Source organism: Spirosoma liriopis (genome assembly GCF_023196085.1).
GTDB lineage: Bacteria > Bacteroidota > Bacteroidia > Cytophagales > Spirosomataceae > Spirosoma > Spirosoma oryzicola.
In genome coordinates, this window is record NZ_JALPRF010000005.1 from 173,015 (window position 1) to 230,685 (window position 57,671).

At 49.5% G+C, this 57,671-nt stretch carries 41 protein-coding genes (2 of these 41 running past the window's edge); 24 read left to right on the forward strand and 17 right to left on the reverse strand.

The features are described 5' to 3' along the window. A protein-coding gene (locus M0L20_RS24100) for a MarR family winged helix-turn-helix transcriptional regulator (RefSeq protein ID WP_232563293.1) crosses the window boundary here: on the forward strand, positions 1–169 show its 3' end. Its footprint begins 305 nt before the window's first position; only the last 169 of its 474 coding nucleotides appear in the window; its start codon lies off the left edge, out of view; its stop codon occupies positions 167–169. A 174-nt stretch (positions 170–343) separates the two neighbouring features. On the opposite strand, the gene M0L20_RS24105 is transcribed toward M0L20_RS24100, so the two are convergent. Then, positions 344–1,243 (reverse strand): PfkB family carbohydrate kinase, encoded by a 900-nt coding sequence (locus tag M0L20_RS24105; RefSeq protein WP_248479606.1) that lies wholly within the window; start codon positions 1,241–1,243, stop codon positions 344–346. Positions 1,244–2,052: 809 nt separating this feature from the next. Here M0L20_RS24105 and M0L20_RS24110 point away from each other — a divergent pair. Genes M0L20_RS24110 through M0L20_RS24135 form a run of 6 tightly spaced genes read left to right on the forward strand, consistent with a single transcriptional unit; the run spans position 2,053 to position 8,427 of the window. Next, positions 2,053–2,499: a phosphatidylglycerophosphatase A family protein gene (locus M0L20_RS24110; protein WP_248479608.1), complete on the forward strand. Its 447-nt coding sequence runs from the start codon at positions 2,053–2,055 to the stop codon at positions 2,497–2,499. Positions 2,500–2,504: 5 nt separating this feature from the next. Continuing rightward, positions 2,505–2,882 carry a GtrA family protein gene (locus M0L20_RS24115; protein WP_232563290.1) on the forward strand — a complete coding sequence of 126 codons (378 nt, stop codon included), beginning with the start codon at positions 2,505–2,507 and terminating at the stop codon, positions 2,880–2,882. Further along, a complete protein-coding gene (locus M0L20_RS24120; RefSeq protein ID WP_248479610.1) occupies positions 2,879–5,443 on the forward strand; it encodes a DUF5686 and carboxypeptidase-like regulatory domain-containing protein in 2,565 nt (854 codons plus the stop codon). Before M0L20_RS24115 ends, M0L20_RS24120 begins: the two co-directional genes overlap by 4 nt. 19 nt (positions 5,444–5,462) lie before the next feature. Next, a complete protein-coding gene (locus tag M0L20_RS24125) occupies positions 5,463–6,752 on the forward strand; it encodes a DUF4833 domain-containing protein (RefSeq protein WP_248479612.1) in 1,290 nt (429 codons plus the stop codon). Positions 6,753–6,763: 11 nt separating this feature from the next. After that, the gene (locus M0L20_RS24130; protein ID WP_248479614.1) at positions 6,764–7,726 is read left to right on the forward strand and encodes a phosphatase PAP2 family protein; all 963 of its coding nucleotides are present in this window, start codon (positions 6,764–6,766) and stop codon (positions 7,724–7,726) included. A 44-nt stretch (positions 7,727–7,770) separates the two neighbouring features. Beyond that, positions 7,771–8,427: an START domain-containing protein gene (locus M0L20_RS24135; RefSeq protein ID WP_248479616.1), complete on the forward strand. Its 657-nt coding sequence runs from the start codon at positions 7,771–7,773 to the stop codon at positions 8,425–8,427. A 474-nt stretch (positions 8,428–8,901) separates the two neighbouring features. Here M0L20_RS24135 and M0L20_RS24140 read toward each other — a convergent pair whose 3' ends face one another. The 6 genes from M0L20_RS24140 to M0L20_RS24165 form a co-directional block, all read right to left on the reverse strand. After that, positions 8,902–10,275 carry a glucoamylase family protein gene (locus M0L20_RS24140; RefSeq protein WP_248479618.1) on the reverse strand — a complete coding sequence of 458 codons (1,374 nt, stop codon included), beginning with the start codon at positions 10,273–10,275 and terminating at the stop codon, positions 8,902–8,904. A 147-nt stretch (positions 10,276–10,422) separates the two neighbouring features. Beyond that, on the reverse strand, positions 10,423–11,922 hold the full coding sequence (locus M0L20_RS24145) for a RagB/SusD family nutrient uptake outer membrane protein (RefSeq protein ID WP_248479619.1): 1,500 nt from the start codon (positions 11,920–11,922) through the stop codon (positions 10,423–10,425). A gap of 13 nt (positions 11,923–11,935) precedes the next feature. After that, entirely contained in the window at positions 11,936–14,956 is a 3,021-nt protein-coding gene (locus tag M0L20_RS24150) for a SusC/RagA family TonB-linked outer membrane protein (protein ID WP_248479620.1), read from the reverse strand. 335 nt (positions 14,957–15,291) lie between these two features. Then, entirely contained in the window at positions 15,292–16,176 is an 885-nt protein-coding gene (locus tag M0L20_RS24155; RefSeq protein WP_248479621.1) for a ParB N-terminal domain-containing protein, read from the reverse strand. Between the two features lies 1 nt (position 16,177). Beyond that, the gene (locus tag M0L20_RS24160; RefSeq protein WP_232563282.1) at positions 16,178–17,122 is read right to left on the reverse strand and encodes a ParA family protein; all 945 of its coding nucleotides are present in this window, start codon (positions 17,120–17,122) and stop codon (positions 16,178–16,180) included. A 158-nt stretch (positions 17,123–17,280) separates the two neighbouring features. Then, positions 17,281–18,663, reverse strand: coding sequence for a replication initiation protein (locus M0L20_RS24165; RefSeq protein WP_248479622.1), 1,383 nt, complete (start codon positions 18,661–18,663; stop codon positions 17,281–17,283). Between the two features lie 1,306 nt (positions 18,664–19,969). Here M0L20_RS24165 and M0L20_RS24170 point away from each other — a divergent pair. Further along, positions 19,970–20,629: a DUF6766 family protein gene (locus M0L20_RS24170; protein ID WP_248479623.1), complete on the forward strand. Its 660-nt coding sequence runs from the start codon at positions 19,970–19,972 to the stop codon at positions 20,627–20,629. 29 nt (positions 20,630–20,658) lie between these two features. After that, positions 20,659–21,375, forward strand: coding sequence for a hypothetical protein (locus M0L20_RS24175; protein ID WP_248479625.1), 717 nt, complete (start codon positions 20,659–20,661; stop codon positions 21,373–21,375). A gap of 69 nt (positions 21,376–21,444) precedes the next feature. Here the strand turns inward: M0L20_RS24175 and M0L20_RS24180 are convergent, their stop codons facing one another. The 3 genes from M0L20_RS24180 to M0L20_RS24190 all read right to left on the reverse strand — a co-directional run bounded on the left by M0L20_RS24180 (position 21,445) and on the right by M0L20_RS24190 (position 26,219). Further along, positions 21,445–23,463 carry a beta-L-arabinofuranosidase domain-containing protein gene (locus M0L20_RS24180; protein ID WP_248479626.1) on the reverse strand — a complete coding sequence of 673 codons (2,019 nt, stop codon included), beginning with the start codon at positions 23,461–23,463 and terminating at the stop codon, positions 21,445–21,447. Between the two features lie 76 nt (positions 23,464–23,539). Continuing rightward, positions 23,540–25,570, reverse strand: coding sequence for a beta-L-arabinofuranosidase domain-containing protein (locus M0L20_RS24185; RefSeq protein ID WP_248479627.1), 2,031 nt, complete (start codon positions 25,568–25,570; stop codon positions 23,540–23,542). 145 nt (positions 25,571–25,715) lie between these two features. Beyond that, positions 25,716–26,219, reverse strand: a complete 504-nt coding sequence (locus M0L20_RS24190; protein WP_248479628.1) for a DinB family protein — start codon at positions 26,217–26,219, stop codon at positions 25,716–25,718. A 121-nt stretch (positions 26,220–26,340) separates the two neighbouring features. On the opposite strand from M0L20_RS24190, the gene M0L20_RS24195 reads away from it, so the two are divergent. From M0L20_RS24195 to M0L20_RS24230, 8 genes are all read left to right on the forward strand, one after another. Then, on the forward strand, positions 26,341–27,309 hold the full coding sequence (locus M0L20_RS24195) for an NAD(P)H-quinone oxidoreductase (protein ID WP_248479629.1): 969 nt from the start codon (positions 26,341–26,343) through the stop codon (positions 27,307–27,309). Between the two features lie 168 nt (positions 27,310–27,477). Then, a complete protein-coding gene (locus tag M0L20_RS24200; protein ID WP_248479630.1) occupies positions 27,478–28,368 on the forward strand; it encodes an alpha/beta hydrolase in 891 nt (296 codons plus the stop codon). Between the two features lie 24 nt (positions 28,369–28,392). Next, complete coding sequence (locus M0L20_RS24205) at positions 28,393–29,268, forward strand: alpha/beta hydrolase (RefSeq protein ID WP_248479631.1); 876 nt, start codon at positions 28,393–28,395, stop codon at positions 29,266–29,268. A gap of 52 nt (positions 29,269–29,320) precedes the next feature. Beyond that, a complete protein-coding gene (locus tag M0L20_RS24210; RefSeq protein WP_248479633.1) occupies positions 29,321–30,157 on the forward strand; it encodes an alpha/beta hydrolase in 837 nt (278 codons plus the stop codon). Between the two features lie 8 nt (positions 30,158–30,165). Beyond that, positions 30,166–31,605, forward strand: a complete 1,440-nt coding sequence (locus M0L20_RS24215) for a nucleoside hydrolase-like domain-containing protein (protein ID WP_248479635.1) — start codon at positions 30,166–30,168, stop codon at positions 31,603–31,605. Between the two features lie 83 nt (positions 31,606–31,688). Beyond that, a complete protein-coding gene (locus M0L20_RS24220; RefSeq protein WP_248479679.1) occupies positions 31,689–33,191 on the forward strand; it encodes a carboxylesterase/lipase family protein in 1,503 nt (500 codons plus the stop codon). Positions 33,192–33,209: 18 nt separating this feature from the next. After that, the gene (locus tag M0L20_RS24225) at positions 33,210–34,835 is read left to right on the forward strand and encodes a carboxylesterase/lipase family protein (protein ID WP_248479637.1); all 1,626 of its coding nucleotides are present in this window, start codon (positions 33,210–33,212) and stop codon (positions 34,833–34,835) included. Positions 34,836–34,955: 120 nt separating this feature from the next. After that, a complete protein-coding gene (locus M0L20_RS24230) occupies positions 34,956–38,384 on the forward strand; it encodes a HEAT repeat domain-containing protein (protein ID WP_248479640.1) in 3,429 nt (1,142 codons plus the stop codon). A 97-nt stretch (positions 38,385–38,481) separates the two neighbouring features. On the opposite strand, the gene M0L20_RS24235 is transcribed toward M0L20_RS24230, so the two are convergent. Further along, positions 38,482–38,985, reverse strand: coding sequence for a hypothetical protein (locus M0L20_RS24235; RefSeq protein ID WP_248479641.1), 504 nt, complete (start codon positions 38,983–38,985; stop codon positions 38,482–38,484). 262 nt (positions 38,986–39,247) lie between these two features. Here M0L20_RS24235 and M0L20_RS24240 point away from each other — a divergent pair, with 262 nt between their 5' ends. Next, positions 39,248–39,784, forward strand: a complete 537-nt coding sequence (locus M0L20_RS24240; protein WP_248479643.1) for a response regulator — start codon at positions 39,248–39,250, stop codon at positions 39,782–39,784. Positions 39,785–40,013: 229 nt separating this feature from the next. Here the strand turns inward: M0L20_RS24240 and M0L20_RS24245 are convergent, their stop codons facing one another. Then, positions 40,014–40,424, reverse strand: coding sequence for a response regulator (locus M0L20_RS24245; RefSeq protein WP_248479645.1), 411 nt, complete (start codon positions 40,422–40,424; stop codon positions 40,014–40,016). 8 nt (positions 40,425–40,432) lie between these two features. Further along, entirely contained in the window at positions 40,433–44,356 is a 3,924-nt protein-coding gene (locus M0L20_RS24250; RefSeq protein ID WP_248479647.1) for a PAS domain S-box protein, read from the reverse strand. A 279-nt stretch (positions 44,357–44,635) separates the two neighbouring features. Here M0L20_RS24250 and M0L20_RS24255 point away from each other — a divergent pair, with 279 nt between their 5' ends. After that, entirely contained in the window at positions 44,636–45,556 is a 921-nt protein-coding gene (locus M0L20_RS24255) for a bestrophin family protein (RefSeq protein ID WP_248479649.1), read from the forward strand. A 392-nt stretch (positions 45,557–45,948) separates the two neighbouring features. Here the strand turns inward: M0L20_RS24255 and M0L20_RS24260 are convergent, their stop codons facing one another. Together M0L20_RS24260 and M0L20_RS24265 are read right to left on the reverse strand one after the other, a co-directional pair. After that, on the reverse strand, positions 45,949–46,869 hold the full coding sequence (locus M0L20_RS24260; protein WP_248479650.1) for a helix-turn-helix domain-containing protein: 921 nt from the start codon (positions 46,867–46,869) through the stop codon (positions 45,949–45,951). 4 nt (positions 46,870–46,873) lie between these two features. Beyond that, complete coding sequence (locus M0L20_RS24265; protein WP_248479652.1) at positions 46,874–47,848, reverse strand: NADP-dependent oxidoreductase; 975 nt, start codon at positions 47,846–47,848, stop codon at positions 46,874–46,876. A 602-nt stretch (positions 47,849–48,450) separates the two neighbouring features. Between M0L20_RS24265 and M0L20_RS24270 the strand changes: the two genes are divergently transcribed. The 5 genes from M0L20_RS24270 to M0L20_RS24290 all read left to right on the forward strand — a co-directional run bounded on the left by M0L20_RS24270 (position 48,451) and on the right by M0L20_RS24290 (position 54,572). Then, positions 48,451–48,804, forward strand: coding sequence for a T9SS type A sorting domain-containing protein (locus M0L20_RS24270; protein WP_232563262.1), 354 nt, complete (start codon positions 48,451–48,453; stop codon positions 48,802–48,804). Positions 48,805–48,993: 189 nt separating this feature from the next. Then, the gene (locus M0L20_RS24275) at positions 48,994–50,103 is read left to right on the forward strand and encodes a sensor histidine kinase (protein WP_248479654.1); all 1,110 of its coding nucleotides are present in this window, start codon (positions 48,994–48,996) and stop codon (positions 50,101–50,103) included. Then, on the forward strand, positions 50,100–50,858 hold the full coding sequence (locus M0L20_RS24280; protein WP_248479656.1) for a LytR/AlgR family response regulator transcription factor: 759 nt from the start codon (positions 50,100–50,102) through the stop codon (positions 50,856–50,858). The genes M0L20_RS24275 and M0L20_RS24280 overlap by 4 nt, the downstream gene beginning before the upstream one ends. Positions 50,859–50,973: 115 nt before the next feature. Then, a complete protein-coding gene (locus tag M0L20_RS24285; protein ID WP_248479658.1) occupies positions 50,974–53,541 on the forward strand; it encodes a TonB-dependent receptor in 2,568 nt (855 codons plus the stop codon). Positions 53,542–53,558: 17 nt separating this feature from the next. Continuing rightward, positions 53,559–54,572, forward strand: coding sequence for a family 43 glycosylhydrolase (locus M0L20_RS24290; RefSeq protein WP_248479660.1), 1,014 nt, complete (start codon positions 53,559–53,561; stop codon positions 54,570–54,572). 45 nt (positions 54,573–54,617) lie between these two features. Here M0L20_RS24290 and M0L20_RS24295 read toward each other — a convergent pair whose 3' ends face one another. After that, on the reverse strand, positions 54,618–55,829 hold the full coding sequence (locus M0L20_RS24295; protein WP_248479662.1) for an enolase C-terminal domain-like protein: 1,212 nt from the start codon (positions 55,827–55,829) through the stop codon (positions 54,618–54,620). A gap of 28 nt (positions 55,830–55,857) precedes the next feature. Beyond that, positions 55,858–57,671, reverse strand: partial view of a glycoside hydrolase family 2 protein gene (locus M0L20_RS24300; RefSeq protein WP_248479664.1) — the 3' portion only. Its footprint extends 133 nt past the window's final position; only the last 1,814 of its 1,947 coding nucleotides appear in the window; its start codon lies off the right edge, out of view; its stop codon occupies positions 55,858–55,860.

The following is a 57,671-nucleotide window of genomic DNA, read 5'->3' on the forward strand; positions in this document are numbered from 1 at the left end:
CAAATTGATTTTTCTCACCGATCAGGGAAAGCAACTCAAACAGGAAATTTTGCCTTGGATTTATGAGATGTACACAGCTGCCAATTCAGGAATAACCGAGCAGGAATTTGAAAATGCAATGCAGGTACTTCGCAAGGTCATAAACAATTTAAGAGGAGATCAACTTTAACTTATTAGTTAAATAATATATCGTTAAGAACTGTATCATAATTAGACTCCTTGTCTGGCTCACGGACCTTTTGCCTTTCAATTAGTGATGACGATACGTTTCTAGTGATTATGGCCTATATGGTTGGGAACCGGTTAGGCTTATTTCGTCAGTCACCGGCCCCCTTACTGTTATTTACGATACTGCGATTCTGGCATGATCGTAAAGTGCCTGCTCCATTACCTGCGTCACTTGATCGGGATGGCCGGTGAAAGGTCCAGAAGAACCGATTTTTAACGTAGCCATCGCGGCTCCAAACTCACCTGCTTCCTGGATCGAAGCGCCCTTGGTCTTTTTCCACAAATAGCCTGCCATGTAGGTATCTCCACAACCTGTTGCATCGATAACAGCCGTTGGCCGGAACGCTGGAATTTTATAAAAAGTGCCTCCTGTGTAGACAAGTGATCCCTCGCTACCCAAGGTAATAATGACCTCCGATACACCCAGATCAGCTAAGTAGTTTGCGCCATCGCGTGCGTTTTTTTTGCCCGTGATCACTTCCATTTCAAATTCATTGGCTTTTAGGATGCTCACGTAAGGCAGGATTTGCTTTTTATCGATCCAATCCTGATAGATTACTTTTTTAGCGCGAACGTCTCTTAGATACCCCTGCACATCCAGCGAAACCTGCCCTCTCTGCGCTAATTCCTTGATCAGAGCCACCGGAATGTCATCATACAGTAAAGGGCCCAGATGGAATACTTTAGCGCTGATCGTTGGCATTAAAGCAACGTCAAATGGCGACGCTTTACGCAGCACTTGTTGCTGGCGGTAATTCTGATCTTCGCTGTAAATATTCTCGAAAAAGACTGTATTCTCACTTGGTAAACTGTAAACGTCGATTCCTTCGGCGCGCAGACTATCTACAATGGGCTGTTCCTGAGGTGCCACCGCTGTGACTAGGCAGTAATTTACGTCAAACTGTAGGAGCGATTTAGAAAAATAAAACGAAGTACCACCCGGCATGTGGGTCACGGATTGCGCTGTAACGACCTTATCTAGTGATATGTGCCCGATTGTGCAAATGTCAAACATAATTTAAACGTGTTACCTCCTTACAAAGCCGGAGATTTAGTTAACAGTTGTTTGAAGGTAGAACCATTCAGGGTCAGGCTGTTTCGTATTGATGCCAACATCCCTAAAGAGTCAGCATATAACGTTAGCGTCACCTTTGTTTGGTTTAATTGATAGCTATGAGCTGCTACGCTCATATTATTTGTCCGAAAGGTATGCGTTAATAAATTAATTCGTACAGGAATTATCCAAGAATTATAACAAAACAAGTTTCATTCATAACAATTATCTATAGTCTATAGACTCTATTTGATGCGCATTATCCCTGTTGTAATTGATTATTTTTGTTAACCATCGAGTTATGTACCGAATACTCATTAGCACCTTCGTAACTTGCATAAGCAAAAATTTAAACTATTTTTACTTACCAAATAGCTTATTATCAATACATTGAGTAATAATTAACCGCTTTATGACCTATCACCCGCAGAAAAGGTAAGAACTAGTTTTTGACGTAAATGGTTAAATATTTTACAGTAAAATTATTGATTGTATAGTAATAATCTATATTGCATATGGCTGATAGCAAATAGCAATAATCCTAGATTGAAGCCTTCTAGTCAATAATACTTAACCCCGTGAGGGACCATCAACGTTAAGGATCTGTTATTGAAACAGGCTGCCTGATAGGCTTTAGGTACCGTCACTTAACAATAAAATGGCTGTTCAATCGACAACAGTATTAACTAAGTAAGGGAACGGTCAGCGCGCAAAGTTGATCCTCCGAGAGAAGTTGAAGTGTATGAAGCCCGTGAAAAATAGAATAAGCAATGGATAAACTGATCGCTACTGGTTTAGGCATTGGCTATATTCCCAAAGGGGGAGGTACGGTAGCCTCCGTCGCTTGCTGTCTTGTCTGGTATTGGCTTGCTCCCGGCGATTCGTCCTTTTTCGCTCCATTTCTGATTACAGGTCTTGTCACAGCCATTGGCATCTGGTCAGCGGATTCAGTAGAGGAACAGTGGGGTAAGGACAGTTACCGCGTCGTTATCGACGAAATAGCAGGCATGTGCCTTAGTCTCCTGTTTATTCCAATTCACGAAAAAAGCTTATTGGCGGGTCTGCTCTTATTTCGTCTGTTTGACATCAGCAAACCCTTTGGCATCCGAAAACTCGAAAAAGTATCGGGCGGCTGGGGTGTGATGTTGGATGATTTGTTGGCGGGTCTATACACAAATTTGCTGTTACGGGCCGCCTTACTGACCGGCCTCTTATAAACTGTATGCAAACATTTTTTAAAGTTCAAGCCACCTCACTGATCGCCACTGGCATCGATTTTCTGACGACGTTTCTGCTCGTTCAGTTAGCGCATTGCTGGTATCTACCCGCCAGTTTGACGGGCGCTGTCGCCGGAGGCTTGGCTAATTTTAGCATCGCTAGAGCATGGACGTTCACGCAGAGCAATCAACCCGTTGGTAAGCAGTTTTACCGATTTGTATTGGTTTGGGTAGGAAATGCAGGTTTCAATGCAGCCGGGCTTTTTGCTGCCACTCATTTTCTGGGTGTTCATTATCTATTAGCCAAAACGGGCGTAGGTATTCTGGTAGGTGTCACTTACAACTATTTTCTTCAGAAAGATTTTGTCTTCAGCCTATCATGAACCAATTTCTGCGCCACGCTTTCAGCCAATCGGTTCTGCTGTTGAGCGGGCTGTTGCTGCTGAGTCATATCACGCTTGCCCAGACAACAACGGTTACTGGAACCGTTACGGACGGAGCCAATAAAGAACCCCTACCCTTCGCAAATATCGTTTTTGAAGGAACAACCATCGGTACAACGACAAACGAGCGGGGTGGTTTTACCTTGACAGGGCAAGGAAACTTCGCCCGGATAGCCGTTTCGTTTATCGGTTATAAAACAGCAATAAAACCGATAACCCCCGGAATTGCGCAAACCATAACGATCCGGCTGGAAGCCAACTCCCAGCTGTTGAACGAAGTAGTGATCCGTAGCGGTAAACGAGCTCGCTATCGCAACAAGAATAATCCAGCCGTTGAACTGATCCGTAACGTGATCAGCCACAAAGAACAGAATCAGCTTGGCCATTACGATTACGCGGACTACGAAGAGTACGATAAGTTGCAGTTTTCGTTAAGTAGCTTATCAACGAAGATTGCCGACAGGAAAATTTTTCAGAAATACCGCTTCCTGCTCGAAAACCGGGATACAACGACGCTACCGGGAAAATCGCTGCTACCCATTTATCTCGAGGAAAAGCTTTCTCAACATTACAACCGGAGAAGTCCACACAAAGAGAAAACCATTATTAAAGGTGACAAACGGGTTGACTTTGGTCAGTATTTCGACAACAATGGGCTTAGTGTTTATCTGAACCGGATGTACTCGAAAATCGATATCTACGAGAATTCGATTTTTCTGATGACTAACCAGTTCTTGAGTCCCATTGCTGGTAGCGCTCCAACGTTCTATCAGTATTATCTGGCTGATACGATCACCGTTAATAATACCAAACTGGTTGGCCTGAATTTCGTGCCTCGTAATACTACGGACATGCTTTTCGAGGGTAAGATGTACGTAACGCTTGACAGCAATTACGCGGTTCAGAAGATCAATCTGTCCGTAAACCCTAAGATCAACCTGAACTGGGTTCGCGACTTGCAGATCCGCCAGCAGTTTGAACAGCATGCCGATGGCAAGTACTACCTCAGCAAAAGCGATTTACTAGCCGACTTTGGAATCAACAAAAACAAGGGTGGCGGGGTCTTCGGCCAGCGAACCCTCTCCTACCGAAATTATCACGTCAATGAACCACAAGCTGACGAAGTTTACGATGGCCAGCCCCAGGTAGTAGAGGCCGATGCCGCCACTAGACCAGAACAGTTCTGGCTGGGCAATCGCCATGATACGCTTTCCAGCGCCGAATCGAAGGTGTACAAAAACATCGATAGTCTGAAACAGATGCCTTCGTTTAAACGGACGATGGAAGCCTTTACAATCCTGTTTGCAGGTTATAAATCGTTCGGCTCATTCGAAGTCGGTCCGGCAAACACGTTCTACAGTTTCAATCCGGTCGAAGGGTTTCGGCTACGACTGGGCGGACGGACAACGCCGGAATTGAGCAAACGCTACTACGCTGAAACCTACGCGGCTTACGGATTTAAAGACGAGCGCTGGAAATATTTTCTGAGCGGTACGTACTCGATCAATAACAAATCGATTTACCAGTTCCCGCAGAATTACATCCGGGCTAGCTTCCAGCGCGACACCAAAATTCCGGGTCAGGAGCTTCAGTTCGTGCAGGAAGATAATTTTTTGCTGTCGTTCAAACGCGGGGTCAACGATAAATGGTTATACAACGACACCTGGCGGATTGATTACGTGCACGAATTTGAAAACCACTTTTCGTATAGTTTTGGCATCAAAAACTGGCAGCAGGAGCCGGCGGGCGGGCTGGAATTTAAGCGGATGAATGAATCCGAAACGATACCCTCTCACACGCTCACAACCACAGAATTTTCGGTCGAAGCACGCTGGGCACCGAACGAGCAGTTTTATCAGGGTAAAATTTATCGGACCCCTATCGCTAACCGCTACCCTATTTTCAGCCTTCGCTTTGCCACCGGTGTTAAAGGACTGCTCAATAGTGAATATAGCTACCAAAACCTGACGGGTACCATCAGTAAACGCTTCTTTCTGTCGCAACTTGGCTATTCGAACGTAACTTTACAGGGCGGCTACATATTTGGTCAGGCACCTTTTCCGCTCCTGAACATACACCGGGCCAATCAGACCTATGCCTATCAGCTTAACTCGTACAACCTGATGAACTTCCTCGAATTTGTCAGTGATCACTACGCTAGTGTTAACCTCGATCATTCGTTTAATGGATTTTTCTTTAACAAAATCCCATTATTCAAAAAGCTGAAATGGCGGGAAGCGGTTTCGTTCAAAGCGCTTTACGGTGGCTTGCGGAGTCAGAACGATCCAAAGCTGAATCCATCGCTGTACCAGTTTCCAGTCGATGCGTCCGGCGTTCCGTACACCTACACATTGAATAAAACACCTTACCTCGAAGCAAGCGTAGGGGTTGCTAACGTTTTAAAATTTTTCCGAATCGATCTGGTAAAACGGCTTACTTACCTGGATCATCCTAACGTGTCGCCATTGGGTATCAGAGCCCGCGCCACGTTCGATTTTTAACCCATTATGCTTACAAGTTATGCAACAGGCCATTCCAATTCGCACAAAAATTCAGTTGGGTATCTACTCGGTTATCAACCCAATTGTTCGCTTACTAATCCGGCTGGGGCTAACACCCAACATGGTTACCACCATTGGATTAGTGCTGAATATTGGGGTTGCCTTGATTTTCATCATCGGAGCCGAGCAAGGTAATCGGGGCGATTTCAGCTACATCGGCTGGGCCGGTGCATTGGTGTTATTTGCCGGTTTATTCGATATGCTGGACGGACAGGTTGCTCGTCTGGGTAAAATGAGTTCGCTTTACGGTGCACTTTTCGATTCCGTTCTTGACCGCTACAGCGAGCTTATATTGTTTCTGGGCATCTGTTATTACCTGATTGCTCAGCACTATTTTTTCAGTTCTCTGTTCGCCTTTATCGCGCTGATTGGTTCCATGATGGTTAGTTACACGCGGGCCCGCGCCGAAGGTCTGGGTATCGAGTGCAAGGGCGGGCTGATGCAGCGTCCTGAACGGGTTATCACCATTGGCGTATCGGCGCTGGCTTGCGGCTGTTTTGCCCCGCTACTAGGTCCCGATTTCAAGGTGTTTATTCCCGGCATTCCCGTGCACGTCTTTGAAACGATGTCGATCTTTACCCTGCCGTTGACTATCATGGCAATCATGACCAACATAACGGCCTACAACCGATTGATCGACGCGAAAAAAGCGCTGGAAAAGAAAGAGAAATCGTCCACCCCAACGAAGGCGCTGGCAGTTACGCTTTTTTTGCTCATGACGATTTCCGGGCCATCCGTATTAGCTAAAGAAGCGCCGACCGGAATTAAGCAGGACAAGACAAAACTAAACTTCCCGACTCCGCAGCACATCCCTAACCAGTTATTTTATCTTCAGCGCGACCCAAATACCAACACAATTATTTGTGCGCTGAATTTAAAAAACGGTCAACCCGACAAGCAAGACCCTGTGCATGTATTCTGGATTCGCTATACCGAGCAAAGTCAGAAGGAAGAGCTTTCATACGTTCAACGTACGTTTGCGTATGGGATCAAATCGCGTCCATTGGCTAATCAGGAGTATGAGCTGAATTTTGTATCGTACAAAAAATTGCCGTTGCGGCTGGCGAAATCAGACCAGGATGCCAGCTACTACGTATACGCGATGGTCAATAAGAAAAAGGTGATCCTCAGACGGATTTATCTCCGCATCGAAGGCGGTACCTTCTGGGTACCTAACGTAAAATACATTCAACTGGAAGGCACCAACGCGGCCACCGGAGAGAATACGGTAGAGCGTATTCCTGTTTAACATTAAATCGTATGGGAATACGATTTGCCTATTTTATGCCCCAATCGTCAAGTACGTCTCCTTTTTGGTCTCTTAAAGGTTCTTTGGTTTTAACAGCAATATCCGTTGTCTATCTGGTCGTCTCTTATTTGCTGGTCGGATTCAACTCCGACCAGCTTGCTTTGACAGGCTTAGTCAACGGACTGTATTACGGCTCTGTCATCAGTCGAAAGTTTCTCATCGCTTTTTCCATCTTTGCGGTATACTGGATCATTTTCGATTACATGAAAGCGTTTCCAAACTACCTGTACAACTCCGTTCACATTGAATCGCTTTACCAGCTGGAAAGAAATCTATTTGGTATCACGCAAGGCCAGGTACTGTTAACCCCCAATGAATTCTGGCTTGTTCATCGAACAGCGTTTCTGGATGTGCTGACCGGGTTATTTTACCTGACCTGGGTTCCCGTACCGATGATGTTTGCCGCTTACCTCTTTTTCAAAGACCAACCAACTTACTATTCCTTTGCGTTTACTTTCTTGCTGGTCAACCTGATCGGGTTTGTTATCTACTATGCGTATCCAGCCGCTCCCCCCTGGTATATTCACGAGCATGGGTTTAACTTTTATCCCCATACCCCCGGCAACACGGCTGGCTTAGCTAACTTCGACCGTTACTTTGGTGTCTCTGTTTTTCATTCTATCTACGCCAAGAGCTCCAACGTTTTTGCCGCTATGCCATCGTTACACTCGTCTTATCCGGTGATTGTGGTTTACCATAGCGTGCGGAAAAAGATGGGGTTGATCAATGTTTTTTTCATCGTCGTTATGCTGGGCGTGTGGTTCTCGGCGGTATACAGCAGTCACCATTACGTATTAGATGTACTGGCCGGACTTACGTGCGCATTAACCGGAATTGGCCTTTTCGGGCTGTTACAGCAAACAAGCTGGCTAAAATTTCTGATCGGGCGCATGCGGTCTCTGACTGCATTCTAACCCATTCTATGCTTGATGCCTCTTCCCATTTCGTTGACAAAATAATGAGCCGATTTTTGTTTTTGCTGTGGTTTTTACTTTGCTGGTTTAGCTCGTCTTCGTTGACTGTACAGGCACAACCAACCGGCGATTGGCATCTGGAGAAAGATAAAGACCAGATACAGGTTTACTCTCGTCACGTAGCAGGAAGCCGACTGACGGAGCTAAAAGTAGAGTGTACACTGCCAGGTACGCAAAGCCAACTGGTCGCACTGCTATCCGACATTGCTAACTACAAAAAAACTATTTACAAGACCAAGTCAGCGTATCTGGTTCGTCGGACGAGCGAAACACAGTTAACCTATCACATCATCAACGAGCTGCCCTGGCCCGTCGAAGACCGGGATTTGACGATACAAATGACGTTCGCGCAGGATCCAGCTTCTAAACTGCTCCATATCCGGGCGGTCGGGGTGCCGAATGTTGTCCCCGTTCAGACGGGTATTGTTCGGGTTGCTGATTGGTTAGCGGTCTGGCAGGTGCGTTCGGTTGGCAGGCGAAACCTTCAGGTTACGTATACGTGCCGGGTAGATCCGGGCGGCTCCATACCAGCTTGGTTAGACAACCTGGCCGCAGCGACGAGTGCCTATCGTTCGTTTGTGTTGATCAGAGAGAGTTTGCCGCAATACCAGGGAAAAACATTTTCTTTCTTACGCGATTAGGCTGTGCCTTTTATTAAAATTGGAGCAAAGTGACACGCTGTCACTTTGCTCCAATTTTGCGTTTACCGGGTGACAATGACTTAGGCCGACTTGTCATTTGCCTATAGTTTTTCCGGCAGGATAACATCGATTTCGAGATCATGATTACCAGCAATAGCCAATAATCCATTGACGAATAGATACTGGTTGTGGTTCTATCAGCTCATAGCAGTACACCCCTTGCGGTGGTGTCGGTTTCTTAAAACCGACACCAGTTGCTGACGCCAAGCGTCGGTTTTGAGAACCGCGCGGGCGGCCCCGCCGACATCACTAAAACTGGCACTCTCGGCTTGATTGGCATTTCAAATTATAGAATTTGATATCATAACAAACTCCTCATTTACGAACACCGGGGAGCAAAGTGGCAGCGTGTCACTTTGCTCCCCGACCCTGTTTTACACCCTAATGAACAACTGCGCTAACTGCTCGAATTTGTTAGTTGGCTACCCATCCTCCTGTAAATCCAGCCTTAACCAATCCACGTTTGATGTGAGGGTTTTTCTGCATCAGTTTCCAGATAAAACCCGTTCGTAGATTTTCAGCCATCAGTAAAATTGGTCCTTGGTCAATGCCTAGGTAATCAATATCAAACCAGCCGTTTTGGGTTGAACCATTGGCCACGCGGGCAGGATAACGATACGTAGGGTTGAAAGCATCCCGAAACCCGTAGGTACCATAAAGCTTAGTTCCGTATTTTGTTTTCATAGCTCGTAAGGCCGGGACGCAGATTTCGGGTGCAAAAGCCATCGATCCACCAGCCGCTGTAGGCGCAATCGTCCCGTCATCAACGATCTGTGTACTCGCTGCCCCACGCGCCCGGTACGAAAAGAATTGTTTCCCATTTACCAGTGTATCGCTGGGTCCATCGCAAGCGGTGAGTCCCCAAATGGTTGAGTTGTAGTCCTGCCATTTAGCCGGGTTTACCATACAATAAGCCCGATTCGCGTAGGTTGCCCGCCGTGAATTTTCAAAATAATCGATACCTTTTCCGCGCATGTATTCATCTTTGATACCACGAAAATCAATCCATACGTGCGAGTATTGGTGGCCAAATAGCGGGTCAAAGTTTAGGTGTGTCTGGTCGTAAAAGGTAGCCCATGGGTAGGTCTTTGTCCAGGTAGCCCAGGCATCCGTACCGACAGGATGCGTCGGCGAACCCAGTGCCAGCACGTAAAGCAACATGCCTTCGTTGTATCCCGCCCAGTCGTTTTTGATAAAGCCAGTTTCAGGATGCCAACCCATTGAAACCAGTGGCTTGGCACCGTTATGATTTTGAAACCACGTCCAGTCAGCACGTCCGTAGATCGTATCCGCGAGTTGCCGGATCTCGGTTTCAGTGGCGTTGTTCTGATCGAAATAGCTTTGCGCACTTAGTATGCCGCCTAGTAACAGGGCCGTATCGATGGTCGAAAGCTCGACCTGCTTAAAGCGTTCGCCGGTTTTCATATCCAGAAAATGGTAGAAAAATCCTTTGTATCCCGCAATGCCCGATGCTTTCTCTGACTGGGGTGCGTTGGCGAAGAAACGTAAGGTCTTAAGCGTTCGCTCGGCAGCCTGCGCCCGCGTAATATAGCCACGCTCAACCCCGACCAGATACGATGTCAGGCCAAATCCTACAGCGGCAATACTGGCAAATGAATTCGAGGGAGCACGGTCAGGGACGAGTCCATTGTCAGCGTTAGTCGTTTCCCAGAAATAGCGGAAAGTATCGCGTTGCAAACTATCCAGAAACTGAACGTCGGAACTGGAAAGCGAAAACGCCGTTGGAGCGGAGGCAATGGGTTGGGGTTTCGGTTGGCAGCAAACCATAGTTAAGCCACCACATGATAAAAGAAGAATGAATAATAGTCTCATAACTTTCAGAATAAAAGATCGGCTTCGGCACCAGCGGCAAAGCGTTTTATTGCCCACTACCGGTACAGAAGCCGACTAAAATTAGATTCGATAATCGAATGCCTAGTACCCTGGGTTCTGCGTTAACTGCCCGCCACTTAACTGAATTTGCGGCTGTGGAATTGGGAATAACTCGTGTTTACCCGTCACGAAGTTTTTGCCAAGCGCCTGAAAAACGGCGGCTGCCCGCCCCTGACGAATCAGATCAAAATACCGGTCGTGTTCAAAGGCCATTTCAACCCGACGTTCGCGCCAGATAGCCTGCCGTAGATCGGCTTGGACGGTAGTCGTAACGTTGGCAAGAACGCCCGAAACACCGCCCCGCGCCCGTGCCCGAACCAGGTTGAGCGACGTCAACGCTTTAGTTGCTTGCCCTGATTCGTTGGCCGCTTCGGCATTCATCAGCAACACATCACCGTAGCGCAGCACCCGAATATTTTTGCTGGTTTCCCACGTATTGCCGTTGTTGGTCTCGCGGGTAAAGCTGACGTAGGCCTTCATGTTGTAATACGGATTTTCGGCGTTTGCACTAATCACCCGACCATCCCACAAGGTCATACCGCGCCGAATAATCGTTCCATCTATACGCGTATCACCGGTTTCGTACGCTTTAACCAGATCTTCAGAAGGCGTATTAAAACCCCAGCCCCAACCATTCTCCCCACGTGCTCCCTGCGATTCAAAGTAACCCTGAACCCCTTTGTTGGGCGTTACACCCCGGCCTTGAATCTCAAAAATCGACTCTACTCCGTTCTCAGACGATTCGCGCCAGAGTTCTCCGTAGTTAGGCATAAGCGAGTATTGACCCGAAGCAATGATCTCGTCGGTCAACTGGAGAACCACGTTCCATTTTTTCTCGTACATCGACACTTTGGCCAGTAAGGCTTTAGCCGCCCCTTTCGTCGCCCGGCCCAGATCAGCCGAATTGTACTGCGACTTTTCCGGTAAATTGGCGACGGCTTTTGTCAGATCGGATTCGATCAGCGCGTATACCTGCGCCGATGTGGCCCGGACTCGACCGTTCTGAATATCCGTCTGATTGGTTGGATCGGCTACCTTCGTGATCAGCGGTACACCGCCAAACGAACGGACCAGGTTGAAGTAGCAGTACGCGCGCAGGAAGCTGGCTTCGCCGATCAGCCGATTTTTCAGCGTATCGTTAATGCTCAGCGCTGGTAGATTGTCCAGTGCCTGATTGGCCCGCGCGATGGCTTCGTAATGGCCACCCCACAACTCGTTGAACGAAAGACTTGATGGGGTAAACGTAAAGTTATCCAACTGGTCTTTATCCGTTCCGGTATCGCCCGGCGAACTGCCTTTGTCGGCATCATCGGAGATAATGCTGGTTACGCCATTCCAGGAAAAAGAATGGAAATTCCAGTCGAGCATCTTGGAATAAATCGCGTTGACCAGGCTGGTAGCTGCGTCGGCATTACTTGAAAAGAAATCAGTTGGCGTTTGCTGTCCCTGTGGCGGCACATCCAAAAATGTTTTGGAACAGCCACCAGCGACCATGAGTCCGCCAAAACAAGCGTAGGTTGCAATTTTCTGTAAGGTTTTCATATTCGTTGTTTACTTAAAAGCCAATGTTCAGACCAGCCAGATACGCCGATGTTACGGGATACGTACTCAGTTCGATACCTGCATTCAGCGGATTGCTTCCGGGCAATTCGGGTGTGTATCCCGAGAACGCTTTAATTGTCAACGCGTTTTGCGCGGTTACGTAAAACCGAACCCGGCTTACTTTAAGCGATGACACCACGGATTTGGGCAGCGTGTAACCCAGCGTAATGTTATTGATCCGGAAGAAAGAACCCGACTCTATGTAATAGGTTGACGAGATGGGTACCGCGTTACTGGCCCGTGGTTCGGTGTTGCTGGGGTTGGTCGATGTCCATCGGTCGGCCCGCGACGCTTCGATATTTTCGTTACCAAATCGCTGCGCTTTTTTACCGTTGTACACTTTGTTGCCAAAATTAGCGTACCAGTCCGTCGAGAAATCAAAGCTGCGGTAGGTGAAGCCACCGTTCACGCCAAAGTACAGTTTAGGCTGATACGATCCGACAAAAATCCGGTCATTGTCGTCAATGACACCATCGCCATTCTGATCCACGTAGCGGAAATCACCCGGCTTGGTTCCTTCGATTTTCGCGCTTGTGTTATTAACAGCTTCCTGCGTCTGGAAAATGCCATTTGTTTGCCACACCCAGAAACTTCCGACTGGCTGGCCGACTGCCGTGCGGGTTGTGTACTGTCCGTTACCGATTCCACCCTCGTTGATCGGCAAACCGCCCTGCACATCTTCGAGCCGGTTGCGGTTGATGGTTACGTTAGCGCCTACGTTATATTGAAATCCTTTGGTCGAGTTGTTACGCCAGTTTAAAGCAAACTCAAACCCCCGGTTGCGGACGCTGGCTGCGTTGGTCAGATAAGCCCCATCCACATCACCGAAAATAGCGTCGATGGGTCGTTGAAATAAAGCGTCGCTGGTCCGTTTGTTGTAATAAGCAAACTCCCCGGTAAGCCGGTTATTAGCCAAGGCAAACTCTAAACCGATATCCGTACCCGTGGTAACCTCCCAGCGTAAATTAGGGTCAATCAGGTTGGTGATGGTGCGTCCCTGTTGCAGCGTTTGATTGGGTCCCAATGGATAATCCAGTCCGCTGGCAATCGTGTACAGGAAGGCGCTCGGATCGATCCGGTCATTACCGGTTTTACCCCAGCTCACACGCGCTTTTAACTGATCGAAAGGCGTTTTTCCCCGCAGGAATGGTTCTTCACTCAGTACCCAACCCGCACCAATAGACGGAAAGAATCCCCAGCGATTGGTGGTCGGAAACTTACTTGATCCGTCGTAACGAGCGGTAGCCGTAAACAGGTAGCGATCCGAATAATTGTAGTTGACCCGACCGATGTACGACTGGCGCGTTTGAATACTGCCCGTTTCGCTGTTGGTGGCCGACGATGCGCTACCCGTGTTCAGGTAAAAATAATTCGATTGGGGTGGCACATCCTGCCGACCAGCAACCAGAACATTGTCCTGAAAACGCTCGGCCACGTACCCGGCCAATACTTTCACCGTGTGGCGTTCCGCAAAGGTGTTGCTGTATTCAGCCGTATTGGTCCACAGCCAGCGCGTGTTGTTAACCCGTCCGGTCGACAATTGGCTTGTCAGGTTTCGCTGGTTGGCCGATACCTGATAAACAGGATTGTAATTGTACGAGCGACTCGTGTTAGTCTCAATCCCGAAGTTGGAGAGCAACGTGATCTTTTTCAGAATTGTCAGGTTTCCATAGAAAGAGCCTTGCAGCCGGAGCCCCCGCGCTTTGTAGTTCGTGTAATCCAGTTGCGCTACCGGATTGGCTACGTTGTTACGTGGTGTGTACCCGTACGAACCATCACTATTCCGAACGGGCACCAGCGGAGCCTGCTTGTAGGCGTTTGTGAATGCCGCGTAAACCGTTTGGTTCGATTCAGGCAAAGCCGGATCGGAATTGCTCGACAGGTTTGAATTGTCGTTGGCAAGACTCAGGTTATGACCTAATTTAAACACCGGCGTCAGCGTGTATTCGTTGTTCAGACGAAGGGTAAGCCGGTTATAATCCGTGCCGTTCAGAATCCCTTTTTCGGTGAAATAACCGGCACTGAACAGATAGGTCGTTTTCTCGGTACCACCACTCACCGACAAGGCGTGATTCTGCTGAAAACCGGTGCGGGTAATCGCCTTGAACCAGTCCGTGTTATTCGTCGTAGCGGTAGCCGGGTCGAACGGTAGCGTCGCACTGGCATCATCGTACCGAACAGCTTCATTGTTGTATTGAGCAAACAGTTGTGAGTCAGCCATTTTAACACGGTAGGCTGGGGTACGAATACCTATATACGCATCGTAGGAGACCGTTGGCGCACCTGTTTTTCCACGCTTGGTCGTGATCAGGACAACACCGTTAGCAGCTCGAACCCCATAGATGGCCGTCGCCGAAGCATCCTTGAGCACATCAACCGATGTAATGTCCGAGGTATTGATGTTGCGGATATCTTCGGTAATGATCCCATCGACCACATACAGTGGATCGGCCCCGCCCAGCAGCGTACCTGTTCCGCGAATACGAACGGTTGGTGCCTGTCCTGGTGCACCCGAATTGATAATTTGAACGCCGGACATTTTGCTTTGCAGCGCCTGCGTGGCTGATAATACCGGCTGGCGAACCAGTTCTTCCCCTTTGATCTGGGCAACTGATCCCGTTACGTCAATCTTGCGTTGCGTACCATAACCCACAACGACCACCTCTTCCAACGCTCTGGCGTCATCAGCTAACTCAACGTTTATCGTGGTCTGATTGCCGACCGGAACTTCCTGACTGGTCATGCCGATCATACTAAATTGCAGCACTGCTCCGCTGGAGACACTGATCTGATAATTTCCATTTGCATCGGTAGCAGTACCCGTAGTTGTGCCCTTTATCAGGACGTTGACACCGGGCAACGCACCCTTGTCCGCTTTGTTGACGACCTTCCCGGTAACCTGCTGATTTTGCGCCTGCGTATTGCTACAGACCGCTAGCCAGATTACGGTTAAAAAGTAACCGAATGTTCTCATAAGTGAGCGAAAATTTAAATTGGGCGACAAAAATAAGGAATCTTTTGGTAATACTATTTCTACTTAAATCGATACTATTTTAACTCGCCGTAGCTCAAAGTGTTAGCTAAAGAAAATTTATTTACCCGCCGGAAACTGATAATTGAAATTGCCAAAACGAATGACGAACGACCTTCGAGAACAAAGTCGAGAGGAAGAGACGAAGATGTCTTATGTATAAACAAAAATAGGCCTGTAATTCAAGGCCTATGAAAGCAATTGATTCGGAAATAGCTGGTTGCTACTTCGAGATAATCGACTGTCAAAAGAATTTTTTCGAGCAAAGTGACAGCGTGTCACTTTGCTCGAAGTAGTGCCTGCAACTCGTCTGTTTTTGCGATTAGTTGGGCGCAGGTCTGGACATTAAGCTTCCCGGAAGCCAGTTCCCGAATGGTTGTCTCAAGCGATAGTATTTGACTTTTTTTCGATTTTATTTCACCTGCCTTCGACAGCTTTTCGCCTGGCACGTTCGGCGCTGATACGCCATTGATCAAGTCATCGGCGTCCTGGACAGGCTCCGCTATTTCCGTTTTGGCAATGGCGTTGATCGACGCTTTTGCCAGTTTCTTTTTCCCAGACAAAACGTCCTGCTTCAAATCAGGAGCCAGTTTTTCCAGACCGGCAGCAAAATCAGCATCGCGCTTGATGGTTCGGCTACTTACGCCATATTCTTTCCCAAGTGTAGCCGCCACATCGCCCTGCGCATTTTCGGCAGCTCTGTTCCCGCCCCGCATCGATTTCTGTTGCAGATAGCGTAATCCACGCAGGTAGGATGTTTGCTCAGCGGTCAGGTTTCGCCGGCCCAGCTGGTAATCGATCATGTAATCCTTGACCTCATCCAGCGTCGAAAACCGAACGAGATTAATTCGGTAATCGAGTTTGTACTGCTGGCATATGCTGTAGCGGTTATGCCCGTCAATGAGAACAAAAAGCGGAGACGTGTCCGTATCAACCTGAGCAGCGGCAGGTGTTGTCTCCCACACGGTAAGCGGATCTTTTACACCATGTTTAAGAATATTCTGCTGAAGCTGGTCGTATTCGTCATTGGCTAAAGGCGGTATCAGATCGCGCAGCTTGTCGAGAACCAGGATCTGATTCTTTATATTTTCTTCGGTAGATAGGAGAGATGGTCGCAACGTTGACGTCTTCTCTTTCATCGAACTCATGAAGTCTTTTTTCATATCAGATCGTCATTACTTCGGTAGCCAACTGGTGATACTGCTGCCAGGAAGGAGACTTGGCAGAATATGTGTACAAATCTTCCTTGGCAACCTGCGATTGTTTGATAACCGTTGACACTTCGATGATCGAATCGTAAATGTGGAAGTTTTGGAAAGTATCCCGAATGTGAGCCATCATACTTTTGTGGACGCTCTGATTCTTGTGCACCATCGTAAAGACAATGCCTTTTACCGTCAACGTTGGATTGATGTAGGTCCGTACTTCGGCAATTCGGTTGAACAAGCTTTCAACACCGTGGTACGCGCTGGCTTCCGGCTGGATGGGCACAACACAGTAATTGGAAGCAACCAGTGAACAAGTCGTACAGATACCCAGGCTTGGCGGACAATCGATAAGAATATAATCAAATTTGTCCCGCGCTTCTTCCAGTTTGAGCGACAAGCGACGATCGGCACCGATGGAATTGGCAAGCTCCGACTCCCGATAAGCCATACGTATATCGGAAGGCGTCAGAAACAAATTCTCGGTGATTTCGATCATGGGTAGGGGAGACCCTCCCAATAAAGCGTCGATCACCTGCTCGTCTGGAACGTGAATGCCGAAACACTGCGAAAGATTGCCCTGTGAATCCATGTCCACTAACAACACGCGATTTCCTAACAAGCTCAGCGCTTTTCCAACATTGATCGTTGTTGTCGTTTTACCAACGCCCCCTTTATGGTTGACGATTGAAATTACTTTTGCCTTATCGAACAACGCTTCGGAATAGCCGTATTTACGAACAGCTTCATCTAAGGCAGGAAGGTGCTTGGCAGGAATATCTTTCTGGTCAGAAAGTGCTTTGTGCAGCGTTTTTGATGGTATACCAGCTTCTTTTTCGATCTGAGACAGATTAAGCGCTGGTTTGGCGCGTAGGAACCGGATTAGCTTCTCCTGAGTGATCATCGTACCCTGGATAAATATTTATCTTTTCCAAAGGTATAAAGAACTTGTTTTATCCAAAATAATTCTGGCGATTTATGTTACTTTCTCATTAGTAAGCAAATCTCTTGACAGGCATTTTAGGGTAGCTGGTAGAAAAATTGTATCTAAAAAACAAACGATTAGTCAATATCCGTAAAAACATCGGCTTTGAGTCGCTCTACAGCTTGGAAGAGAGGACCGTACATAGCCGGATTCCTAATGTTCTCGAGCAGACTGAGCTTTTCCTTGTAGAACTTGCCGAACAAACCCGACTGCATGTGTTCAGCAACGGTTTCATGCCACTCAGGATGATCACTTAACACCTGAATGGCCGCCTGGTATTTCTTCTCTGTCAAGGCTTCGAGTCGCGCATTTTCAAGGGCTTGTTGCTCCTTCTGAACATTCGACTGTACGTCAGTCGGGCGATTTGTTTTGGTGACAGGAGGGACCGGCTCATCAAACGATAAGGGTATCGACATGCTCACCATCCGTTGTAAATAACCGCCCACATTCTTGATGGTAGCTCCCTGTTTAAGTTGCTTTAGCGTATAATCGATTGCTGTACGCACTTGCTCCTCCGACGACTGGTGCAGCCAGGTACGTACGGCTTCGCGACCAACATACTGAGCAACGAGCGGGTGAAGCTCATCTACCAACGAGTCAGTCGCTGGGTCATCGATTTCAACGACCACCTTATTACTTTTTTTATTACTTGTAGCTACGGGTGTGCTTACGCTGGTCGTAATGCCTTCACCATCGGGTAAAACAAGCGGTAGTTCCTGTGAAGACATGTGAAAGACGACCGCCACAACCTTCCGGTTGCTACGCTCTTCCTCCATTTTATCGACCCGGATGTTGGTTGTCGTACTCAAGTCTGTGCAGGCTCTGACTAAAACCTTTTGCTTGAAATTGCCATACAGCGGGTAATCTTTATCACCGATTTCAAAAACCTCCCGCAGACGCTCTACCGTGTAGCGAACCGATGTTTTTTTAAGGTTCATCTGGTGACGCAGCATCATGTAGAGCCGAATAGAATACTGACTTTGTACCCGCGCTAAATTCCGTACATCAAATTCCAGGTATTCGGTTCGTAGTTGCAGCAGAAACGGCTTTAATTCGGGGTGAAACGTAACGCGAATAGACTCCATTTTAGCATCGCCAATTTGTGAGCTGGCGCTTGTCAGAAATGGAATAACGGTTCGGTAACGATTGCCATCTTCCTTGGTGTGGTAGATAACCATTGTTTTGTTGACCAACCGCTCGGCTGCTTCCTTTATCGTTTCGTAGCTACGTCCATCCCGACTCAAGCTAAATAACCGGATAATGTCAGCTACTCGTAGTTCGTATTCGCAGAAGGTAACATCGTCCGGGCTGATCATCGTCAGCATGGTAAAAAAAACTCTGAACTCAACTACGTCCATTCGGTACGTAGCTTCCACAATTCCGTTACGACCCGCTTTCATGCGAGCAATCGTTCGTTCACCGATATCAGCGCGCTTCCGAACCTTCGTTTCTTTTGCCATACTATTGCAGCCAACAGGGGTGAACTTACAAAAACAAGATCGCATAACAAAAACTTGCACGTTAACTCTATTAACGCCACAGAAACCCGAACAGTGGTTCATTACGTGATACAGGTTATAGTTGCGTGATTTGAGTTATAGTTCAACCTGTGCGTTCAGGCTAAAACAATTAGATCAGTACATAATTCAGGCTAATTTTCCGTAAACACGGTCGGGTATGTGTAGGAATGTCAACTTTTTGAGGATTATCGGCATTGTTAGCGCGACTTATTATAGTTATCCACACCGTACGTGTTATAGGTTATAGTAGTACGTGCTATAGGTTATACATACGTGTTATAGGTTATAGTTCGACGTGATATGGGTTATAGTTCGACGTGATATAGGTTATAGTTAAACGTGATATAGGTTATAGTTAAACGTGATATAGGTTATAGTTAAACGTGATATAGGTTATAGTTCAGCTTGTAAATTACTGGTTTATAAGTGGTTATGAGGGTCTAAAAAGAAACTATTTTAAAACTTTATAAAAAGAAACACACAACAGCATTTTGTTGTGTGTTTCTCTTCTTTTTCTTCTTAAAAACCAAGCGATAAACAGCCTAGATAAGAAGCAGTTCGCATAAAAAAGAAACTCTCCGCGGATACGTGATATAGGTTATAGTTCGACGTGATATGAGTTATAGTTGGACAGTTTTGCTAGAACAGGTTGCTGAATCTCAACGATCTACTCTGACACATAGTCAGCGTATAGAAATGATTCAACCAGAATGTTGGCTGGTTATAAGTCAAACTACTAATGATAAAAGAGCGTACGGACCATTTTTTAAACAGCGGTATCGAAAAGTACGGACGACCAGGTGACGGTTTTATACGAACCGTTTTTCGAAGAGTCTATATTGATCAATAAACTAGGCCAACCTAGATATGAGAAACGGTTCATAATTAAAAAGAGATTATAATCTGGTGCGTACAGAGTTTAGAAAATTTACTTAATTAACTGGCTTTGTTGAAACTAGGAATGGAGCTATTGCAGGGATCACGTACCCGCCGGACTGTTAGCTCATTACAGCGTAACAGTTGATGGATAGGATGGGTTGACTATGGTGCTTTCAAATCATCGAAAGACGCTTATGTAAGGTCGTTCAGTAACACAAAGAACCTTTCAGTGATCTTAGTTATAACTTAGGTGACATAGACAGTAAGCAACTGTTGCATTTAGCGGAAAACGAATACGGCCTGTTAGGTTCTTTAAAATGGATACCCTTTAACCGCACGTTCTAGAACTAAATCAATTTGGCGTTATATGAAGAAGTTTTTGCGCGAGAATAACCTCTCTCTTGTGCTTGTTGTCATCACGTTATTGACGCTGGGAGGTCAGCTGGTTGTAGGCTGGCACAACTTCAATGATGAGCTAACCGATTATGGACGGTCTCCCATTAACTTTTTGTCGTACCTGAGCAGCGGTCACTGTATTGAAGCTGTCTTTGAAAACTGGGAGAGCGAATTTTTGCAGATGGGTCTGTACGTGCTTCTAACAGTTTCACTGCGACAGAAGGGCTCTTCTGAGTCCAAAAGCCTCGATGAGCCGGAAGAAGTGGATCGGGAGCCATCGGCCACGCGTCCGGGCGCACCCTGGCCCGTTCGGCAGGGAGGACTAATCCTGATGCTTTATAAGAACTCGTTGAGTATTGCCTTTCTTTTGTTGTTTGCCCTTTCTTTCTACCTACATGCTATCGGTGGTATGAAAGAATACAACACGGAAAACGCCTTGAAAGGCAAAACGGAAGTGCTTTCATTAGGGCAGTTTCTGGGAACTAGTGAGTTTTGGTTTCAATCCTTGCAGAACTGGCAGAGCGAGTTTCTATCCGTACTCTCCATTGTTGTGCTGTCTATCTTTCTCCGTCAGAAAGGCTCCCCCGAATCCAAACCTGTTGATGCCCCTGACGATGAAACAGGGAAATAAGTAGCTTATTAATTCCATTTTTCCTCAACGTGAAAACAATCTATCTTCTTTTTTGGCTGCTAAGCTGTAGCCTGAGTGCACTGGCTCAGCAAACTATTTTCAGCGTTCCATCGTCCGATATGACGCCTAAACACAAAATATTGGCTCAACAGCAGGTCGACGTAAATGCAGAAGAATTACGCTCATCAACAACGGTGAACTACGGCCTGGGCCGCAATTGGGAAGTCGGTGTGAATCTGTACAACCTGGATTACCTGCCTCAGCAGCATACCTGGCAACGCAACGATACCACGATTGAAATGCCTTATGCGCCGTTGTTACTGCTCAATGCACAAAAAACGTTCGACCTAACCGAAAGTCTGCATATAGGCATTGGTGGACAAACGGGGCTGAACCTGTATCCTACCAAAGACCGAAGTTCCTGGGTGGGGTGGGGGTATGTAAACCTGGGTGGTTCTTTTGCCAATGAACACTACAAAACCGTTGTAGGCGCTTACGCCGGTAATCAGCGCTATCTGGCCGAAGGATCGACGGTAGGTTTTCATGCAGGCTTCGACGCGGGTGTCTGGTTCGAGAAAGTACACATACTCGGCGATTGGGCAACCGGTACACACGAATATGGTCAGCTGGTTCTTGGGGCTGAAGTGTATCTGCAAAAGCATCTCCCATTAGCGGTCGGCTGGCGTCGATCAAACCAGGATGGGCAGCAGGCAGTAGTTGTGCAGTTGACCTATACGCCTAAATAGGTGAAGGGGGCACTACGAGCCCGTAATGCCCCCTTCACGGCACGAACGTTCAGCAATAGGTGTTCGGTACTATTTAACTACGGGAAAAGCGACTACGCGGACTTTTGTGCAGCCGTAGGGTACAAGCGTAATCGTTTCTACGTTGTCATCCAATTTGCCGAGAAAATGACCATTCCGATCGGTTACGGGTTGGGGGGCAACATCGTTAACAATTTTCCACTCCGGAATCTTTTTGGCGGATGCCTTAATTTCCAACGGGGCGTTTTGCAGATTCCAGACAAAGGTGTCTGTAACAGGCTTACCGATTTTTACCTCCAGATTGGCTGCCGGATCTTTCACGATTTTATCCAGCAGTCCATAATTCCAGTCGCTTTTCGGAAAAACGGTAAAGTAGTCGCCTTCCTCCTTCTGGTTTTCTTTTTGCCAGGTTTCTTCAAGTTTCAGAGCATACACCAGTGGGCCTCGTTCCACCGTCCGCGAATTACGGCCCCAGTTTGAGGTGTTAACGGCCATCGGGAGTTGCAGCATGATCTTATCGCCGTTTTTCCAGAGCCGGTTGAGTACAATGATTTTTCCGCCTTCGGATGTTTGAACCGATTTGCCGTTAACCGTTACCATTGCTTTTTGACACCAGGAGGGAATACGCAGGTGCAAAGGAAACTGTACATCCGACGGGGTAGACAAATCAAACCGAATCGTTTCGTCAAATGGGTAAGTCGTACTTTCGCGCAGGGTAACTTCGGTTTGTTTGACGCCTACTTTTGCGGTTACCTCGTTGGGGCTATACGCCAAAGCTGCCAGGCCCTTGTCGGGGGATGCGTACCACAAATGAGTCGCAAATTTTGTCCAACCCTGGTGCATGTTGGCGAGGCAGCACGTGTAACCACTCCGCATACCAAACACATTGTTCATCTCCCGTCCGAAAGGCAAGGAGAAATTGAACACTCCGCGCTTCACGTGAACCTGATTGGCAATCTGAAAATACTGCTTGGCGTTGTAATCGTCGGTGGTTTGCGTTGGTAAGGCGTTGAATGTCATACGCTCCAAAGCGTCCATGTACTGAATATCCCCCGTAATACCAATGATTTTTTCCAGGGAAAACATCGATTCGACGATGGCGCAAAGTTCGACGCCCTGCGTTGGGTCATTGCCATGTAAATCTTCGTCACCGGAGAAAATGCCCATCGGCAAGCCATGTAAGGTCATCAGGTCATTGAAACCCGTTTTCAGAGATCGGAGGTATTTTGCGTCGCCAGTCCGCTGGTAATTGACTGCGGGAGATTTAAGCGCCATTCCCACGTTGACCGCGTGACGACGCATCCAGTGGTCGCCGTTCTGCTGAGCCGCAGCGCCAATCACCCAGTCGCGATTACCCAACCATTCGCTCCATTGAAAGCTCTGGGATTCGATCATTGACGCTAGTTCAAGCAACGATTTGTCGCCGGTGATGCCGTATAACCATTGCGCCATCATGACATTATCCGCCCCGCGCGACGCTGCCCACTCAGTCCATTTACCAACGGGGCAACTTTTCAGCGCCTGCAATTGATAGTGAAAATACTTCGTCATGAACGGAACCACCCGCTTGTCATTCGTAGCGGAATAGTACTGCTGAATTACTTTCAGCATCACCATCTTGGGCCACCAATCGTCGCCGGAAGCGCAGTTGGCGACGTCTATCTTAACGTTTTTCTCTCGCTCATCCTTGGTGGTGGCCCCAAAGTAACCCGATGGACGCTGGTTCTCGATAACCCAGTTAACGTATTTTGCTACTTTTTGCTGTAAAGCTTTGTCATCCAGGAGATAAGCCAACGGTACCGCGCCATCGAGCCAGTAAGGGGTTTCTTCCCAGGCATCGCCCTTGCCGCCCAGCCAGCCGTTGTCATTGCTTACTTTGCTGTAAATTTCGTCGAGGTGACCGGTTGTACCGTCGCGCATAATTTGCAGCTGATGGCGTAACCAGCCGGTGGGTTTGATGGCCGACAGTGGTAACTCCCGGTACTTTTCGGGAACAGGCTTGGGCGACTGAGCGCTAACCGTAAGCGATAGTAAAGCGCTAAGAAAGCCCAACGAGAAAACGTTTTTCATGAATTGCGTAGCCAAGATGCGTTAAGGGTGAGGAAACAAACATAATTTATGCACAGCGTTGGGCTCATAATCGATGTTACTTTCGAACGACCGGAAACTGGGAAATGCGCAGGTTGGTGCAGCCGTACGGGATAAGCGTAATTTCTTCTTCGGCACCGGTTTCCAGATTATAAATGCTACTGTATGGAAGCTGCCCAGCCGATTCATTGTACAAACCCCAGGACGGAATTCGCCGGGCTCGTGTTTTAATCTGGATCGGTACGCTCTCCAGGTTCCAGGGAAAAGGCGAAACAGGTCCTCTCTTTTCTACTTTATAAGCTTCCGCAAGCTTGTTATCCGGTACCGGAATCAAGCCGTAATTCCAGGGCGTCGTCGGGCGAACTTCTACGTAAGAAGACCCGTAATCAATCGGATCTTTGTCGTTTTTAACCAGCTTGCTTTCCTCACCGATCTTCAGACCGTAGACAATTGGTCCGCGCTCGACCGACATGGAATTTTCGAACCACACATTCTTACTAACATGCATGGGTAATTCCAGTTCCACCAGATCGCCCGATTGCCAAGTCCGATTGATCGTAACGATCTGGTTGCCGTTTGCTTCCTGCCATGTGTTTCCGTTGATTTTAATCGACGCTTTCGTACACCATTCCGGTATGCGAAGATGAAACGGAAAGGAAACCGATTTCACCGTTTTATCGGTAGTAAGCGTAAATTTGATCGTCTCTTCGAACGGGTAATTCGTTTCTTCGTTAATTGTCACGTTTATTCCATTCGCAACGGTGGTTTTAGCTTCACTGGGCGCATATACCAAGGCGGCAATTCCCTTATCAGCCGTCGTGTACCACAAGTTTTGCGTGAATTTAGGCCATCCCTGGTGCATGTTTGAGGTACAGCACGGATAGCCGGAAAGCAAGCCAAAGCATACATCAGTACCGCCGTGGTTATCGCCAAAATTGCGGACTTGCCGCGTTGCCATCACCTGATTGGCCTGCTGAAAATACTGGCGGGTCATGAAATCGTCCGAAATCTGGGCGGGCAGGGCGTTAAAGGCGATTTTCTCAAGATGATCGGCAAAACCAATGTCGCCGGTTATGGCCAGCATACTTTCCAGCGAGAACATCATTTCTACCGCCGAGCACAATTCCGAGCCTTGCGTCGGATTGTTGCCGTGCAGCGCTTCGTCTCCCCCGTAGAGGCCGTGTGCCATCCCGTTGTACTTGCGCAGGTCAGCGAAGCCTTTTTTAGTAGCATCCAGGTATTTTTTTTCCGGGTGATGCTGGTAATAAATCAGCGGTGCTTTGATGCCCTGCGCCAGATTTACGCAATGAATGCTACCCGGCTTACTCAGCATGTCGGTATGCAGAAAAGCGTTGGTGTAATCAAACGTTTGTTTATGAATCAGATCGCCCAGGTCCAACAGGAATTTGTCGCCCGTAATGGAGTACAGCCAGTAAACAACCATCAGGTTGTCGCCACCCCGATACCGCGCCCAGTAGGTCCAGTGATCGAGCGGTTTTTTGGGCAACTCCTTTAGTTGATACTTAAAATAATTCGTCATCAGGTTGATGACTCGTTTGTCGTTGGTAGCGGAGTAATACTGTTTCAAGATTTTCAGCATCACCATCTTGGGCCACCAGTCGCGGCTGTTGTCGCGCTGGAGTCCCGGTTCAGAACTGTAATCTTTGGAGGGACCAAAGTACCCGTTTGGCTGCTGGCTGTTGATGGCCCATTCTACCCAGGGTTTCGTTTTGTTGATCAGCTCCTGATCGTCCAGCATGTAAGCAAGGGGCAACAGACCGTCAATCCAGTAGGGGCCCCGTTCCCATTGATCGCCGTCTCCGCCTAACCAGCCGTTCCGTTCGTTCATGACCAGCGGATACAGCTTGTCCAGATTACCCGTTGCGCCGTTTTTCTGACGAACCAACATTTCCCGTAACCAGCCCTGCGGTTTAATGGCTCCTAAAGGCAATTCTCCATACGGATTCTTGCGTATTGCTGCGCGACTGGCAGAACGGGTTGTGGATTGAGACGCGTTTAGTTTTCCCTGACCCCATGCAGTCAGGGAAAAACAAAACAAGAAAAATTGAAACGCGAGTGTACGGGTCATGAAGGCTTTTTGGTCTGTATACGTATCGCTTTGCGAATACGCATCTACAGACCAAAAAGCAGCTAAAAAAGCATTATATACTCCTTTGACCGTATCGCACGGGCGTTATCGTCCGCTCTTGACCATCCGAAAAAAGCATGTGTCGCTAACTTTGCCACGCATTCAATAGTCGCCGGATGATAATGATTTCGCCGACGTGATACGCGCTGTGGTCTGCAATGAGCAGGGCTTCCCGTAGTAAGTTTTGTCCCTGTCCATAGGCAAAAGGCTCGTACAAATCTCGTTCCGGGTCATTGAGAAGGTCAATAAACGCGTCCCGATCTTGGCGGATTTGATTCAGCGCTCGCTCCCAGGCTGCTTCGTCCGATGGCTGTAGTTCTTTTGTCCAATAGCCTTCGGGCCAATCGGGCGACTGGTGATTAGGGTCACGGGAAAATTCGAGAATATCCCATTGGGCTATGCGAATATGATCAACCAACTGCCAGATGCTATACGGCAAATTGTCGGGCTTTACACCACGCAAATCCGTCGGTAAATTTTTGATCGCGTCATCGAACGATTGATGAGCTTCGCTTTTTCTGAGTAAGGTAATGAGTTGCTTCCGTAGCGCATCCGTCGCATTGGAGTCAGGTTGAGTAGCTGGGTTCATCGGAGTTGGGTTGTTTTCAGTAACTACCCGCTAGCGCGGTAAGTGTTTAGTTTGGCGTGCTGGAATGGCACACGATCATTCTATGTTCCGGACAATTACGCTCGTTTGCAGTTATTGAGTTATGAAAGCAATCATCATTACTCAACCCGGCGACAGTTCGGTTCTTCAACTTCAGGAACAACCTACGCCCCAACCTCAAGCAGGACAGGTGCTCATCCGCGTACGGGCAGCCGGTGTCAATCGGAGTGACATTCATCAGCGACAGGGCGGTTACGGTGCTAGTCCGGCGGGTCAGATACCCGGTCTGGAAGTAGCAGGAACCGTAGAACAATGCGGGCCGGGAGCTACTCGCTGGCAGGTCGGTCAGGCGGTGTGTGCGCTAATTCGGGACGGTGGCTACGCCGAATACGTGGCCGTCGATGAGCGTCATTGCCTTCCCGTACCGACAAATCTTGATTTTGTTCAGGCCGCTTCCTTACCCGAAACGGTGATGACGGTCTGGTCAACGGTTTTTGGGTGGGGACACTTAAGCGCGGGAGAAATCTTGCTGGTTCACGGTGGTAGTAGTGGCATCGGCATAACTGCGATTCAACTGGCGAAGGCGTTTGGCGCGAAAGTCTATGCTACGGCGGGGAGCGACGAAAAATGCGTTGTTTGTGAGCAACTGGGCGCAGTACGTTGCATCAATTACAAGCGCGAAGATTTTGAAGAGGTGCTCAGCAATATCGGAATTAACGTTATTCTGGATATGGTAGGAGGGAGTTATACGCCCAAAAACCTGCGGCTACTGGCTATGGATGGCCGGCTGATGTTTATTAATTCGATGCAGGGGGCCGACAGCCAGATTCACATTCCTACTCTGATGAAGAAGCGCATTACGATCAGTGGAAGTATGCTAAAACCACGCGATGCCGAATTTAAAGCAGCTCTGACCGCTGCGGTTGAAGAACATGTGTGGCCGTTGGTAGCCAGTGGTCAGTTCAAACCGGTTGTATATCGTACGTTTCCGCTCGCCGAAGCCGCCAACGCGCAAACCCTGCTGGAAAGCAGTGGGCACATTGGCAAAATCATATTAGAAATGCCTGATTAAGACCGTGTAAGTCACGTTGCGAACTGGATGATTATAGTTTATCGTAAAATTTTTCAATAAAGATGTTGCATTTTCCGAAGTTAACGCATCTTTGCGTACTTTTAACGCAAAGGAAATCAGTGTTTGTCTCCGCTGATTATTCCATGCCCGTACGATTCAATCAGAACCATGCGCTTAACCTCCTTATTTGTTTATAGTCTTCTACAAGTTGTTCCTTTTCTGGCTTTTAGCGCCAAAGTCGATACGCTGGACATACCAAGTGCGGCCATGAAACGAACGATGCGCGCGGCCGTGGTACTCCCCGAAGCGTATCGCTCCGCTGACGCCACCAAGAACAAAATGGCTTACCCTGTGCTGTATCTGTTGCATGGTGGTGGCGGACAATTCAGCGACTGGCTTAAACAAACGCCCGATAAGTTGCTCGTTCAAAAACTAGCCGATCAGTATAATCTCATTGTTGTGATGCCCGAAGGCGAACGGCTCGGCGGGTATCTGGACAGTCCGGTTCAAAAAGACAATCTGTTCGAAACGTATATCGCCAAAGAAGTTGTCGATAAAATTGACAACACGTACCGCACGGTCCGTGACCGCAAAGGACGGGTTATTACGGGTTTGTCGATGGGTGGGCACGGGGCTTTGTATCTGGCGACTCGTCATCCGGAACTGTATTGCGCGGCTGGTAGCATGAGCGGAGCGTTGGATTTGAATTATAAGACCTGGCGCATCAATCCTGATTTCGAAAAAGCCATCGAACCGGGATTCGCCCGGATTTTGGGACCATTGGGTTCGACACCCGATAATTATGCGGCAAACTCGGTGGTTAATCTGGTAGACAAAATCAAAGCCAACGGCCAGAAACTGGTTATCGACTGTGGCGTAGACGATTTTTTGATCGAACCGAATCGGGAGCTGCATCGCCGGTTAGTCTACAGCAAAGTTGACCATGACTACACCGAGCGGCCCGGCGCTCATACCTGGGCGTACTGGCAAAACTCACTGCCGTATCACGTTCTGTTTTTTCAGAAGGTTTTAAGAGAAAACGGGACTGTAGCTCAGTAAATACCCGGATAAGATTGATGCGCAATGCTGTCTTTTGTTCTTAGCTTTTTCCTGATACTACCCTTATTTGTCCGTAAAGTAGACACCGTGGACATACCTAGTGCGGTTATGAAAAAAGAGTTTCGAGCCGCCATTGTTTTGCCGGAATCCTACTCGTCGGCGGATGCGATCAAGAACAAAACCAGGTTCCCGGTCCTGTATTTACTGCACGGTGGTTTCGGGCACTTTACGGATTGGCCTACAAAAACGTCCGACAAAACCTTGTTGCACCGGTTGGCGGATGAGCACAACATCATCATTGTGATGCCCGAAGGCGAAACATTTAGCTATTATCTGGATAGTCCAGTCAATAAAAAAAGCCAGTTCGAAACCTACATCACCAAAGAAGTCATCGACAAAATCGACAACACCTACCGCACCATCCGCGACCGTAGAGGCCGGGTCATTGCGGGTTTGTCGATGGGCGGTTACGGCGCGTTACACCTGTCGGCACTTCATCCAGAGCTTTACTGCGCGGCAGGCGGCATGAGTGCGGCTTTGAATCCTGATATGCATGGCTGGATACTTACGCCCGGTATTGCCAAAGACATCAAAGCACAGTTTGAAACGATTTTAGGCCCCTTCGATCAGTCTCCAGATGGGTGGGCTTCTTATTCGGTAATTAACATGGCCGACCGGATGAAAACGAATGGACTAAAGTTGATTTTCGATTGTGGCACGGACGATTTTCTGATCGAAGCAAACCGGGAGCTACACCGTCGATTGACGCTCAACCAGACGCCCCATCAGTACGCCGAACGACCCGGTGGCCACACCTGGGACTACTGGCAAGCTTCGCTCCCCAACCACGTCTTGTTTTTTAGTAACGTCTTAAAAGAAAACGGAACCGCTGTTCAATAAAATCATGCCGAAAACCTGTACCCGAACACTGCAATTTCTATTCCTTTGTCTAATGACACTGCCCACATGGGCCGCCAGAGTTGACACGCTGGAGGTGCCCAGTGCGAGCATGAACCGAACACTGCGGGCGGCTGTCGTACTGCCAGAAGCGTACCGAAAAGCGAAAAAGCAACCCTTCCCCGTTTTGTATTTACTCCATGGCGGTACCGGCAGTTTCCGTGACTGGCTGACGAAAGTGCCCGACAAGACCTTACTGCATCGGCTGGCCGACCAGTATAACCTGATCATTGTCACGCCCGATGGCGATCCGACCAGCTACTACTATGATAGTCCACTGGTCAAAAACAGTCAGTTCGAGACGTTTATTTCCAAAGAACTGTTGTCTAAAATTGACGAAACCTACCGTACCGTTCGGGACAAGAAAGGACGCATCATCGCTGGTTTGTCGATGGGCGGTCATGGGGCGATGTTTATTGCAAGCCGTCATCCTGATCTGTACGCGGCTGCGGGGAGTATGAGCGGGGTTATGAACATCAACACCGCGACCTGGAAAGTACCGGCTGACTTTGCCAAGTCTCGCTCCGAAAACTTCGTCAAGCTGCTCGGTCCACCAAAAGAAGGCGACGCGCCTTATCCGGGTTATACCATGGTGACGCTCGCCAGTCAGCTCAAAGCGAACAACCTGCCATTGATTTTCGATATCGGCGTCGATGATTTTCTGATTGAGGGTAATCGCGATCTGCACCGGCAGCTGGTCGAAAACAAAACTCCGCACGACTATACTGAACGGCCCGGTGCGCATACCTGGGAATACTGGGAAAACGCGTTGCCGTATCAGGTGCTGTTTTTTAGCAAGATTTTGAAAGCAAACGGGGTCACGGTTCTTTAATGGTTAGCATGAAAATATCGCTGTCAGGATGGTGCATTGTGCTTTTGCTCGTCTCTGCTTTGGTACCTCCGGGGGATAAGCCCACTAAGGCAATGCCGACGGAGCGAAAAATCAGACTGTTGGTACTGACCGATATTGAAGCGGACCCCGACGATTCACAATCACTGATTCGTTTTTTGACGTACGCCAATCAGTGGGACATCGAGGGGTTAGTCGCAACCACGTCGATTCACCAGAAAACGCGGGTCGCTCCCGAAACCATTCATCAGTTGGTGAACACCTACGAGAAAGTCCAGCCTAACCTGTTGAAACACGAACCGGGCTATCCCACAGCGGCAACTTTACGAACCAAAATCAAAAAAGGGCTTCCTGTTTATGGCATGGCGGGCGTTGGTGAGGGGCACGACTCCGAAGGTTCCGAATGGATTATTTCGCTGTTGGAAAAACCAGATCAGCGGCCTTTATGGGTATCGGTCTGGGGTGGACCCAATACATTGGCTCAGGCGCTCTGGAAAATCAGAAAAACCAGATCGGCGCAGCAAGCGCAGCAGCTTTACCGCAAACTTCGGGTGTATACCATTTCGGATCAGGACGACTCCGGCCCCTGGATTCGCAAAACCTTTCCCGACGTTTTTTTTATTTGTAGCCCCGGCTATTCGTACGGTCAGGCAACCTGGCGAGGTATCAACATGGAAACTTCCGGAGCCAACAACGATGTGATCAGCGACAGTTGGCTGGCGGAGCATATTCAGCAGGGGCACGGGCCACTGGGCGCGGCTTACCCGGATGTAGCGTATGGAATGGAAGGCGATTCCCCCGCCTTTATGGGCTTGATTCCAAACGGACTGAACGAACCTGAAAAGCCGGATTATGGCGGGTGGGGCGGTCGTTACAAACTATACACCCCTGCTTTTTCGCAAACAACCGATGCGTTCGTCCGTCCGAACTGGCCAAAAGACGAACCCGAAACGCGACCCTTCTGGACAAATGCCGCCGACTCCGTTGTATCAGACCTAGACAAAAAAACCTACCAGAGTAACCAGGCTACGATATGGCGCTGGCGTCAGGAGTTCCAGAACGACTTTGCGGCCCGTATGGACTGGTGTACCAAGCCCTATGCCGCAGCCAATCACCCGCCTGTACCTGCTTTGGCCCACGCCGATCATTTGACAGTCAAATCGGGGCAGGTTTTTCATGTAAACGCTGCGGGCACTACAGACCCCGATGGTGATTCAATGAGTTACCGGTGGTTTTATTACCCCGAAGCCGGAACCTACACCGGCCCGATCAGCTTCCGGCCTTACTCACATAAGCTGTACGATTTGCCCGTAACGGCACCAGCGGTCGATAAACCACAGACGGTGCATTTTATCCTGAAAGTTACCGATAAAGGTGCGCCCGCGCTGACTCGCTACAAACGGGTTATCGTAGACATCATCCCTAACTAAACCTCTTTTTTATGAAACTACCCCTTTGGTACAGGCGACTACCCATCCTTCTGGTTGGCCTCCTCGTCACGGTAGCCGGGGCCATGCCCAGCTTGCCAGAAACCATTTCTATTACGGGCGGCCTTATTTCGGGGACCGTGAATAAAGACGGCGATGTACGAATTTTCAAAGGTATTCCGTTTGCTGCTCCGCCCACCGGCGACTTGCGCTGGAAAGCGCCCCAACCCGTGAAACCGTGGTCGGGTGTTCGTTCGTGCGATGCGTTCGGGGCCAGTCCGATGCAGGGAACGCCCAACCCATTCGGCCCCTGGAGTGCGGAGTACCTTATTCCCAAGGAGCCAATTAGCGAAGACTGCCTGTACCTGAATGTATGGACGAGTGCGAAATCAGCGGATAAAAAAAACACGTCCAACCGGCTTCCCGTACTAGTCTGGATATACGGTGGCGGCTTTAACAGTGGGGGCAGTGGTGTTCCCATTTACGACGGCGAAGCGACGGCCAAAAAAGGCGTCGTTTTTGTCAGCATCAACTATCGGGTAGGACCATTCGGCTTTTACGCTCACCCTGAGTTGACAAAAGAATCAGGCAGGAACGCATCGGGTAATTACGGGCTGATGGATCAAATTGCGGCCCTGCAATGGGTCAAGCAAAACATCGCTCAGTTCGGTGGTGATCCCGATAACGTAACGATTGCCGGACAGTCGGCTGGCTCCATGAGTGTCAACTGTCTGGTGGCTTCTCCGGCAGCCCGAAACTTATTCAAAAAAGCGATTGCCGAAAGCGGTGCTGGGTTTGCCCGCCCGTATCCAAAGCTTCAGCAAGCCGAAGAAACAGGCGTAAAGATGGCGCAATCGTTGGGCGCTTCGTCGCTGGCTGAGTTACGGGCCTTACCCGCCGAAGAAATTCTCAAAAAAGCGCAGGGACGCGGCCCCATTATCGACGGCTACGTTCTCCCTCAGTCGATTGCCGACATTTTTGCGGCTAATAAACAAAACAAGGTAGCCTTGCTGACCGGCTGGAATCAGGACGAAGGAATGGCCTTCGGTCCACCAAAAAAGGCCGACGAGTACCGGAAGCAGATTGAGCAGCAATACGGACCGCAAGCTCAAGAGCTACTCCAATTTTATCCGGGAAATACGGATGCTGAAGCCGCAGCTTCACAGATATACATCTCCAGAGACATGATCTTCGGCGCTCAGAATTACACTTGGGCCAATATCCAGAGTAAGCAGGGCAATCCCGTGTACGTGTACCGCTTTACCCGAAAGCTGCCGGCAACGGGGGAGTATGCGCATTACGGCGCTTTCCATACCGGCGAAGTAGCGTATGCCTACGACAACCTGCGTTTCATTGATCGTCAGCTCCGACCCTTGGAACCGGTAGACCAGAAACTGGCAACGACCATGTCGGCCTACTGGGTAAACTTTATAAAAATGGGAAATCCCAACGGGAAGGGTTTACCGAATTGGCCCGCTTACTCCGTGGATAACAAACGTATTGGCTCGCTTGGCTCTACCGTTACGGCTGAACCGTTGCCGGACGCGGCTTCCCTCGATTTCCTGTACAAACAGATGAGCAAACAATAATATTCCTATATAAAACTCATGAAAAACAAAACTATTTTGATCGGCTTAATGGCATTGTCGCTGCCGCTGATGACCAATGCACAAAGCAGCAAAACCACTTCAGCGCCGATCGTTGCTGGGAAAGGAGTCGCTACCGTTCCTACCGAATCCGGCCAAGTTAAAGGCTATATTCACAACGGTACGTTTACCTTCAAAGGCATTCCGTACGCTAAGGCCGATCGGTTTATGGCCCCTGCTAAACCCGATTCTTGGACGGGCGTGCGCAGTTCGATGACGTATGGACCCGTATGCCCGATGGACCCGACAACGACGGTTTACGACGAAATCGAATTTCCGTTTCACCACGACTGGGGCTACACGAACGAAAACTGCCTGAGCCTGAACGTTTGGTCGCCGGAAGTTAACAGCAGTAAAAAGCGACCGGTCATGGTGTGGTTTCACGGGGGTGGCTTTACGTCGGGTTCTTCGGTTGAACTGCCTTCTTACGACGGTGAAAATCTAGCCAAGAAAGGCGATGTAGTGGTCGTCACCGTAAACCATCGCCTGAACATTCTAGGCTTCCTGGATTTATCGGCTTATGGGGATAAGTATAAAAATTCGGCCAACGCGGGTCTGATGGATTTGGTCGCGTCGCTGCAATGGGTCAAGCAAAACATCGCTCAATTTGGCGGTGATCCCAGCAACGTGACCATCTTTGGTCAGTCGGGTGGGGGCGGCAAAGTAACTAGTTTGATGAATGCGCCCTCCGCAAAGGGCTTGTTCCAGAAAGCCATTGTGCAGAGCGGTAGTTACCTGACCAGTTTCACCGAAAGCGACATCACCAAAAAAGTAAGCGCGGCCCTGCTGGATGAACTCAATCTCAAACCAACTCAGATCGATTCGTTGCAAACGATTTCGTACGAGCGCCTGAACGCAGCTGGTAAAAAAGCCCTACGCAAAGTAGGTGAAACCTTGAAAGGGGAGGGGCGTCCCGCTTTCGGACTTGGTTGGGGGCCCGTTCACGACGGAAACTTTCTGCCTTACCAACCTTCGGATCAGGCGGCTATAGCCCTTTCCAAATCGATTCCACTCCTGGTGGGTAGCACCAAAACCGAATTCGGTCCATTCAACCCGGCTAACCGGGAAACCGATATGACGAAAGCCAAAGCCAGCCTTCAGAAACGGTTCGGCGACAAAACGGAGTCGTACCTGACTGCCGTCAAGAAAGCGTACCCCGAAACGGCAACACCATCGGATTACATGGACATCGACATCAATTTTCGGGCCGGGGCAGTTCGCCAGGCTAGCCAGAAAGCGGTTGCGGGAGCGGCTCCGGTGTACATGTACCTGTTTACCTGGAATTCACCGGTGAACGACGGTATTTACAAATCGATGCACTGCATGGAGCTACCGTTTGTGTTTGACAACATCAGCCGGTGTGAGGAAATGACGGGGGGCGGCAAAGAAGCCCATACGTTAGCCGATAAAATGAGCAAAGCCTGGATTGCCTTCGCCCGTACCGGAAATCCAAACCATAAAGGCTTGCCCAACTGGCCGCAGTTCACAGCCGAAACCGGCGCTACGATGATGTTCGATAACGCTTGCCAGATCAAAAACAACCCGGACAAAGAAGTGCTGGAAATTGCTACGGGTAAATCAATGTAGCGATTGCCGTTATACGAGTTGGTTTTGGCAGTAAATTGACTGCCAAAACCACTTTCTACAATAGATTGCATGCGTTTAACCGGGAAAGATAACGCAATGGCCCGGCAACCGATTCGTTGAATGAAAAAGATAAACCGATTTACGTTTCGACAAACAATTTTACCCCTGGCGGCTGCTGGCCTTACGGGCTGGATAGGGCTCACCGGATTCATGGATGATCCGATCAGTAAGCGGATCAAGCGGCTGGCTCCCGAAAAAGCGGCTGAAATGGCCAAGGCTGTCGAAGCTTTGGTCAAACCTCAATTAGCCGAAGGGCTTACGTTAAATGTGTGGGGCGTTGACTCGCTTGTGTCCGACCCGATTGCCATTGACATTGACGATCTTGGCCGGCTGTATTATACCCGCACCAACCGTCAGAAAAATTCTGAATTCGATATTCGCGGTCACCAGGACTGGGAAATCGAGTCGAACCGTTTACAGACCGTTGAAGACAAACGGGCGTTTCTGCACCGGGTTCTTTCGCCCGCCAATAGCAAAAAGAACGAATGGCTGAAAGACGTCAACGGCGACGGTTCGCACGACTGGCGTGACATGACCGTGGAGAAAGAGCAGGTCTTTCGGCTGGAAGACACAAACGGTGACGGCGTGGCCGACCTGTCGAAGCTGGCGGTTGAAGATTTTCACGATGAAACAACCGACGTAATGGGCGGGGTGCTGGCTGAAGGAAACGACCTGTACGTGGCGGTAGCACCCGACCTCTGGCGGATGCGCGATAAGAACGGCGACGGTATTGCGGACGAAAAGAAATCGCTTTCTCACGGCTATGGTGTCCACGTCGGGTTTAGTGGTCACGGTCTTTCTGGCGTTGAAATGGGTCCCGACGGTCGGATTTACTGGCAGATTGGGGATATCGGTTTCAACGGAACGGGTCCCGATGGTCGTAAATGGGAGCATCCGAACAGTGGTGTTGTGGTGCGGTCCAATCCCGATGGTAGCGACTTTGAGGTGTTCGCCTACGGCGTTCGTAACACCCATGAATTTGTATTTGACGAATATGGCAACCTGATTAGCGAAGACAACGATGGCGATCACCCCGGCGAAAAAGAGCGGCTGGTGTATATCGTCAACGGTTCCGATACGGGCTGGCGGAGCAACTGGCAGTACGGCAAATACCGCGATCCGCTCAACAATACCTATAAAGTCTGGATGGATGAGCAGATGTACAAACCGCGCTTCGACGGACAGGCGGCTTACATCCTACCGCCACTGGCCAACTTTGTCAGTGGTCCGGCGGGGATGCTCTACAATCCCGGAACAGCGTTGAGTCCGAAATACAAAAACACGTTTTTTATCGCAGAATTTGTCGGTAGTCCGGCGCAGTCAGGCATCCACGCGTTTACGCTGAAACCAAAAGGCGCGTCGTTCCAGCTGGACAAGTCGAAAAAAATTCTGAGTAATGTACTGGCTACCGGCCTGGATTTCGGACCCGATGGTGCCATGTACGTAGCCGACTGGATCAACGGTTGGGATACGAAAGATTACGGCCGCATCTGGAAACTGGACGATAAAGACGGAGCGAACTGGGCCGAACGGGCATTGACCAAAAAACTGCTGGCTCAGGATTTTGGTAAAACGTCGATCAGCGATCTAAGCAGCTATCTGAAAAATGCGGATATGCGCGTCCGGCAGAAAGCGCAGTTCGAACTCGTGAAGCGGGGCGACGCAGGGGCGACGGCTTTTGGCCAGATGATCCAGCAGACCGACCACCAGTTGGCCCGTATTCATGGCATCTGGGGATTGAGTCAGCTGGCTCGTAAAGAGTCGAAATACGCGCAACGCCTGATGCCGCTGTTGACCGACAAAGACGCTGAAATTCGGGCGCAGGCTGCTCGTTGGCTGGGCGATATGCGGTACAAAGAAGCCGGGGCGGCCTTACTTCCCCTGCTGAAAGACAGCAATAGCCGTACGCGTTTTTTTGCTGCCGAAGCATTGGGTCGTATTGCGTACGCACCTGCGATTCAGCCAATTATTGCGTTGCTGGAAGATAACAAAGACGAAGATACGTACCTCCGGCACGCGGGTAGTCTGGCGCTGGCTCGCATCGGTAAAGCGGAGCCCGTTATTGCCCTGTCGAATCACCCATCGCGGGCGGTGCGTATCGCTGCGGTTGTGGCCCTGCGCCGGATGAATAATCCAGGTATCGCTAACTTCCTGAAAGACAGCGACGAGTTTATCGTAACTGAAGCGGCCCGTGGTATCAACGACGATTTGTCGATTCCGCAGGCGCTGCCCGCTTTGGGTAATGTGCTAGCCAGTACGAAGTTTACCAACGAGCCGCTTATTCGCCGGGCCATCAACGCTAATCTGCGCGTGGGAACGCCCGAAGCGATGCAGAATCTAATGCAGTACGCCAAAGGAACGAACAATCCCGTAGCCTTACGGGCCGAAGCCTTGGACGCCCTGAGCACTTGGGCCAAACCATCGCTGCTCGACCGGGTGGATGGTCGGTACCGAGGCCCGATCACGCGCGATTTGGCCTCGCTAAAAACGAAGTCAGCGGATTTGTATACGAGTTTGGCTACCAGCTCAGAAGTGGCAATTCGTAAAAGCGCTATTCGGGCAATCAGTAAATTGTCGTTAAGCACCGCTGGACCCGTATTGATGGATCGGTTGAAAAGCGATAAAGATCCCGAAATTCGGGAGGAAGCCTTGCGGACACTGGCTGCGTTGAACGATAAACAAATCGGGAAAGCGATTGAAACGGCGCTGGCTGATGGCGACAAGCGGGTGCGGGTTGCCGCGCTAGATCTGATTGGCAAAACCAGCATGCCCAAAGCGCAGATGGTGTCTCAACTGGCCGACGTGCTAAAAACGCATTCGACGGAAGAAAAACAGGCAGCCCTGGTCACGCTGGGAAAACTGCCGATCGCGAATACCAAACCAATCTTCGATCAATTGTTGACTGATCTGTCTGCTGGGAAAATACCCGTCGAAGTGACACTGGAACTGGAGGAAGCAATCGCTGAGACGCACTCGACCCAACTGATTGCGAAGCACAAAGCGATTCTGGGCAAACAGTCGCCCGATGCCGTGCTGGCTTCGTACCAGGCCAGTCTGTTCGGCGGTGAACCCGACAAAGGCCGACGCATCTTTTTCCGTCACCAAACGGCGCAATGCATCCGCTGCCATTCCTACGATGATTTGGGTGGCAACGCCGGACCTCGGCTCAACGGAGTAGCCAGCCGCCTGACCCGCGAGCAACTGCTCGAAGCGGTTATCAATCCAAGCGCGCGTTTAGCCCCTGGTTTTGGAACAGCTATACTCGATATGAAGGACGGTAAAACGCTCAGCGGTATTGTGCAAAAGGAAACCGACTCGGAACTGGTTCTTAAAAGTGGTGATGATCCTGACATCATTGTTCGGAAGGATCAAATCGCCAAACGAACCTCTGCTCCGTCGAGTATGCCGGATATGAAATACCTGCTCAGTAAACGAGAAATTCGAGACGTAGTTAGCTTTTTGGCAACGCTAAAAGACGACAAGAATTAACAAAAAAGCCGGACTCATCACTAGCGAGTCCGGCTTTTTTGTTTAAGATTGTTTTAATGAATACGCTTTAGAGAAATTCGTTGAGGTTCGCCACAGATTAGGGTTCCCCCTGCTTTCCTTGAGCCATTTTCTGCAAGCGCGATAGTTTCATCAAGTAAGCCTTCTCTCGAATAATGTAACGGGTGTATCGATTAACCGTATGCGTTTTCAGCGCTCCTGCTTTCCATTCAGTGGCGCGAGCCAGCAAGCCCTCAACATTGGCGATCATGCGCTGCGCATTTTGAATACGAGTTGTCAGCGAATCGACTCGCTCCTGCCAAAACTGATTTGCATTATTAGCCTTATCCGGCGAAGGCTTATCTAATAAATACTGCCACTCTTTTTCTAGTCTGGTAATGGTATCACCAATAGGCTGTCCATCAAAGGCCGCGACGGGTATTGTAAAGATATGATCTTGGTCGACTAGGTAAGCGCCGTGTAGGGTTTGTCCGACCACAACCAGGGTATTAAGGGCGTCAAAAGCGTCTTCAATGCTGTCGAGTTGACAGGAGAAGTCATTAGAGGGTTTATCCCCTGGGGAAGAGGTTACGTGCAAAGTCATACTTGAGTAGGTGGCTAGAAACAGAGTCGGAAAATTACGGATAAAGCGTTGACTAAAGCGTTTATAATAAGACCCACTGCCTAACTAAAGTACTTCTCGTAGCCTTATTGAAGCCTAGTTACCATAGTGGCTTGCTTTGTTTTGCCGTTTCCTCACTTTTCTGGTTTACCCTATTCGTTCCCGTTTGGTTTGTAATGTTCGGCTGTTACTCATTGCAAGGATGCAACATATAAAGTTCACCATCAAGAGCAAACGGCCACCTATGCGTTCATTTAAGATCCAACTCGCTCAATACCGAGCCCAGGTAACCCAGACGATTGTTGACTTACTCGAGCAAAATAGTCTAGCTCCAACAACCTATTCTGAATCAATACTGGCGCAGTTTAGCAAACCAACTATCCTGGTTATTGAGGACAATGTTGACGAATGGTTTCTAATCCGGTGGATGCTGTCAAAGCAATTTCAGGAAGCAGAGCCCGTCTGGCTTTCGAGCGCGGATCAAGCGATAGCTTATCTGAATTCCTATGGCTTGAGCGAGAAAAGCTTACCTGTTATGATCTTACTGGATCTATATCTCCCCACGGCTGAAGCCGGTTTGGCTCTGCTAGAAAGCATCAAAGCCAATCCGCTGTTTGATGCGGTGCCGGTCATTACGATAAGCCGCTCGAACGACGGGGAGGATAGGACGAGTGCCTTTGACCGCGCCAGCAATGACTATGTGGTCAAACCAGCCAATTATAAAGACTGGCAGCAGCATTTTTCGTTGCTTATCAACTACTGGGAAAAGTCGGTTCTGTGATAAGCCTTTTTCTGGTCGAGTAACTCGTCCAGCGGCTATAGCTGAGCCGTAAAGTCGGGTACTGCAATTTGGTCGTTAGCCACATTAGCGTAGAGTGGTTGCGGGCTAAGTGATGAAAAAGACCAATGATCCAGATTTGATAACTGGTCTAGCCACAGATCGATTCACAGACAATGAATCGCCATCGTTGTGTGGTCTCCGTATTTTTTGGCAGCAAAGTAATTATTGATTAGCTATCTATAGCTGCATCGGCATTCTTCTGATCAATAAGTTCACTAAGTAAGTTCGGCAGAGCAGCTACATCTACCGGCTTCACCAGATGGTTATCAAAGCCCGCTTCCCGCGTCCGCCGACGGGTTTCTTCCTGTCCATAGCCCGTTACCGCAACGATCACAGCCTGATCCCCCCCAGGCTGCTCCCGTAGCCGACGACAAGTTTCGTACCCATCCATACCGGGCATACTGATGTCGAGTAAAATAGCGTGGGGAGTCCAGGTTTGCGTGATTTCCAGTGCCTGTTGACCGCTGATACACGACTGAACAGCATATCCATTCAATCGTAACGATATACTCAAAATCAGGTTCGCATCCGCATTGTCATCGACGAGTAAAACGCGCCTGACAGGGGATTGTGGGTTCACACCAGTTGTCATTTTCCGACGGATTCAGCAATTAAGATTGGTAAATATACGACAAACTCACTGCCTAGTTCAAGGCCCTCACTGTGCGCTTCTACCCGTCCCCCATGCATGGCAGTTAGTTCTTTTACCAGCGTCAGGCCTAAACCCAGGCCACCATGCGAGCGGGCTAGCGAGGTATCGGCCTGAACGAATAGCTCGAAAATGGCGTCCAATTGGTGGGCGGCAATGCCGATGCCATTGTCAGCTACCCGCAGTATGGCTTGTTCCCCAACCGGCTCCAGGGTGAGCCAGACTTGTCCTCCCTGGTTGGTATAGCGCAGGCCATTGGTTAGTAGGTTGGTCACTACTTGGTGTAACCGCGTCGCATCGCCATCCACGTACAACGAATAGGCAGGCAGCTGTGCGCTTAACTGCCGACCGGAGTCCGTATATAGAGTCTGTATGGCATCGATTGCCTGGTTGACTACCTGAGTCAAATCTATCCGCTCTTTTCGCAGCTCAATCTTGCCCCGGCTGATGCGGCTCACATCCAGCAGATCATCCAGCATTCGAAGCAAGTGATCCATCTGCCGGTTCATAATGGGCAGCAGCGTTCCCAGCACCTGATCATCAGCGTGGGTCTGGGCTAGTAGCTGGATACCATTGCGGACCGGGGCTAGCGGATTGCGCAATTCGTGGGCTAGCATTGCCAGAAACTCATCCTTACGGCGGTCGGTTTCTTCAAGCGCCTGCTGGGCCTGTTTGCTTTCGCTGATGTCGAGGACAAACTCGATATAGTCATCTTTTCCCAACTGCTTGCCCGCAAATAAGCCCCACCAGTGACTTCCATCTGGACGGCGGTACTGCTTTTCATACGGTGTATTCTCGCCTTTTAATCGATACTCCTGCTGGGCGTTGCGGGTTACGGCCATGAATTCAGGCGGTGTCAGTTCATCCCAACGGACTCGTCCTTCGATAAAGTCGCGCCGGGTATAGCCACTCATGCGTCCGAAGGCGTCATTGGCATCGTGAATAGTTCCTTCCAGATCAAAGTAGATGACACCTACCGTTCGGATCGACAAAGCTTTCTGTAGCCGTTCTTCGGAGCGTTTGAGAGCCTCTTCGGCTTCCTTTCGTTCGGTAACATCCAGCATGACCCCGCTGATCTGAACGGAAACATCGGCCTTGACTTTGGTCACGCGGCCGTAGCCACTAAGCCAACGTAATCCCCCGTCATCGCGCACAATCCGAAATTCGACATCGAACAACGTTTGTTCCGCAATAACCCGCAATAATTCCGCCGTTACCCACGATCGGTCATCGGGATGAATATGGCTGATGAATACCGCTGAAGGTACCGGCTCCTGCTGAGGCTCCATCCCCAGCAGGCGAAAGTGTTGTTCGTTCCAGTACACTTCATCGGTGATCAGGTGCCACTCCCAGGTCGCCATATCGGCTGCTTCGACGGCCAGACGAGTTCGTTGCTCGTGTTGGCGGAGCGTTTCCTGTGCCCGTTTCCGTCGGCTGATGTCCCGACTGATCTTGGTAAAGCCGACGACCTGCCCTGTCTCCAGTCGAATGGCCGTTGTAATTTCGTTCACCCAGAAGTATTCCCCGGTTTTTCGAATCCGCAGGCTTTCGTGTTCGGCCCGTCCCGTTTGCAGCGCTTCATTCAGTTCGTCCGTGGGGTCACCTGCCTGCTGCGCTTCCGGTGTATACAGGCCAGAAACAGGCTGACCAATGACTTCGTCAACGGCATAGCCCGTCAACCGTTGCGCCCCCTCCAGCCACTCGCTGATTAGTCCATCTAGCCCAACCCGAAAGATGGCATAATCGGGCAGGTTTTCGACCAGCGTCCGATAGCGCTCTTCACTTTGTCGTAACGATTCTTCGGCCTCCCGACGGCGGGTTAAATCAACGGTAATAACCACAATGGTTTGGGGCGACTCATTCAGGAAGGGTAGCAGGGAGATCGAACTGTTGGCCCACACCAGCTTCCCGTCAGCTCCGACGTATCGCTTATCCAGCGATACGGGCTCTCGGGTATCTATAAGTTGTTGCAGCGCTTGCTCACTGGTCGAAATATCGTCCGCGAAGGTTACGTCGCTCACGTTCATCGTAAGCAGGTCTGCCGTCGAGCGACCCAGTAACTGACATAATTTGTCGTTGACCCTGGTAAATCGACCCGTAGAATCAATTTCAGAAATGCCGACCTGAGCCGCCTGAAAAATAGTTGCCAGATGGGCCTCACTCCGGCGAAGGGCTTCCTCGGCTTTAGCTCGTTCGATTGCAGCCCAGGTGCGTTCAGCAACTGTTTCGATTAGCTCTACTTCCCCTTTCGTCCATTTTCTCGGCTTAGAGTTGGCCGCAACAAACGACCACATTTCAGGTTGCTCTCCCTCGCGTAGTGAAACCGAAAGTAGGGCCGCCAGGTCAATAGACTTAAGCGATGTTCTGGTTAATTCAGAAAGGGTAGGCTCCGTAGCTATATCTTCAATAAGTAAGGTCTGTTCGTCGATCCGGTAGATTCCTTCGGAAAAATCATCCATTCGATAATTGCCTACCAAGGAAGTCAGACCACTTGGGTTATAAGCCGCTCTAACTACGGTATGGTCTTGCCCTTTAGTCGAAGTAGCAATGTAGGAACGATCAATGCCCAGCATATCGGAGAGCATTTGCAGGCTGGTGTTTTCGATGGTCTGAAAGTCGTCCAGCGTTCGTAAGGTGTCCGATAGCTGAAGCAGAAACGCCTGGTGTTGTTCCCGCTGCTTGCGTTCGGTAATGTCATCATACACACAGGCAATCAGCGGACTGCCTTCGCCACCCACCCGCGACATGTACGCCGTAAACCATTGTCCAAGCGCCCCGACGGGATAGTCAACGCGTATCGGCTCACCGGTGTAGTAGATGTCCTGAATCATCTGGTGCCACTCCGGTTCGACATAAGGCACCAGTTCGCTCATTCGTTTGCCGATAGCGTCTTTGATTCCCGTCATTCGGGTAAAGACCGGGTTGTGCTCTCGTTGCCAGTAATCGACAACGCGCCCATTGTCGTCAAAGATTAGTTCGATGATATTGAATCCCTGATCGATGGAGTTAAAAAGAGCCTGGTATTTATCGGTTACCTGTTGCGTTAGCTCGTCTTTCAGGCGAAGAATTTCCTGCTCGGCTTGTTTTTGTCGGCTAATATCGCGGGTGGTCATGGCGACACCGTCGTCGGTTTTGACCAGTGCCTGGTAGAACCAGCCCGAAAACTGCTCATGGGCATAATACTGTTCATGCTCATAAGGCACACCCGTTTGGGCTACCTCGACCATGTGGTCAAAAATCCCGGTCTGAACCACGCCGGGATTTATTGTTAACAGGCTTTTGCCAATGACATCCCCGTTTTGATTAAGGGCTTTCTGGTTATTCATGACCCAGACAAAGTCCCAGATGTTGCCCGTCTCATCCCGTACCGCTTTGAAGACCTGAATGATATCCAGAGAGCTGTCGATGACCGATTGCAAAAATGCCTGACTATGCTTAATCTGTTCTTGGGCCTGCTTGCGGTCGGTAATCGTGGAGGTAGTGGTGGTCACCCCGTCATTCAGCTTAACCACGGATTGATGAAACCAGCCATCAAACTGCTCGTGGACATACTGCTTCTCGTACTGTTGGGGCACGCCAGTTTCGACCACTTGTTTAAAGGCCGCAAAAATACCTTCGGCTACTACACCTGGGTTGAGTGTCAACAGGCTCTTACCAAGTACATCGCCGTAGATTTTCTCGGAAGCGTGGTTATTGAGTATCCATTTGAAATCGACAATCTCACCCTGCTCGTTTCGCACGGCTTCAAAGACCTGAATCATATCTTTGGTAGCGTCCAAAGTAGCTCTGAGCAGTTTCTGGGTCGCTAGCAGATCAGCAGACTGTTGTTCTAGGGCACCATTGTGTTGAAAAGAAGAAGCCATACTCAGGTTAAAAGAAAGCCTAAAACTATAAAACTAATTTTTCCTGGCAGGGAATAGCCGAGCGAGCAAAATCGTTAGGAAACGACTAGGCAACGGGAACTGTTGACTACCCTTACCTGAAAGTTACTTACAATAAATAGATTCGTTCATCTCGTCAAATGCCCCGTTTCTACAAGCAAACGAAGTCGGTACATTAGAAAAATAAGTACAGCAAACATCGAGTATAATCGCCAAACCGCTTTTCCCTAATTTTGCGGTGGTTTGGTTTAGATTCATGCTATGATTACGAGAAAACGCGAAAACTGGCTTCGGATGCTGTTCATATGGCGAGGATCAGTGCTGTCGAAAATTCTGCCCAGACTGCTACTACTCGCCTTGTTTTCGGTCTTTATCTACCAGTATCACGGTGTCCTGTTTCACTATAAAATCGCCCTTAATCCCGCTGCGTTTACATTAGTGGGTGTCGCCTTGGCAATCTTTCTGGGATTCTGTAATTCAGCCGCTTATGACCGCTATTGGGAAGGTCGTAAGCTTTGGGGAGCCCTGTTGACCGATAGTCGCTCGCTTGTTCGCCAGGTTCTGGCCTATGTTACCTCAGCGGATAGTCAGGCCGGCCATACCAACCTGTTTGTTCAGCTCGCTATTGCCAACGCCTATGCCTTGAAGCATCAGCTTCGAAACACAAACCCGGCTGGGGATCTAAACCGACTCTTACCAACTTCGCTGAGTGCGACCTTGCTCCAACGCCAGTTTATCCCGGTTCTCATTTTAAAAGAAATGGCGGTTTGGCTAAAGATACAGGAACAACAGGGTCGGCTAGATGCCATCACCAAAATGGGCATTGATCAAAATCTGGACAAGCTCTCGTCCGTTGTCGGAGGGTGTGAACGGATCAAAAACACGCCTATCCCTTTTCCTTATCATGTCTTGCTACACCGAACGGTCTACATTTACTGTTTTATGTTGCCGTTTGGTTTAGTCGATAGCATTGGCTGGATGACGCCGGTTATGGTTACCTTCATTGGGTACACCTTCATGGCACTGGATGCGATTGTGGAAGAGATCAGTGAGCCGTTTGGTAACGAACCGAATGATTTGGCGCTGAATGCGATGAGTCTAACGATTGAACACTCTTTGTTGGAGATGGCTGGCTTACCAGTTCCTCCCAATGTGTGGTTGCCAGGTCCTATTATCGATTAGTAAATTGAGTTCAGTACAGATCGATTTTGGTCTTGCTGCTGAATTCATTCCGTTGCCGCCCCTGTCCTGTTAGTATGCACACACGAATAATGTTGAGCCGTTTTATTTTTTACGGGACTTTTCGAACGGCAGGCTATACGGAGGAGGAAGTAGAAACAAGGCGAAACAACACGCCCAACGGCTGATAAAGCCACTGACCAATTTGCCGTAAAGGGTGCGAGTGACTGCCTATTGCATTCAACGGTCAGCCGTTACAACAGATCGTTGAAGCAATGCACAATCTTGTCGATGACTAACGAAAAGTGAGGATTTGTTGGGATAGAAAGTGGTTAGTCGTGAATTTATACAAAGTGGTCAATCGGGTCCGTTGACGTTGGGAGCAATTGCAGTTGTTAATGAAAGGAAGCCCTGAACGCCAGCGGAGACTGGTTGGTTTTTGTTTTGAACAGCTTACTAAACGATTGAAGATGCTCAAAGCCTAATTCGTAAGCGATCTCGCTAATGGTTAGATCCGTGGTGGACAGCTTTTCTTTCGCTTTCTCGATTAGTTTCTGGTGAATGTGCTGCTGGGCGGTTTGTCCGGTTAGTGCTTTTAGAAGACTACTCAAATATTTAGGCGATACGTGTAAGGCATCGGCTATCTGCCCAACCGCTGGCAACCCTTTGGTAATTAGATCATCCTGGTCAAAATAAGCATTTAGCCACGTTTCCAACTGTTCCAGAAGCTGATGATTGGCCTTCTCCCGGGTGATAAACTGCCGGTGGTAAAAGCGGTCGGCGTAATTGAGCAGGGTTTCCAAGTGCGAAACGATGATGCGTTTACTAAACGTATCCAGGTTTGAATGGCACTCCTGCTGAATCGTGTTTAGAATCGTAACCAGCTGAATCTCTTCTTTTTCGGATAGAAACAACGCTTCATTGACCGAGTAGTCCCAAAAATCATGGTGATGAATGGTTTTGGCCAGGGAGGTGTTCCAGAGAAAATCCGGATGAATGAGCAGCATCCATCCGGATTGTTTGAGTTGGACAGCGTTCGGATCAACAGTCAGGCTTAGTACTTGATTTGGTGATACGAAAGATAGAATACCTTCGTCGTAATCATAAGTTTGCTGCCCATACTTCAATTTGACATCCTGGGTACTAGCTACGCGCTTGAGCGCAACGCAGTAGAAGTCGCAACACCAGGACGCTGGTTCGTTCAGAAGATTCGAAGTCTCAACGGACTCTACTTTAAACACACTAATCAGCGGGTGCTCCGGTCGGGGCAGGCGTCGGAATTGTAGAAACTCGCTGATGGTTTTAAAGCGCTTCACGGGACTAGTCTTCGTTTCGTATTTGCAGAACAATTTTACCGCGTACGTGTTTGGTTTCGCTTTGGCGGTGGGCCTGGGCCACTTCCTCCAAAGGGTATACCTGGCTCACTACGGCTTTTACTTTTCCTTCCTCAATAAGCTGGGTTACCCCGTCCAGGGATGACGTGTAGGTCGTTACGCTTCCTTGCCCAACCAGGGTGGCTGTCGCATTCTTTTGAGCCAGTGCGGTCAAAAAATCGTCGCTAAAGGGTTCGTCCAGATGCGTACATACAAAAATACTACCTGCCTTCATCACCTCAACCGACTTGATCCGGACGCTCTCGTCGCGGACCGGCGAGGCATTGAACACCACGTCAATGTCGTGCAATAATTCCTCAAATTGCTGGTTGCGGTAATCGATCACTTCGTCGGCCCCTAGCTCGGTCAAAAATTCAACATTATGAGCCGAAGCCGTTCCAATCACATAGCCACCCTTGGCCTTGGCAAACTGCACGGCCAGGTTACCGACCCCACCAGCTGCCCCGTGAATCAGCACCCGTTTTCCTGGACTAACGTTCCCAAGATCGACGATGCCATTCCAGGCAATCAAGGCACAGGAGGGCAGCGCTCCCGCTTCATTAAAGCTGATGTTTTGAGGCATCAACCAAAACTGGCTGGCTTTGGCTGCAATGTATTCGGCATAACTACCATTGCCGGGGAAATTTGGGACGCCATACACCTTATCCCCCACCTTAAAGCGAGTGACTGCGCTGCCGATTTGCTCGACCACGCCGGCCACATCCAACCCCAATCCCAGGGGTAATTTCAGGAAAGACCGCAACACCTCGTTACCACCCTGACGAATAATATAATCCGCCGGATTGACACTAGTAGCATATACCCTCACCAGGATTTCGTCGGCAGCGGGAATAGGTTGTTCAACTTCATCGAGTTTCATCACTTCGGGTCCACCGAAGGCATGGATTCTAATTGCTTTCATCGTGCTATTTTCTTTTTGCAAAGGTCAGCACGAGTGTTCTGACGGATTTAGCCGGAATACCGTTTGGTTTAGCCAAAATTCAATCATGCGTACTATAAGATCGACTATCCACTTCCTGATATCTGAAATAGAAGTAGTGGCTAAATACGATTAGCCTGTACCGTCAAATGATTTATGGCGTTGCTGGCTTCCTGCGCGGTCAGTAGACCCAGAGATAAGCCATCGCGGAAAAGTAGTCAAGGCGGTCGGTACAAAGTGCCGGGGCGGGTTGTTTCAAAATGGGATAAGCATCTTCGTTGATAAAGTCACGCCAGTCGTAACCGAGCTTCGCTAAAACGGGTGGGATATCGGACTGTTCCAGATAGTACGCTTTCTTTAGCTCGTGATAGCTCTCGCCCGTAGGTCCGTGAAATACGTGATAGGTCTAAATAAGCCTGGGTCATTTACCCCATTGTTATCGATGGTCTGGCTGTTGCACTCGTCGCGCCAAACCCGACGCTCATCCCCCAGATTCTCGATTCTGTCACCTTTAACTTTCTGACCATCAAGCACCAGCCTACTTTTGAGCTGTCAACCAACAACAAGTAAACAATAGACAGACCATGAAAAAGATTTTTATCCTGATGGCAGGGCTGGTAGCCAGCTCCGCATCGTTCGCTAAAACCAGTGAGCCCACCAAACCGCATGTTACCACGTCGCTGATTGGTCAGGAAAAGCTTAGACTAATCGTTGCTCCCGAAAAAGCAACGGCTACTATTTCCTTACGGGACGATAAAGGACATGTGCTCTATTCGGGTAATGTCAATTTGCGCGACGGGGTCCAACAAAAATTCGATATATCCAACCTGGAAGAAGGCCAATACCAGCTTTCGGTTGCCGTTGGTAAAGAGCGTACGTTGAAAGCATTTACCATCACCGATCTTCCCAGCCAACAATCGGTAACGATCCAGGAATAGAAGCGCAGTGGAGGAATTTTCATTAGCCGCTTGTGCTACAGTTCATACTATCAATGCCCTGTCTAGTCACGCTTACGGAGAAAGAGCTAGTCAGGGCTTTGCTGTTACTCAAAAGAGCGGCTTGATTCACTACTTTCAACGCCTACTTAGTAGCCAACGGAAGATTTGGCCTTCTTACAGACAACGATCATGGCCGACAAACTAACCTTCCGACAAAAATGGCAAATAGCCATACGACTTATAGTGCTGTATTCACCCATGCTCTTGTACGTGAACCTGCCTGAGTCCGTGCGCAATCCGGCCAAGCTGCTGGAGATTGCTCCGTTTGTTTTAGTCTTTGTATCAATCGCTCTGGGGCTATTCTTTATTTGGATTACGGCTACTGACTGGATTCAGCAGCAGCTATTCCGCCTATTTGGTGCCGACTTTCTGCTGGAATTTAACTGGCTGGCCATGATTCTGACGATGCTGATCTCGCTGGGTCTGGCTGCGCTTTACGCCAAAGTGTTTCACCTGATCCTGTCGGCCTTGTTTACCCTGTTTTTTCAAGTTTACCTGGGCCAGCCTTCCGAACCCCATGAACCCCCGTTTTCTCCCGAGGTATTTGCTTATCTGCAACGGGTGAACCAGGTTTTTAATGTGGTCATTATCTTATCGACATTCTATCTAACCATTATCTCCCGCTCGTATCAGCAACTGAAAGATGTCCAGCTTCGGGCAGAACGCTCGGAGAAAGAAGCCGCGCTTAGTCAGGTAGAAGCCCTGAAACACCAACTTAGTCCTCATTTTCTGTTTAACAGCCTGAGTATTCTCACCTCAATGGTACACGAGGATGCGGATCTTTCCGAGCAATATATCAAGCAGTTGGCTAAAGTGTACCGCTACAGCCTCGAACAGCGGGACCAGGAACTTGTCTCGCTCAAAACGGAAGTCGATTTCATGCGTGCTTACACGTTTCTGCTTCAGATCCGCTTTGAAAACAAGTTTGACGTGTCTATCGATCTTTCACCGACTCAATTGAACCAGTACCGTATTGCCCCCTTATCACTTCAGTTGCTGGTCGAAAATGCCGTCAAGCACAATCGCATGTCGGTCAAGGAACCGCTACAAGTGCGGATTTACTGCCAGGATGAAACATTGATTATCGAAAATCCCTGGCAACCCCGCGACCAACCCGAACGGTCTACGGGTGTCGGTCTGCAAAACATTATCAACCGCTATGCCCTGCTCACGGACCGGACGATTGAGTATGGCAAACAGGATGAATCGTTTATCGTCAAAATCCCTCTCCTACCATGAACGTCGTCATTATTGAAGATGAAGACCGTACCGCTCACCAGCTGGAGCGAATGTTGAAAAAGTATGATCCCCGTGTGCAGGTGCTTACCCAACTGCCTTCGGTAAAGGAAGCGGTCGACTGGTTTAGCGGAAATCCACAACCCGATCTGGCCTTTATGGATATTCACCTGGAGGACGGACTGGCTTTTCGCATTTTTGAGCAGCTTGATCTTACCCTGCCTGTAATCTTCACCACTGCCTACGACGAGTATGTGCTTAAAGCCTTCAAGGTCAATAGCATCGACTACTTGCTTAAACCCGTCGATTACGATGAGTTGGTTGCCGCATTGACCAAATTCAAAAGCATCCGAAGCGAACCCGCATTGCCAAACTTGAATGCACTGCTTCAATTTATGCAACAGCCGCAGCCCAGTGGGTTCAAAGAGCGGTTTATGGTCAGTATTGGTACTAAGATTCACAGCGTGGAGGTGAGCGATAGCGCTTACTTTTATTCCGAGGACAAAGCCACATTTCTGGTCACGAAAGGGGGCCAGTTATTGCCGCTTGAATACAGTCTGGATCAGGTAGCCGGTTTATTGAATCCCACTCATTTCTTTCGGGTTAACCGCCAGTTCATCGTCGCCCGAACGGCCATTCTATCCATCAATGCGTATTCTGCCGGGAAGCTAAAGCTTGATTTGCGGCCTACAGCCCGGCAGGAGGTATTTGTCAGCATGAGCCGCGTTTCCGAATTTAAAGATTGGCTGGGTCGATAAGCCTTTACACTCGTCAGTCATTAACCGTTGTCTATCCGGTGGAATCCTTACTTCGTCCGTTTTTGTTTTCAAGGCTTCGTGCGCTGTTTAACCTTTGTCAGGTCAAACAAAAGCTATGAAAACGAACCTCTTCCTAATCACTACCCTTTTGCTGGTAGGGAGTTTGCTAACGCCAGGCCAGGCTCAATCTCCGACAATCCCCCCCTCAGCCCCGGCCAAGGCGTTGCCGGGAACGGCGGGTGATCAAAGCCCAAAAGGAAGTGCCCGAATTGTTGGTTCCGTCATGGATTCGACCCAAGCTAAAGCTGTAGAATTTGCCAGTATAGCACTCTATACAAAGGCCACCGGAAAAGCGGTGGACGGTACGGTCGCCGATGAGAAAGGAAAATTTACGCTGACCAAGTTGGTTGCTGGTCAATACGATGTGCTGGTCAGCTTTGTCGGTTTTCGGAATAAGACCATCACCAACCTGACACTCACCGATGGACAAACCCTTGATCTGGGTGTGATCAAACTTTCGTCCAGCATCAAAACGCTGGAGGAAGTGACGGTGGTGGGGCAGGCTGCGCTGATCGAAGAGAAAGTAGACCGGCTGGTGTATAACGCGGAGAAAGACATTACGTCAAAAGGGGGCGACGCCAGCGATGTTCTGCGGAAAGTACCGATGCTTACCGTTGACCTGGACGGCAACGTGTCGCTTCGCGGAAGCCAGAACATTAGAGTGCTGATCAACAATAAGCCGTCTACAATTGTAGCCAGTAGCGTGTCGGATGCGCTCAAGCAAATTCCCGCTGACCAGATCAAAACCGTGGAAGTCATCACGAGTCCTTCGGCCAAGTACGACGCGGAAGGCTCCGGAGGGATAATCAATATCATTACCAAAAAAAACAGCCTGCAAGGCTTAAACCTCAATGTCGATTCGGGGGTAGGCAACCGGGGTTCCATGCTGTCACTGAACGGCAACTATCGCAAAGGTAAAGCGGGTTTTACGCTGGGCGGTTTTGGGCGAGCCATGTATAACACCATCACCAAAACTAACCTTGATCAGACCAGCCAGGTAAACGACGTAACGACGCTAACCCGCCAAAGTGGTAACGGCAACAGTTCGGGTCTTTTCGGTCAGTATAACCTGGGCTTCGATTACGATCTGGCTAAAAACCAGAGTATCACAGCCGGTGTTCGTTATGGTGTGCGGAACATGCTCAATCAGCAAGATCTGGTAACGCAATTGTTTACCAACAACACGCTCGTGTCAACCGGGAATCGAAATGTAGACGTTAAGAATCTATCGGGCACAGTGGATGCAAACGTCGATTACCTGCACACGTTCAAACCGCAGCAGGAATGGAGTGTGTCAACGCTTTATAGCCGCAATGATCTGACCAATAACTTTGACGCAAACCTGTTCAGTGGCAGTGGCGAGTTAACAGCCCGTCAACGAAACCTGAACAAAAACGTCAACCAGGAATTCACGCTGCAAACGGATTACCAGACGCCCATTCGGCAGAATCAGCTGTTGGAATTTGGGGGAAAAGCTATCTTCCGCCAAGTCAACAGTGACTACCGCTACTTGCTGGCTGGACCATCGGGTGGGTTTACGACGGAAGCAAACAATACACTGGGCGAACTGACCTACCATCAAAACATTGCTGCTGGCTATTCATCCTACACATTCACGACAAAAAATCGCTACACGTTCAAAGGAGGACTGCGTTACGAGCATACCTTTATCGATGCCAGTACGCGTGAAGGCGGTAGCCTCGGTATCGGTGATTATGGCGTATTAGTCCCTAGCGTAAATGCTTCCCGGACGTTCAAGGGAACAACGCTCAAACTTGGGTTCAACCGCCGGATTCAGCGTCCCGGTCTGCAACAGTTAAATCCAAACTTCAACGCGGCCAATCCCCAGAACATTACCATCGGTAACCCCCGGTTGAATCCTGAATTGACCAATAACGTTGAATTAGGAGTGAGTAAATCCATCGGCAAAACGTTTATCAACGCAACGTTTTTCGGTCGCGTCACCAACAACGCCATTACGCAGGTTAGCCAGCCTTCCGACACGATACCGGGCGCTATTGTCACCAGCTATCAGAACATCGGTCGTCAACATGCATACGGTACCAACCTGTTTGCCAACGTAGCCGCTAGTTCAAAAATTACGGTTGGCTTGTTTTTAAATGCCTTCTACACGAGTCTGACCGGCCAGACGATGGGTCTCGATGGCGCTTCCATTGAGCAAACCAACAACGGGTTCAATATCAGTGGGGGTACCTTTATGAACGCTACGTTCAAAAATGGATGGGGGGCTCAGGCGTTTGGCTTTATGCAGGGCTCGCAGGTGCAATTGCAGGGAAGACAGGGTGGATTCGGCTTCTACACAATCGGTGTCAAGAAAGAATTCAACAACAAGAAAGCCAGCCTTGGCCTAGCCGCCGAAAACTTTCTTACCAACCGATTTAACATCCATACGGTATTAAACTCGCCCTTGCTGAGTCAGGTCAACGATGTGTACTTGTATAACCGGGGTATTCGCCTGACATTTACCCTTAAAATTGGCAAGATGACGATGGAGGCCCCCCGTCGGAAAGCAAAATCGGTCAACAATGACGACGTGAAGAGTGATGGTTCTAGCCAGACTCAAGCGGGAGGAGGGTCTACGGGTGGTCAGTCTCGCCCTTAATCCGGAATAAATAACCAATGAAACGATACCACGTTGCGGTGCCCATATGTCTGGCGATCCTGTTGACGATGAACAGCGGCTGGTTGCGTCCACTCGCTGTTCACCGCGATGAGCCCCGAAAAATGATGTATGGCGACCGGTCGCGACTAGGACGACCCTATGCAAAAGATCCGCACGTGGTTAAGTTCAAAGGCCGTTACCTGATGTATTTTTCCGTACCCGCCTACACAGACTCTGCCGGGGTAAAGCACGGTTGGGGAATTGGTGTCGCCGAGAGCCGGAATCTCGTTGACTGGCAGAAAATTGCGGAAATACCTCCCGTTGCTGATTACGAAAAAGCGGGTATCTGCGCGCCCGGTGCTTTGCTGAAAGACGGAAAAATACACCTGTTCTACCAGACCTACGGAGGTGGCCCTAAAGACGCCATCTGTCATGCGTGGTCGGACGACGGCATTCACTTCACGCGTAACACAACCAATCCCATTTTTCGCCCCACGGGCGATTGGAACTGCGGTCGGGCGATTGATGCGGAGGTGTATCGGTTTAAGAATAACTACTTTCTTTACTTCGCTACCCGCGATCCGGCCTATAAAAATCAGATTCTGGGCGTGGCGGTAACGCCGTTGAAAACGACCTTCAATCGCGACGAATGGAAGCAACTGTCTACCGATGGGCCAATTTTAAAACCAGAACTGCCCTGGGAAGGAGAGTGCATCGAAGGGGCGTCGGTAATCGAGCGGAACGGCGAGCTGGTGATGTTTTATGCGGGAGCCTACAACAACTGGCCGCAACAGATTGGCGTCGCACACAGCAAAGATGGATTGCACTGGGAACGGATGCAGTCAGAACCTTTTCTGAAAAACGGTACACCGGGTAGCTGGAACGCCAGCGAATCAGGACATCCGCACGTATTTGACGATACGAACAAACAAACCTATCTGTTTTACCAAGGCAATAACGACAAGGGTCATACCTGGCTGTTGTCCAATGAAAAGCTGACCTGGAAAGGTGCTAAGCCAATGCTGCCTTAACTTGTTGAGGATAGCATTGGCTTCGTTTTTCTTAGCCGAAATAGATCAGGCGTTTTTAAGCAATTTCATACCAAACCCCGGCGCAGACGACGGGACAAGCTGCCCTTTTACAATTTTATAATCGCCAAAATCAATGTCGTCGCTGGTACAGGGAACACCCTCAATGGTTACCGTGTTGCCAAGGCCGCCGGTCAGGTGGGCCGTGTAGTTGGTTTTCAGCATTTCGCCAAACGCATGCGGTGACGCCAAAATGCTCATCTTTTTTAGTTCCGGCATCAGTTTCCGCCAGGGGGTAAATCCATAGCCCATAATGTCGGTAATGTGCACGTCGATCAGCTTCTGCGTTTCTAAGTCGCGTAGAAGATTTTGGTCGGGTTCGTACTCGCCGTCGGCCAGCAAGGTTTTCGGTTTATTCGCACGGGTCCATTCGCGAAGTTTGCGGTAATCGGCCACGGTCTCGGCGAAGGGTTCCTCAAACCAGAATAGCGGAATATCTCCGATCCCTTTCAGATACGAAATCGCTCCGTCAGCGGTGTACCCATCGTTGGCATCGACCAGAATCTCACAGTCGGGAAAAGTCTTGGCTACTAGTTTAGTCACGTCGATGTCGCGCTGTAAGCCCGCATCCTTTGCCATCCACATATTACCCCGTCCAATTTTCAGCTTGAACTGTCGGTAGCCAAGTTTGTAGTCGCTGGCGCAGTTCTCGATGATTTTGTCCATGCCGTTTGCCATCGTCTGCACCTGCCCCGCCTTTGGCTCCAGCTCATCGAAATAAATCATGCCGCTGTAGCACTTGGTCAGAATAGGCTTTCGCTGACCAAGCAGCTGATAAACCGGTTGGTTTAAAATTATGCCTGCCAGATCGTGCAGCGGTACATCAAACGCGAGGGCTTTGGGGTCAGTCACTCCCTGAGCGGGCTGGAATAAATCGGCAACCCGCTTGCCCCGCACGTAGGCAATGATTTCATCATTCCGGCGACCGTTGGGTTGCCCCCAGCCTTTGGCCCCCTGATCCGTCGTCAGCGTACAGACCGTGACTTTGGGGCCGTAACCATGAATATCGCGTCGGGCATTCTTACCCACAAAACGCGGCCACGTCAGTTGCACCTCCGTATAACTGACATCGGCAATTTTGTGCTGCATGAGGTCATCAAAACCGACCTGTTGAGCGGCTTTGCCGAATACCGACGGACTCCAGGCCAGCGCAGAAGCCGTTGCGCCGGTCAATTGGTGTAAGAAGTGTCTGCGTTTCATGGATAAAAATAGTTGCCGGACGGTGTGATTACTTGGTAAAAAGGGGTGCGTGAATCTGACGCAGTGTTTCGACCGGAATCTTGATTACTTCCCGGTCGTAGGTCAGCAAGCCATTGACTTCGCCTTCGACGTCGGTTGTCTGCGTATAGACGGCGGCCGACAGCGCCTGTTTCTGTTTATAATCAATGATCTTGGCGTATTTTTTCTGGTACGCTTTTAGGACCTCATCAGCCGAATGGTAGGTCTGGTAACCCCAGTTGCGCATGTCAGGATTCCACAAATGGCCTTGCACCGGCCAGCCAATACCACCAAACTCACCGATGACCACCACGCGATCTGATTTCGGGGCCGGGGCCTTCGGTTCTGGTTCGTAGGTATGAATGTCGTAGAAATCGCCCGCGTTCCGGTCGTTCCAGCCGCTGATGGCGTTGACCACCCGGCTCGGGTCCATTCCTTTAACCCAAGCCGCTAAACGTGGGTTTTCGTATTGTCCCCAACCTTCGTTTTGCACCACCCATGTCACAATGCTGGGATGGCTGTGCAATTGATTCATCATCCGGCGCAGTTCCAGTTCATACTGTTCCTTCGCCTTTGACCGACGAACGGGTTCGCTTTGATCGCCCGGCCATTCGTTCTGTCCTTCCAGAAAACCCGACGGCATGTCCTGCCAGACTAGAATTCCGAGCTTATCGCAGAGGTAGTAGTAGCGATCCGGCTCTACTTTGATGTGCTTACGGAGCATGTTGAACCCCGACTTTTTCAGGAAATCAATCTCGAACGTCATGGCCTCGTCGGAAGGAGGGGTTAACAAACTACCCGGCCACCAGCCCTGATCAAGCGGTCCGTTCTGAAACACAAACTGGTTGTTGAGCAGCAGCACCGGCTGTTGCGCGACTGGACCTGGACCGAGCGCGATTTTACGCATGGCAAAATAGCCCGTAACAACGTCGGTTGGATTGCCCGTTACTGTTGCCTGCGCGTAAGCGGCTCGCTCCCCTTCATTTCGGTGCATCCGCTGGTTGTTGGGGCGACCCGCAAAAGGATCGGTTACCGTTACCAGTTCGACGCGATAATCGTACAAAAACGGGCGGTCAGGCGACCATAATTTGGGATTGCTGATGGGCAGGTGAGCGGGGCGTCCTTCTCGTACTATCGTCGTGGCTACGGTCTGATTGCCATCCAGCGCGGTTATCCGAATCGCCGTTGTGGGCTTATCCAGCGTCGTGTTCAACGACACATCTACCCGTACCCGGCCCGAATCAACTTCGGGTGTCAGGCGTACTTCTTCGATGTGAGCAACCTTGGGAACCGGCTCCATCCAGACCGTCTGCCAGATACCCGATACTGGCGTGTACCAGATGCCATTGGGGTTAAGCAGCTGTTTACCGCGCGGTTGTTCATCGGTCGACGTCGGATCGGTTACGCCTAGCAACACTTGATTCTGACCGTCTTTAAGATAGTTTGTTATGTCAAATGAAAAGGCGTCTGAACCGCCTGTGTGCGAACCGACCAGCCCGCCGTTCACCCACAAATTGCATTCGTAATCGACCGCGCCAAAATGCAATAACACCCGTTGCCCGTTCCAGTCACGAGGTATGGTTACGTTCCGGCGGTACCATAGCCGCTGGTCGGGGGAGAGCGGTTTGTTAACTTTCGATACGGTCGATTCTACACAGAACGGTACCAGAATCTGGCCGGCAAACGCTGTTGGGGCGGGGGCCGTTTTTGGGGTGATGGCGTACTCCCACATTCCGTTAAGGTTTTGCCATTGTCGGCGGACTAGCTGTGGACGAGGGTACTCACGCCAGGCGTTTTCGGCCGTAATCTGTTTTTCCCAGCGGC

Coding starts and splice junctions, on each gene's coding strand:
- M0L20_RS24105 (WP_248479606.1), bottom strand. CDS start 1,243: ATGTTTGACATTTGCACAATCGGGCACATATCACTAGATAAGGTCGTT.
- M0L20_RS24110 (WP_248479608.1), top strand. CDS start 2,053: ATGGATAAACTGATCGCTACTGGTTTAGGCATTGGCTATATTCCCAAA.
- M0L20_RS24115 (WP_232563290.1), top strand. CDS start 2,505: ATGCAAACATTTTTTAAAGTTCAAGCCACCTCACTGATCGCCACTGGC.
- M0L20_RS24120 (WP_248479610.1), top strand. CDS start 2,879: ATGAACCAATTTCTGCGCCACGCTTTCAGCCAATCGGTTCTGCTGTTG.
- M0L20_RS24125 (WP_248479612.1), top strand. CDS start 5,463: ATGCAACAGGCCATTCCAATTCGCACAAAAATTCAGTTGGGTATCTAC.
- M0L20_RS24130 (WP_248479614.1), top strand. CDS start 6,764: ATGGGAATACGATTTGCCTATTTTATGCCCCAATCGTCAAGTACGTCT.
- M0L20_RS24135 (WP_248479616.1), top strand. CDS start 7,771: ATGAGCCGATTTTTGTTTTTGCTGTGGTTTTTACTTTGCTGGTTTAGC.
- M0L20_RS24140 (WP_248479618.1), bottom strand. CDS start 10,275: ATGGTTTGCTGCCAACCGAAACCCCAACCCATTGCCTCCGCTCCAACG.
- M0L20_RS24145 (WP_248479619.1), bottom strand. CDS start 11,922: ATGAAAACCTTACAGAAAATTGCAACCTACGCTTGTTTTGGCGGACTC.
- M0L20_RS24150 (WP_248479620.1), bottom strand. CDS start 14,956: ATGAGAACATTCGGTTACTTTTTAACCGTAATCTGGCTAGCGGTCTGT.
- M0L20_RS24155 (WP_248479621.1), bottom strand. CDS start 16,176: ATGAAAAAAGACTTCATGAGTTCGATGAAAGAGAAGACGTCAACGTTG.
- M0L20_RS24160 (WP_232563282.1), bottom strand. CDS start 17,122: ATGATCACTCAGGAGAAGCTAATCCGGTTCCTACGCGCCAAACCAGCG.
- M0L20_RS24165 (WP_248479622.1), bottom strand. CDS start 18,663: ATGGCAAAAGAAACGAAGGTTCGGAAGCGCGCTGATATCGGTGAACGA.
- M0L20_RS24170 (WP_248479623.1), top strand. CDS start 19,970: ATGAAGAAGTTTTTGCGCGAGAATAACCTCTCTCTTGTGCTTGTTGTC.
- M0L20_RS24180 (WP_248479626.1), bottom strand. CDS start 23,463: ATGAAAAACGTTTTCTCGTTGGGCTTTCTTAGCGCTTTACTATCGCTT.
- M0L20_RS24185 (WP_248479627.1), bottom strand. CDS start 25,570: ATGACCCGTACACTCGCGTTTCAATTTTTCTTGTTTTGTTTTTCCCTG.
- M0L20_RS24190 (WP_248479628.1), bottom strand. CDS start 26,219: ATGAACCCAGCTACTCAACCTGACTCCAATGCGACGGATGCGCTACGG.
- M0L20_RS24195 (WP_248479629.1), top strand. CDS start 26,341: ATGAAAGCAATCATCATTACTCAACCCGGCGACAGTTCGGTTCTTCAA.
- M0L20_RS24200 (WP_248479630.1), top strand. CDS start 27,478: ATGCGCTTAACCTCCTTATTTGTTTATAGTCTTCTACAAGTTGTTCCT.
- M0L20_RS24205 (WP_248479631.1), top strand. CDS start 28,393: ATGCTGTCTTTTGTTCTTAGCTTTTTCCTGATACTACCCTTATTTGTC.
- M0L20_RS24210 (WP_248479633.1), top strand. CDS start 29,321: ATGACACTGCCCACATGGGCCGCCAGAGTTGACACGCTGGAGGTGCCC.
- M0L20_RS24215 (WP_248479635.1), top strand. CDS start 30,166: ATGAAAATATCGCTGTCAGGATGGTGCATTGTGCTTTTGCTCGTCTCT.
- M0L20_RS24220 (WP_248479679.1), top strand. CDS start 31,689: ATGCCCAGCTTGCCAGAAACCATTTCTATTACGGGCGGCCTTATTTCG.
- M0L20_RS24225 (WP_248479637.1), top strand. CDS start 33,210: ATGAAAAACAAAACTATTTTGATCGGCTTAATGGCATTGTCGCTGCCG.
- M0L20_RS24230 (WP_248479640.1), top strand. CDS start 34,956: ATGAAAAAGATAAACCGATTTACGTTTCGACAAACAATTTTACCCCTG.
- M0L20_RS24235 (WP_248479641.1), bottom strand. CDS start 38,985: ATGACTTTGCACGTAACCTCTTCCCCAGGGGATAAACCCTCTAATGAC.
- M0L20_RS24240 (WP_248479643.1), top strand. CDS start 39,248: ATGCGTTCATTTAAGATCCAACTCGCTCAATACCGAGCCCAGGTAACC.
- M0L20_RS24250 (WP_248479647.1), bottom strand. CDS start 44,356: ATGGCTTCTTCTTTTCAACACAATGGTGCCCTAGAACAACAGTCTGCT.
- M0L20_RS24255 (WP_248479649.1), top strand. CDS start 44,636: ATGATTACGAGAAAACGCGAAAACTGGCTTCGGATGCTGTTCATATGG.
- M0L20_RS24265 (WP_248479652.1), bottom strand. CDS start 47,848: ATGAAAGCAATTAGAATCCATGCCTTCGGTGGACCCGAAGTGATGAAA.
- M0L20_RS24270 (WP_232563262.1), top strand. CDS start 48,451: ATGAAAAAGATTTTTATCCTGATGGCAGGGCTGGTAGCCAGCTCCGCA.
- M0L20_RS24275 (WP_248479654.1), top strand. CDS start 48,994: ATGGCCGACAAACTAACCTTCCGACAAAAATGGCAAATAGCCATACGA.
- M0L20_RS24280 (WP_248479656.1), top strand. CDS start 50,100: ATGAACGTCGTCATTATTGAAGATGAAGACCGTACCGCTCACCAGCTG.
- M0L20_RS24285 (WP_248479658.1), top strand. CDS start 50,974: ATGAAAACGAACCTCTTCCTAATCACTACCCTTTTGCTGGTAGGGAGT.
- M0L20_RS24290 (WP_248479660.1), top strand. CDS start 53,559: ATGAAACGATACCACGTTGCGGTGCCCATATGTCTGGCGATCCTGTTG.
- M0L20_RS24295 (WP_248479662.1), bottom strand. CDS start 55,829: ATGAAACGCAGACACTTCTTACACCAATTGACCGGCGCAACGGCTTCT.